The sequence below is a fragment of the Candidatus Nitrosotalea bavarica genome (assembly GCF_900167955.1).
In the GTDB taxonomy this organism is placed as follows: domain Archaea; phylum Thermoproteota; class Nitrososphaeria; order Nitrososphaerales; family Nitrosopumilaceae; genus Nitrosotalea; species Nitrosotalea bavarica.
Genome location: NZ_FUYK01000010.1, coordinates 55,930 through 106,638 on the forward strand (window position 1 = coordinate 55,930; position 50,709 = coordinate 106,638).

Genomic DNA, 50,709 nt, shown 5'->3' on the forward strand with positions numbered 1-50,709 from the left:
CCTTGTAACAACTTGTTTGTCTTAATTGATGATATCATCTCATCTGCCTCAGAATCTGTAACAGGTGCAACTCGGAATGTGACATCTTTTAGGACTTCAACATAAATTCCGCCCATTCCAAACATAACTACAGATCCAAATCCTGGTTCTTGTTTTGAGCCGACAATAGTTTCTTTTCCACCTTTTACCATCTCTTGGACCAGCACACCTTTGATGATGGCTTTCTTGTCGTATTTTTTTGCGTTTTTTATTATTTCTTTAAAGGCTTTTTTGACTTCTTGTGGAGTTTTTAATCCCACTTTTACTCCACCTGCATCAGACTTGTGAATAATTTGTGGAGAAGCTATTTTCATAACTACTGGATAACCAATTTTTTTCGCTGCTTGAATTGCCTCACGTTCTTTTGTAGCAAGAATACTTTTTGGTATAGGAAAACCGTATGCTTTCAAAACTTCTTGGCCTTCTTCTTCTAATAGATTTTTTCTTCCCTCTAACTTGACTTTAGAAAATACTTGTTCTACTTTTTTCTTGTTTACTTTGAATTGTTGTATTTTTCCTTCTGGTGTTTGTGACCATTGAGTAAATCTTAGCATTGCTTTGAGTGCTCTTATTGCCCTTTCGGCATAAGTATAATGTGGGACTCCACCTTCTGACAGAATTTCTTTATTCTTTATTCCTTCGTCAAGACCCATTAAACTTGCAAGAATTGTTTTGTTGTATTTCTTTGATGCAGTAACAATGACTTCGGCAAGATTGTTGTAATCAAGTGTTGCAGATGGTGTACACATTGTTATAACTGAACCAACATTTGGATGAACAAGTACAAGATTTAGTACATGATCAAATCTATTGAAATCAGCATCACCTACAATATCTACAGGATTTCTAGAATTTCCCCAAGGAGGAATAACTGCATTAATTTGTGGTCTTATGTCATCTATATTTGCCATTTTAATCCCCATCTTTGAGCAAGCATCAGTAGAGATTATTGCTGGCCCTCCTGCATTTGATACTATTACCAAATCTCCTTTGAGAGGTAATGGTTGCTTTGAGAAAGCTACAGCGTAATCAAATAATTCTTCCATTGTATCTACTCTTATTGCACCAGATTGTGTTAACAGTGCGTCATAGATTTCATCAGAACCCATAAGTGCACCTGTATGAGACATTGCTGCTTTTGCACCCTCTGGACTTCTACCAGATTTTAGAACAAGTACAGGTTTCTTTAGTTGATTTAATCTAGTAATTTGCTTGCATATTTTCAAAAATTCTTTTCCATTTCCTATATCCTCAAGATACATTACAATGACCTTTGTCTGTTCATGTTCAGCAAGCATTTTGAGAATATCAACTTCGTTGAGGTCTACTTTATTTCCCATGCTAATTACAGAAGAAAATCCTATTCCTTGAGCACTAGCATCTTCAACAAGTGCTGCACATATTGCACCGCTCTGGGATACCAGGGCAATTCCACCAGACTTTGGAGTTACTTTTAGGAAAGTGGAATTCATCATTGTTTTTGGTGCTAGATTCATCACACCAAGACAGTTTGGTCCTATAATTTTGATATTGTATTGCTTTGCAATTTCTGCAAGTTTTTTCTCAAGTTTTGCACCTTCTTCGTTGACTTCTTTGAATCCAGCTGTTATTACAATTGCTCCCTTGATTCCTTTTTTACCACATTCTTCAAGTACTGCTGGAACTACATCGTTCTTTGTAATTATAACTGCAAGATCAATTTCTTCTGGTACATCTAAAACACTTTTGTATGCTTTTTTATCAAATACGGTTTCTCTTGTTGGGCTAATTGGAAGAATCTTTCCGGTATACCCCTTCAATATATTAGATGTAATTGCGCGCCCTACACTTCCCTCCTTATCTGAAGCTCCTATAATAGCAATAGATTTTGGAGATAGGAAAATTGACTCACTCATTTAATGAGATCGACTCGGATGGATTTGTATAATAAGTTTATCCAAGAGAATTACTTGATCTCAATAGATTGGTACTAGCTGCCAAGCATTTTTCCAGCGATATTTTCATTTCGTGGAATCCAGTTTATCTTTAGATTTGCAAACTTGGGTATCAATTCCCATGCTTCTCTTGCAAGACTCCTCAATTGCTCATTGTTTATAGCATATTCATGGTTTAATTGCGAAACAGTATTTTTGGAGTCACTATAGATGACAACCTCATCGGTATTACCTGCAAATTTTTTTAGAACAGAAATTATGGCCAGATATTCTGCCTGGTTGTTTGTTATGTCAGATTTTTTTTCGTAGAACGATTCTCCAGTCTCTTTGACAAAGAATCCAAAGCCAGAGTTTGTTCCTCCCGAGCCGTCAACAAATATGCTAAGGACCATCTTTGTATAACCTCATAAATTTTACACTCAGGTTTACTGTAATCATATAGATTACAGTCGATATAGATTGTGACACTAGTGATGCAATATAGGCATGATATGAATTTGTAAGTAAATAATATTGAAGAGACCATCTACAAACTGTATAAACAACCTCGCCTATTCCAAGTGAAGAAATTATTTTTATCAAATCTCTTCTAAGACTTGCCTTGTCTATCTCGCCTGTTTTGAGAAGATATTTTTTCTTGTTGTCAAAATAATAAAGTGTTCCAAAAGTGGAAAAATATACAATGTAATCAGCACCTAAAGTAATGGTAGCATTTACGTAATTTTGTTGGCCAGAAAACAATTCTGCAATAATTGCTGAAACAACAATTGATGCCAAGAATCCAAGGAAAATATTCTTGTTAAGTTTTAGATATTCCTTGTATTGTGGCTTCACAAACTGTTTTTGTTTCTCTTACAAATAAATCAAATCTATTGCAGAGTTATTCTCAACAATACCAGTATGCCTGCAAGTTCTGCAACATGTATTGCTAGCAGGTATGGTAACAATGCAGCAGCATAGAGATCCATCATTGTAAAGTATGCATAGACTCCAATCATATTATGCAAAAACAACAAGCCTGCAAAAAATATCATCCCAAGTGGCAATTGCGCTTTTGTTTTGGAATACATCTTGGCAAAGACTCCAATTAATACTCCAAGAGATATCAGATTGGCTCCAGACACGATTGTACTTGCAGTCATTATTGGTTCCATTTGAAAAACACTATCCCCACTTTACTTATGTACTTTTTTCCAATTTGCTTACAATTTCATCAAAGACATCCAAATTCACCTCAAGAAATGTAGATATGAAAAATGTTGCACCATACTTGTCACCCACACGAGTTATCAGATTATTCTTTTCAAGCACTCCTACATGATGCTGTATTGCTTTGTAGTCAAGATTCATTTCCTTGGCAAGCTGATTTGCGTTGAGGGGTTTATTTCTAATATGAGAAATAAAACGAATTCTGTTTAATCCACCTTTTGAGCCCATAAAGATAAACCACAGCAAGCGTTTGGCATATGGATCTGTTGGCATGTTCATATATCGTCAGTTAATAGATCTTTTATCTTCTACTGCTCTAGAAATCAAAGGATAAGCATTATTCAATTATAATAAAATTTAAAGCATTTTTGCAGCAATACAGATCGAATAACTGATAAGATAGATTGAGTAGATGAATACAATGTTTGATTATGATTATCCCCTTTACAGGCCTCCATCTGAAGCCAAGTCATTAATTTTCCAGGTTACTCTGGGCTGCTCATTTAACAAGTGTTCATACTGTAACATGTATCGCTCAAAGGAATATTCTGAAAGACCTTGGGAGGAAATCAAGGCCGAGATTGATCTTGCCTCAAAGCACATGCCAAATAGTAAAAGAATATTTCTTGCAGACGGTGATGCACTAAACTTGCCAACGAATAGAATGCTGCAGATTTTAGGATACATACGAGAAAAATTTCCAGACTATGAACGTATATCATGCTATGCCATGCCACAAAACATTCTAAAAAAATCGCCCGAAGATCTCAAAAAGATGTATGATGCTGGACTGACAATGTTTTACATTGGAATAGAAAGTGGTTCAGACATAATTCTCAAAAAAGTTACTAAAGGAGCTACTGGTCAGACAATCATAAAGGCTTGTCAAAAGGCAAAAGATGCTGGATATACGATATCATGTATGATCATTCTAGGTCTAGGTGGAAAGACTTACTCAAAACAACACATAGAAGAGACTGCCAAAGTTTTGAGCGCATCTGCACCTCATTATGTTGGAACACTTACTTTACATTTAGAAGATGGAATACGTGATGAATTTCTGACAAAATTTAAGGAACCATTTTTACCAATTGATGACTCTGAAGCACTAGATGAATTAGAACTTCTAATTTCAAAAATGGAACCTAGTAGTGAAGTTGTCTTTCGCGCAAACCACGGTTCAAATGCATATCCAATAGGTGGAACTTTTCCACAAGATAAACAATCCATGCTTCAGAAAATTTCTCATCTAAGGTCACATCCAGAGTTATGCAGACCAGTAGGTCTCAGAGGATTTTAAGTGGATCCATAGATTTCTTTACCCACAGAGGGTTTGGACAGGACGTTTTGTGAAAATAATTTCACACAAAATGGGCAGTAAGCTTACCATAGCTACAAAACTCTTTTCCTTAATTTTTTATTTTTAAATTTGTAAAACAGATTCATTAAATTTTAGTAAATCTATTTTAAAATTTTATAATCTACAATTATGAGAATCTCAATCTTGTTCTTGACGAGATGATTATGATTGACATTATGGAAATAACAAGTACTGCTAATGAGATTGGACCAAATTCTGGAGTTGTTGCGCTGGATGTTGGACTAGCTGTTTGAGGTGTATTTGTAAGACTTGTTGAATTGTTACCTAGTGCTGCGCCCAAGTCTGTAGAGTTGTCAGGAGAAAGAGCACTCAAGTCTGTCGCGTTGTCAGATGGAGCACCAGAGCTTGTAGAGTTGTCAGACGGAAGACCCAAGTCTGTCGAGTTTGGTAATTGATTAGCACCAAAACTGCGAGGAGTTTGCGCATATGCTGCATTGGAAAGAGACGAAAAAGATGTAGAAATATTTGGAAAAGCAAGATTAGTGAAAGTAAGAGTGAGAAGTGTTATCAAGAATAATGTAGACCCTAGACGCATAAAAATTCCGTGTGAAGATAATATTTAAAACTTGTTTCATCATGTGATTTGGTAACAATACAGCGCATTCCTTATATCTGATATTTTATGAAATATACTAAATGAATTATAAATCGGATAAACAAAGTAGGTCCGGAATAGGAATTAAAACTGCAATAGCTGGAAGTATGATTTTCATATTGCTATTTGGTTTTACAGCCCATCTAGATTTTGCAGCCGCACAAATATCTAACAATACAGCTAGTCCAAATTCGACTACCAATAGTTGTGCGGTGACAGCAAAACAGACCTACCAGTCAGCATTACAAAGTGCAAAGACAGCTCGAGATTCTGCAATACAGCAAATAAAACAAACTGATCAAACATCAGAGAAGCAATTCAGAGCAGATTATCAACAAGCTGCACAAGCTGCACAGTCTTTGTACAAAACTCAGCAGCAAGCAAATCTTACAGCTGCAAAAAGTAATTTAACCGCAGCTCAGCAGACCTTAAAGACTGCTCTTACGACAGACAAGGGAGATCCTACCAAAATTGCTGCAGACAGAGTACAACATGCCAATACCGTTGATGCAACATACGCTCACTATTACCTAACGATATACCAAGAAGCTTCTGAGAGAGCGCACACCATTTGGAGTGCAGCTGCTACAAGGGATGCTAATATCGAAGGCGTTAGAGAGACAATGTGGACCAACATAGGTCAGGCATATGCAGCTTACTATGGCACTATTAATGGACTTGAGGTTACTTACGACGATGCGTTAGCTGCGTGCAAGTCACAAACCACAAGTACTGCTGGAACAGGTTAATTCTCAAAAAGAGAATTTCCTCAAATATTTTTATTTTAGACCTTTGAGACCTATTACATCTAACCAGCCGCAAGAAATTCCTGCATGGATAAAAAACATTGCAAGCTGGTGAAGTAAGAGTCAAGCTGAAGATACCTACTTTTCAAGTATAACACAGTGGATAATACAAACTCTAACAGCAGAAGAACCCATCAAACAGTGAGGTAATCTACACGAATCATAGTCATCAAGAATGGTGAAAATATTTACATGTGATACAATCATCTAAACAAGAGATAATTTTTACAAAAAGAATAATTTCAATGTCATTTAGTTTTTATGAGAGAAAATTTCCCAATGTTATCATGAAGATTCTAGTTTTGGTTTCATTATTGATAATTACAGCTATCATGGGACAATATCAAACCAAAGCATTTGGAGAAATATCTACTCTTACACCACCTCAAAATATAATCAAAGTAAATGGAACAAGTTTCACAATTCCCTATAGCGTTACAGGAGGGACTGTTACTTTGATTCAAGCTGATACGGATGCAAAATCGATAGATGTGAACGTACAATCATCAAATGGAGGCAGCTTGACGATAACCTTGCCAACCCGACTTATTGACGCATACGAAGGCACGTCTCTAGAACCAGAACATCTACACGATGTAGGCAATGAAGCTCATTTGGTGGTAATGAGTAAAAATCATGGAATTTCGTATAAATCAGTTGATACATCTGATAATAGAACACTGACTATACCATTGAGTGTTGGAAGTAATACAATTGAAATTAAAGGTACGTACATGGTTCCAGAATTTGGATCCTTGACATATATCATGCTAGTAATTGCAGTCATTTCCGTAATTGCAATATCGAAGAATTGTTCTAAATTATGATTGGTAAGCTAAACTTTCAGAACCCATCAGATCTTCGATCTTGTATTAATTTATAAAAATTTCAACCCCGAAAGTTAGCACGGAGAACTTCAATGGCTGAAACCCTATCTACTATGGGGTTTATTTTCTGGTTCCAATCAATACGTGTTTTAATCATCAAATGTGATTAAAAGATATATTCTCTAAAATTTATGGTTTATAGATCAAATGAGACATGGTATTGACTCTACTATTTAGCCTTCATCCGTTTTATTTTTTCTTGAAGTAACATACATCCTTGGATTAGTGTTTCTGGTCTAGGCGGACAACCTGGAACATAAACATCAACGGGAAGAACCCCATCGATTCCTGGTAGTACATTATATGAGTCAAAGTATAATCCTCCAGTTATTGCACATGCTCCCATTGCTATGACATATTTTGGATCAGGCATCTGATCATATACCATTCTCAATCTAGGAGCCATCTTTCTGGTTATAGTTCCCATGACAACAATAAGATCACATTGTCTGAGAGAACCAAATGCTTCGATAATACCAAATCTTTCAACGTCATATCTAGGACTAGATGCTGCACCAAATTCTACACTACAACATGCAGTCTCAAGATGAACTGGCCATAAAGAGTAAATTCTGCCCCAGTTTATTGCCATGTCAAATGGTTTTCCTACTGCCTTGATAAGTACATCACCAAGCTTTCCAAGTAAAACATTAGTTGCGTGCGGTGCCGTATCTTGATTAAGTAATTCTTTTAACATTATTCTGTGTCTATTACGTCTCAGTCCCTATTAAACCGGTTTAGATTATTTACACGGTACAACAGTTCTAAATTGTAATTTTTTTATTTTCAGACGATTGAGTCCCATAAGACTCAAACTCACACATGTCTCAAAGGCTAAAGGGTCTAAAATAAAATAATGACAGAACTTTGATCTTATCAGATACTTGTTATTCGGTAGCTACTCGTACCAATTGAGAAATTTGCTTGCCTTTCCCTTGAGAAAGTGCGTTTATCCCACCATTCAAACTTTCAGCCGCAATTCCTTTGCCAGCAAGTACTTGAGCAACCATGAGCGAAGTATTTCCCATCATGCAAACAAGCAATGACTTTCCATCAGCTCCTCCAAATGCTGCATCCAATTCTTTTGGAATCTCGTGGGTTGCTAAAAGTCGTTCCACATCTCTGGCCTTTGGAACAAAGATTTTACTTTCATCAACGCCCAGCGAATTTGCAATTAGCTCTATTCCTTCCTTTTGTGGAGTATACTGTGTATGAATCCAGAGAACTCTATCATATGTACCAATATCAGAAAGAGCTTCTTGTAGGTTAACCTGCAAACGGTTCTGCTTTATTTCTTTAGCCTCCAGACTCTTTCTGTACTTTTGGATTCCATCAGCAATTACTACGACAAACTTTCCTCCATAACCGCCAAAGTTTACCATCTGCATGACCGCATAAAGTGCAAGGGCACTGCTTTCCCCCATGTCATGACCCTTGTCTACAAAAAATTTCATAAGACGTTTTGCCTGTCCAAAATCTACTTCATGTTGTCCAGCATATCGCTCAGGCTCATAGAACTTTAAACCCGCTGCCTTGTTTTTTGTCCTTATTCCTGCAACATCTTGATCACTTAGTGGAAAGATCACATGCAGTGACTTTTTTTCAAATTTTTCCATCAAGTATCTGCTCAAACCACCAGATGTGCCACCAGTACCAAAGGTACAGACAATTTGAAATTCTGCAAGCGACTGGCTTTTTTCGCGCAATTGCTGATCAATCTCAGTTGCGGTCACAGTTCTGTGTACCTCGATGTTTAGCTCATTGTCGTACTGTTCTGGACAGAAACAGCCGTAGATCTCTGCAAGAAGCTTTGCCAAGTTTATGATATCCTGTTTTGCAAGAAGTACTTCTACCTTAGAACTTGAACTATCAAAAATCGTAGGGTCAAAGCCTAATTCAGAGAGCTGTGAACGAATGTTTAAAGCAGTTGCTTTGGCAGCCAAAAGATTCGAGCTGTCCTTCATTCCCGGAGCAGGGCAGATGTCCATGTCAAGATTTATGATACGAATTTTCTCGTTTCTTAACTCCTCAAATACTCCTTCCTGAAGCCTTCTCGATACAAGTGTAACTACATCTAGGCCAATCTTTGCTATCTGTCCCAACGCGATACCAAAGTTACCAGATGTAGCTTCAAATATTGTCTGTCCACGTTTTAGCTTGCCTGTGATAATAGCATCGTGGACTATATGGACTGCCGGCCTTACTTTTATGGAACCTGCTAGTAAATTAGAATCGAACTTGCCGAAAACTTGCAGATCTTTATCTGCAAGATCCAGTCCGTACACTTTTTTTGCACACTCCCTCAAATCTTCAGTAATATCAATTAGGGGTGTTGTGTTAACAACTCTCACTCCGTCTGGTTTTTCTTCTAGATGAGGAACTTTGTTCCATATCTCTCTATCAAATTGCTCAAGCAGAACACTGTCAATGTCACTTCCTTTATTTTCCTGCAATCTTCTTCGCCGTGCTATAGTGTGAAATAACGTCTTATAAAATATAAGATTCTAAAGTTTAGCCTGTAATACACAGTTACTATCTTTTAATAATTTCAGACTCGTGTTACATCTACATCGGGGGATTCAAGTACCATCATGGGCTTATTTTAGACCCACTTGTGCCTAATTGAAAAGTGTATATTCATTTTCTAAAATTCAACACCTTTAATGTCCTATTGGAACATCGCTTGTAGAACCTTAAAGGTTTTCTGAAGGACAATGAACTAGGCCGATGAGTTTTTGATTAAATTCTTACTTTACATCACAAGTTATACATCCAATATCAAATATACCAATTTTTCTTGTGCCTCTATATCCACCACATTTAACAGGCCCATTTGTAATCAAAAAGACCCATTTGGCAACTTTTAACTTTAATCGTCTTTTGAATACAGTGATTATACATAATGTCATCTGATGTTAAGAATCGTAAATTAGACAAGATGGATCTTGCTTATGCAGCCATACTCGGATTGACAGTTGTTGTAACAGCTTGGTGTGGATATCAACACGAGTTATGGAGTAGTGCATTGACATTTGAATTAAAAGCGGCAAACACTGCACATCGTGAATTTACAACTGCTGAACTAAAGGAAAGGCAGTCTGAGATAATTGACATAATTGAATTTACTGGATATATCAATGCGGAATCAAATCATAATCAAAAATTAAGTGAATATTATAAGAATAGTTTTCGACCAGAAATGAAGACTGCCTTTGACGCATGGATAAAGACTGATCCTTTTAACAATACCAAAGCAAAGACTACTCCATTTGACATGCCTGAATATCCAAATCCGTCAGACTCGGATAAAGTAAATAGTTTCTTACAATTAGCAGATGAAAAATCTCAAAATGCAGATAAGATGAGTTCGATTGCATCAAATTATGTTTTCTTTACAACAATGTATGCCAGTATTTCTTTTCTAGAGGGAATTGGTAGGGTTTTTGCTTCTAAAAAAACGCAGCTGATATTTCTTATAATGGGTGCGGTATTCTTTTCTGTTACTACAACAGTCATGTTTTCAATAATGCCAATATACTCCAATAGCATCTCTCTTTGATTAGATTTTCATCACTTCATAATTTACTTGATTTGACATCTTCAAGTGAGAGTACAAGTCGGNNTGTTTTCGCAGACAAGGATTTGTGTTGAATTTAAGGGGTTTAGAACGGGGTTCCGGATACTGGAGTAAATGGGTCCACAGGGATTTGAACCCTGGATCTTCGCCGTGTAAGGGCGACGTCATAACCGGTCTGGACTATGAACCCAAGCAAGCTCCAATTTAAAATGCATTTAAACTTTGAGAATTATTCAAAATAAAAATGAAGAAATTGTACGTTAATTAAATTACAGATATGTTAGACCTTGTTTTTTTCTCTAGCCCTACAGGATTAGGACATGCAACAAGAGATATCGCAATATCTCAGAATTTGGACGGAATAACAAAAAAATTTGTGAGTGGAGGAGCTGCTTCTCAATTTATCTCACAGAATGGCTTTGATGTAGATAACCTATACAAACCTCCACCTTTTCAAATTGAAAACGGTAATCTTAAACAGCCTCTAAAGTGGCTTTTTAGATACTATTCCTATTACAAAGAGTGTAAAGTAATTTCATCTCAAATACTTGAAACTTGTTCCCCAAAACTTGTCATAAGTGATGAAGACTTTGCATCACTAGTGGTGGCTCAAGAGAAAAGAATCAAAACTGTTTTGGTAACTGATATACTTGAAACAAAATTTGCAAAAGGAATTGGCTCTATAATTGAAAATCAAATGAACAAGTCAATGAAAAAAATAATTAAAAAGTGTGATCTTGTAATTTTACCAGAGAATGGAAAGGACGAAGGTAACATAGTAAGAGTTGGGCCAATAGTTCGTAAAACTACACAATCACGCGAACAATTAAGAGAAAAGTTTGCTTTTCATAAAAAAACAATTATTGTAAGTATTGGTGGAACTGATTCTGGAAGATTTTTGATAGAAAAAATTCTTGATGTTTATCCAAAAATTGAGTTAGATGTAGAACTTGTTATTGTATCTGGCCCATCTCTTAACTTAGATCTGCAACATATCAGAAATATGGGATTTGTAAATAATTTGCATGAGGTTGTATTTGCAGCAGACCTGGTTATTTCACTGGCTGGAAAATCCACCATAGATGAATCAAGGCATTATGGAACGCCTGGAATATTTATTCCAATAAAGGGTCATTTTGAGCAAGAGGAGAATGCAAAGGAGCTAGGGTACAAATATGATGATATTTTTCATCTAGACAAATTAATCAAGGAAAAGATTAACCAGAGAAGAAATCCGCAGCCTGTTGATGGAGCAAAAAGGGCGTCAGATCTTATAAGAGATTTTCTGTCCTAGATATTTTGTTGAAGATTAATGCAACAGGTGAATCTTGAAAATATCCAATACTTTATAGAAGGATTTGAAGAGAGGAAACCAAGTTTTGGAAAACCTAATTATTTCAAAATTTGGTGGAAGTGCAGTTGGTGTTGATGGTGTACTAATTCCAACAATCATTAGAAGGATAAATGAGCTAAAAAAAGACTCTAAAGTAATTACGGTATTTTCTGCCCCCCTTACAACATATAACGGAAAACAAAGATCACTTACTGATATTGCACTTGAGATTGGACGCATGGCAGAAAAAGGAGAGAATGTTGGTATTGACATTTTAAAAAAACCATATCAAAAAATTGTTGAATTAATAGATAAGACGCTTCAAAGTGATTGTAATAGAATCATCGACTCTTTTTTAGCAAAGGCTGAAGCTGCATTAACAGAAACACTACAAAAAAGAGAATTTGCCAATGAAACCAGGGCAAGATTACTTGCATATTCAGGCGAGATATTAATGTCACAAGTGATGAATTATGTCTTGAAAAGTTTTGGTATAAAGTCAGAAGCTATAACATTTGACATATGGCCCATAATTACTGATAATAATTTAGAATCTGCAAATTTTCTTGCTACCGAGTCTTTTGAGACAATGAATGATGTTGAAAAATTGTTAGAAAAAAATGACGTTTTGACAATAGGCGGATTTATCGGAAAGACAAAAGATGGAATAGAAACAACGTATGAGAGAGGAGGTTCTGACAGAACAGCAGCAGATCTTGGTATTCTTTTTAATAAAAAATACCATACTAGAATTGATTTTGAGAAGGATAGTGCTGTATTATCTGCAGATCCACGAGTTGTCAAAGAAGAACTAGAAAGCATTACTCATCTCTCATATAATGAGGCAAGAATCGCAGGAATGTTTGGAATGAAGATTCTAGATCCAATTGCAATTAAAGAGATTGTGGAAAATGGTGTAGAAATGCCAATAATAATTACGGACATGGGCAAACCTGAAAAGATTACAACAATTGAAAGAAAACTTGGTGAAAAAAACGGTCATCCACTTAAAATAGTTACAGGGAAAAAAAATTGTGCTATTGTTAGAATTGAAAAGGATTCTTCTGAAAAATTGTTCCATTCACTAGACAAAGATAAAAGATATAGTGAGTTTGTAGTCTTGTCGCCATTTACTAAGGATGATATTGAATTTACAAGAATATTATTTCTAGATGGCGACTATGTTAAGCGCAATGAAAGATACATCTTAGGATTTGACTCATTAGCATCCATAACTTACAATAGAGGTGTCATAACCTTAATTGGGGATGAAATGTGGCGTGTTCAGCAAGTCGCATCAAAGGCAAGTTCCAGAATAGGTGAGGCAGGTTTGAACATCCTCAACATGGATGCCCAGGAAGAGACATCTCGAATCATAATAATAATTGAGGATAGTGGAGACAGTATAGAAAAAGCAATTCGTGCAGTTCATGCTGAAAGATCTAAAATAAAATTTGTTTAACTGAAAATAATATCATCGGAATAATTTTGGCATAATAAAATTAAAACGATGGTTTTACTTTTTTCTTTTTCTGCGTGCAGCTCTCTGATCTGCTTTTCGCTTGTGTTTTCCAGTCTTTCTTAAAACCATATATAAAAATCAGGATTATTTACTAGAATTTCTATCTTTGGTATATCAGAATTTGTATAACATTTGACCCCTACAAGTCCATACCTGTAGGATGTCAAAGTGGGTTTATTCTTGAGCCTCTTTATCTAGAATCAGCTCGGCGTTACCCAAAACACGCGCTAATTATATTACGACAAGGAAATATTTAGACCTGATCTATATAGATCACGTATAGGAACCGTTGATTGCCCATAGTACAAGTGCAATCCCAATCAACGCATACCACTTGAAGTTGCGCTTGTCAAGAAATGCATTCTTTGGGACAAGTTGCCCTTCTGCTGTGGACAGACGAATCTTTCTCATCTCAAATCCATTACCTACAAGACCGATAACAAACAAGGCAACAGAGATTATTGATAATACAGGTTGTGGTGTCATAGCAAAGTCATGGTATTTTCCTTGATTTAAAGACAACCGCGCCTTTCCAGTAATGATAACTCATTCAGATTTGATTAATTCTTTAAATTACCAAACTCTATCTAATTTTGTATGAAAGAGCAAAGTAAGATTTGGATGAATGGTAAACTTGTGCCATACAAAAATGCAAAAGTCCATGTCCTTACTCATGCATTACATTATTCAACTGCAATATTTGAGGGAATTAGATGTTATAACACTCCAAGGGGTCCAATGATTTTCAGATTACCAGAACATGTAGACAGACTATTCAAGTCTGCAAAAATGTATTCAATGAAAATGCCTTATTCAAAAAAAGAAATTTCGGGTGGAATAATCAAGACAGTCAAAGCAAGTAAATTAAAAGAATGCTACATCAGACCCATTGCATATTATGGTCATGGTGTTATGGGTCTTACACCAACTCCAAATAAAGTACAAGTTGCAATAGCTTGTTGGGAATGGAATCTTGGTGAATCCAGTGCAGGAAAGGTACGGGGAGCCAGGTGTAAGGTATCAAGTTGGCTAAGAATAGATTCTAGATCTCAACCCATGCAAGCAAAGGCTGCATCAAATTATGCAAATGCTGCACTTGCAAGAGTTGAAGCATTAAGAGATGGCTATGATGAAGCAATCATGCTAAACTATCATGGTAAAGTATCAGAAGGAAGTGCAGAAAATATTTTCATTGTAAATAAAGGCGAGATCTCAACACCTCCACTTAGTGCTGGAATCTTGGATGGAATAACAAGAGATAGTGTTATCAAAATAGCACGGTCAGAGGGATTTACAGTAATTGAGAGAGATATTGACAGAGAAGATCTCTATGTAGCAGATGAGGTATTCATGACTGGTACTGCAGCAGAAGTAAAATCAGTAACTGAGATTGATAATGTAGCAGTTGGAGACGGCAAACTAGGCGAGGTGACACGTAAGCTACAAGATGCTTTCTTTGTAGCATCAAGAGGAAAAGATGAACGTTATCTAGAGTGGTTCACTCTAATCTAAAACCTGAAAGATTCAATTATGCCAAACCAGATTATATCACTTGATGGTACTATCAATGGTTGATCAACACAAACCAAAGTGTCATCTATGTAGCAATGTGTTTGAAAATTTGGAAGAATTAAGAAAACATCAAGATAGTGCACATAAAGAATTTACGGAATTTCACAAGGATGCAAGTGATCATTCTCCTACACCTGGAGATGTAACTATCTTTTAGATGAAGTAACATGGAGTGTAATGAAACTGCTAATTCAATTTGTTGGTTTTGTAAAAAAGGTCGTCACGAAGATTGTATGAAAAAAATTCCTACATATGCCAAGTCAGAAGGTCCTCATGACTGCACATTTGATACAAAACTTGTTGATTGTCAGTGCACTCACTAGATAACAAAAATAATCAGATTTTTTCTTGTATGATGTTATATTATGATTCTACAGTTCTTAGTACGCTTATGTTTTCTATATCTTCTTCAAGTTCTTTAACCAAACCTTTCCACCACTGTTCAAATTCTTTCATGTCTTTGCAAAACTCACAAAACCCTCTTTATAGATCTGCCGATTTTTTTGTAAGATGACATTTGAAAATTCAGTGGTCTTAACAATCAGTGTATAAAATCCAAAACTTGTCTTGGAGTAGTTACAAAATATTTCAAAAGATTTTTCAAGATATAAAATAGACTCAGGTTGAAAGAAAACGTCCGTAACCTACTATGCCATTGTCATAAAGGCTCCAAGTAGCTGGCTTTATCCAGAGGTAGTTATCACTATCTGCCTCAAGGTATAAAGTTGCAAGCACATTTGATGGGGAAGCTTGAAGTGAAGCAGGTCCTGCAAAGGCTTTTCCATTTAATGGATTATACATGCTTCCGTGACAGGGGCATTGACCATTGTTAGCAGGCTGTTGTGCAGTACTAGGCACATATCTCCAGAGGCACCACAGGTGCAAGCATACCATGCTATAAACTCGAAATGCAGTAACATCAGTTGAAGAACCTCCAAGTTCTGTAGGCAATCTAATTAGCTGCCACTGCCTGAATGGTTCTGAATTAAGAACTGTATCAGTTGAAGATGGATATATGATAATCTCGGAATGGTTTATGGGAAATGTGTTGATGTTTGCGTTAGTACCATCGGACAACACTACTTGTTGCTTTCCTGGGACAGAATTATCGGGATTTGGCATGAATTGTCCCCATGGAATAAATGGAGTAAATGTAAGTGCGACACTTCCAGCTGCTAGTAATTTTAAAAAGTCGCGTCTTGTCAAGGCATTTTTATCAATATTGCTTGGCTCATCTTGTTTGGGTTCTGTCACATTACTCAAATTAATTTAATGAATAAAGATCTTGTCAAACAATGTAAGTGAACAATGTTTGTGAAGGTTCCATCTAGATTTTATTACATGTAATAATCATCTGATCAACTGACTAGAGAATTCCATCAGAGGACGCATATAATCATAAAATGAAAAATAGTATTTTAGAACTAGAAAGAAGCGGGTCTAGTGGGATTTGGACCCACGACATAGGGATATCTCCGAAAGATCTTAAGAGTCCCTCGCTCTACCTGGCTGAGCCATAGACCCGGTAAAGAAGCTCACGCAAAGTTCGTTATTTAAACTTGAGTCAAAAAGAAAATGATTTTAGTTTTTTGCTGTTTCTATTTGAGAATATTTCTCTAGAATAGTTGTCAGCACAGTAGAGACCGGAGCATTGTTCATCTTTTCTTTCTCTGCCAAGAGTTTTCTGTATGCATCTAGTGTGATATACACAGGAATCGAGCCGTTTCCTTCCAACAAGCCTCTTACTCTATACAAAGCAGTTTCCATTCCCTTTTCTGCAATCTTTGCAAACTTTGCCTTGTCCATAATTGCGCCAAGAGGACCAAATGGCATGTCATAATTTACTGTCATGGTAACTCGGGTTTGTTTCTCGCCAAGTTCCTCAAAATCAACTGTAATTTCCCATTTCTTAAATGGACCTTTGATCATTTTAGCGGCAACCTTTCTTTCTGGAATGAATTCAGTTGTCTCACAGTCCCACTCTAGTCTCTTACCATCAAAGTCACCAATTACTCTAAATGTTGTACCTACTCCCATTCCTGCCTTTACATCCATAGGAACTACGGTCATTCCTACTCTCTCCTCAAATTGGTCAGAGATGTGTTCAGGTCTTGCAAAGTATGTAAAAACGTTCATGGTTTTTTCTTTGATGTCTATTGTCTTACTAACAGTGGTCATCATTGGCAGTTTTCGTAGAACTTGATTTAAAGCTTTTGCTAATTTTCACAGATCGGAGGATGTTGTAGCATTATATTAAAGAAAACAGTCTCAAAATAATAGTGAGTGATATACGTTTTGCCGCTCTTGCGGTTCTAGCTCTTTTAATATTTCCAACAATAAATTATGCCAGTGCACACAATAATCTAAACTCTGATGATCAGACAATAGGAAACTATGAGGTTCAAATAGCAACCGATCCAGAAATACCAGAAGCCAATCATCCATTCAAGCTTAGTCTTAGAGTACTAAATCATCAATCAGCATCAAATATTTTGAACTCGCTTAATACGCAGATTAGTGAGGTGGATCATTTTAGGATGGGATTAAGGATTTACTACAATGACGAGCTTGTTGGAACCATTCCAGTACAGAGCTTTGACAGAGGAGAGTGGTCAACACAGTATACATTTCATGAAACAGGAAATCACATAGTAGATGTTGATCTATATGACATGGGTCCAGACGGTAAGATTCTGACTTATACATTCAACATTACAGTTCTCAATGTATTTGGCAATATTTTTCCATACATCATATCATCAGGCGGTATTGGATTTGTTATCATAGTTGTGTGGGCTTTGATGACAAGAAATAAAGTAAAACCTAAGCACTAGTCTCTATCTTTTGACTTTGATCTATCCTAAACGCAAACAATACAGTAAGTAAAGTCATTGCAAAAAGTAAAATTCCAACACCGTTATGAATTGCAACTATAACTGCATGAAGTTTTGTATTAATCACTATAGCTCCAAGACCTATCTGTGATACTGCAAACACTCCTGCTAGTGTACCAGTAATTCTAATTTTTTTGTGCGATCCTTTGGTCTTCCAGGCACAGATTGCAGTTGCAACTATCAAGACTCCTGTTGTAGCTGCAATGAATCTGTGTATCCATTCAGTTAGAAACTGAGCAGAAGGTAAAATCCCACTTGGGCAAAGAGGCCAGTTAGGACATGTTAATCCCTGGCCACTTGCTTGAAGATATCCTCCAATAAACATTAGAGAGTATAAAATCACTAAAGAAGCAAGTGCTAGATATTTGAAGTACATTATTGAACTATGAATGGAGCATCCATTCCAAGTTGTGCATGTCCTGGAACTGTACAGATGTAATGATATGTTCCTGGTGCACCTGCTACAAATGTTACATCCTGATTTGCGTTAGGCTTTAGTGGATTATCTGCTGTTCCAGCTGCTGAACTCCACAATACATCAGATGGGTCAGTGGGATCAACAACTACTCCAAATGCATGGAATGATTTGCTATCGTTCTTAACATGAATGGTTACAGTATCACCTGATTTTACTGTGATTGTAGGATTGGTACCTGGTTGACCTGGTAATGTATCAAATGCATATTGTTTAAAGTCAGCACTCATAACAAAACTCACTGTAAATTCTACTTTATTTCCAGTCGGAGCAACTACTGCACCAGATGGAGCAGCACTACTGCCAGAACCGGCTGTTACCATAATTTTACCTTCCATGCCCAATTCTCTATGTCCTGGGACTGCACAAATGTAATAATATGTACCAGCCTTTGGTGGTACAAATGTTACTTCACCAGATGCACCTGGTTTCATTGGGTTGTCAGCAGTTCCAATTTCTGTTCCATCAATATCAGGACCTGGACCTGAAGTTGAATCAGTTATTGCAAATGCATGAAATGATTTACCAGAATTCTTAACATCAAATACTAGCTTGTCTCCAACATTTGCGTTAACCGTTGGATTATGATTTGGATCAGTTAATGATACAGTGTTAAAGGCATATACCTTAAAGTCAGAAGACTCTACAAAAGCAAGAGCTACGTTAATTGTTTTGCCTGTTGCCTGAACAGTTCCTGTACTTGCTGCATGTGAAGTTAGTCCTTCTTGAATTTTTCCAGCAGTTGGAAGATAGGAATTCCAATAATCATAATTTGCAAAAAATATTACACCGCCGACAACCATGATTCCTATTAGAATTGCCAGTAGCTTGCCTAATCTAGCAGGGCTTGTCCTAAGTATTGGTTCTTCAGTATGACTCATATCAATATCCTATATGATGGGGATTCTTGGCAGTATGTGGATAGTAATACTTGCCACCAAGGTCAAATGGATCGTCCATGTTTGCCTCCTTACCCTTTGAGGAAGAATATATCAAGTTAATCAAGAATGCCAAGAATCCTCCACCTAGAATCCATGCACCTACTGTTGCAATCTGGTTGAGTTGTACCCAAGAGGTGTACTCTGGAGGATAATCATAAATTCTTCTTGGCATTCCTTCAAGGCCAAGCAAGTGCTGTGTAAAGAATACTTGGACTGTTCCCCATAACATCATAATGAAATGAATTTTTGCAAGTTTTTCATTGTACATTCTTCCAGTGATGAACGGGAAGATGTAGTATACCATGCCAACAAATCCAAATGCGATTGTACCTGTGAGGAACAAGTGCATGTGTCCTACTACCCAATAAGTTCCATGGCTGATAAAGTCAAGTGGCATTGCAGAGTTGAGAACACCACCAGCACCTGCAGAGAAGAATAGTGCAATTCCACCTACTGCAAATAGCATAGGTGCTGCAAATTTGATTCTGCCTCCCCACATTGTTGCAAGGAAATTAAATACGTGCATACCAGATGCTGGTACTGCAGCTAAGGTTCCAATCATAAATACGACTTTGGTTGTAAAGTCCATACCTGTAGAATACATGTGATGACCCCAAGATGCAAATCCAATCATTCCAAGCATTACAAATGCAAAGACACCACTGCCTTGACTATACAACGGCTTGCGTGAAAATCTAGGAATTAATTCATACATCATTCCAATTGCAGGTAACAAGAAGATATACACCTCAGGATGGAACGTAAACCAAAACAAGTGCAAGTATGCAATTGGGTCTCCTCCTGCTGTTGGGTTGAAAAAGCCTGACACTCCAAGTCTATCAGTAAGTAACATGATTAATGCTGCAGCATATGATGGCATGGCAACAAGTGTCATTAGAGATACAGTAAGCATGGACCATGCAAAGAGTGGAACTTTACGCAGTGGAAGATCTGGGTGCTTGCATTTGAGAATTGTGACTATAAAGTTAATGGAAGATAGAATGGATGAGACACCCAAAATCTTTAGGCCAAATATCATCATGTCTGCAGCTGGACCTGGTGCCCTGATTACAGAATATGGAGCATATGAAACCCAAGAAGTGTCAGAGAATCCAAGCCATAACAATACACCACCAATCGGATTCATCCAAAATGCAATTGCGTTTAGTTTTGGATAAGCCATATCTTTGTATCGTACCATGAGTGGAACGAGATAGTTACCAATTCCGTTTGCAACTGGAAGTGCAAACAAGAATAACATTGTAAGACCGTGAACTGTGAATATTCTGTTAAACGTTACAGAATCAGAGATTAGAAAGTTCTGACCTGGGAAGAACAAGTGTGTTCTTATCAACATGGCCAAGACTCCTGCCATAAACAAGAATGTAAGACCTGTCACTGTATAGAGCAAACCCACATCTGTGTGATGCGTTGAAAACATTATCTGCCAAATTGGACGTGATTTCTTTAGTTCTAGTACCATGCAAATCCCTCTAATTTACTAGATATTTTTTGTATACATAAAATGTTTTTGATAATTATCAAGGTGTATCCTCCACTACTAACGATCCTCTCATGTTGTAATGTAACAAACCACAATATTCTCTGCATTGTATTGGGAATTCACCTGCTTGATCTGGTGCAAACCATGCATGGTTTACATGACCTGGAACAACATCTTCAAAGACTACATAATCTGGAATGTTAAAAGAATGCATTACATCCTTGCCGTATATCTCAAAATTATACGCATGTCCTTTCTTTACATGGAGTGTGCTTATTTCTTTAGTTCCGTCTTGGTGCTCAAAACTCCAGAACCACTGCTGACCTGTTACTTTGATGGTTTCAGCATCTGCTGGAACGTCTTCAACTTCTTTTTGAACAACCCAGGAATCAACACCGACATATAATAAAATTGCAATAACTACTCCTACCATTACCCATTCTGCGGTATCGTGACCCATCTAATGTCCACCCTCTTTTTCGTATGTACCAGTGGTTGGATCGTCTAGTTTTTCCCATCTAGTAGGAATCTTGTTCTTGGGATGGGATTCACGGAATCTCCAAACAAGCCAGATCATTGTGCCTGATACTACTGCACCAACTGTAAAGGCTGCAGTTGTCATTCTAAAGAACTCGTTCCATACTTCAGCTCTTAGGTTAATATACTGCTTTTCAGATTGCCCCTGACTTGATTGGGCATGTGCAAAGTGTATCTGTGGAACAAGAGCTAATACGATTAATGCAAATAGTGAAACAACAATGATTCTCTTCATTTGCTGTTTTGAGGATGAAACAATTTTCTATTTAAGCCTTTTGTAGATTGCCAGCGATCAAAGTTTGTATTTTTAAAGAAAAATTAAGAGATAGAACATGAAGTGATTTACGATCGCTTTTGTTAAAGATCTATTGGATATATCACAATTAATTTAGCAAATTTTGGTCATTCAAATACTGTATCATATTAGCAAAATCAGATTTTGTAATTTCACTGTTTATAACCAAATTTGCAGAATTAGAAACCCAATATGGTACATGTTTTCCCTGTACATCATAATCACTTAGCAATTCAGTTACAGCGGATGGATCATTTGGATATCTTAACCAGTTAGCTAGATCATCAATTAGATCTGCTGGATCTTGCAGTTGTAAAGAACGTATTAATTGTTCAGAGTGGAGAATCTTAAATTCAGGATAACAGTTCAACATGGTATAGTTTCCTGCCATGTAAAAATTCCAATTGTTACAATCTACATTATATTCATATTTTGAATTATCATACTGCCAGCCAAACCCATTTTTAATTGTTGAATCTGGATAACCGTGCCCATTGACAAGGGTTATTGTATTAGTGGAATAGTTTGCTTGAACCTCGGCATAAAGCGCGTTAGGATACAAGAATATCACATCTGGGTGACTGGTTATTGCGTCAAATTCCTTCTTTGTCACATATTCATTATGTAATACTATGACTCGTTTGTACTGTTTTAAAATATCAGGATTCTGGTCAACATCCTGGTCTTTTACATAAGAGTAATTCAATAGCTTCAAAGCCCATGCGCCAAAAATGCTTGAAGATTGAAATCCATTTACTTTATTTGGTATCGGTACTGTCAAGCAGCTAGAATCACAATTGTTGCGGTAAAAATCATAAAAACCTCCCCTTTCGTATGCTGCCTGTGTAAAGCTTGGATAGATAAACACTGCATCATGTGATCCTTTGTGCAATTCCAAGTCATGGTACAAGTTTTGTAGTTCAGGTTTACGTTGTATGGAAATAGTCAATAGATTTCCATTTTGATCCGTATTGCCTATGACATCAAACAAAAGATCCGCTTTTGGAATATGTAGAGATTGAATTGTGCCTTCAGTGGTTGAATTTATTTCGATGAAATCGTTTGTTATAGTAAAAGATGCGGTGCTTTCTGATTGTTCTGCATGTACGTTAGGTAAGGAAAGAAGATAACTTGCGACACAAAGACTTGCAATGCAAAGAAGATAACTTGACGTAGCTAGTATACTTGCCAATTCCCATACGAATTGACTTGAATCAAGTATTTGATGCTATTCAATATAAAAAATGTAAGGCAAATACAAATTGAATTTTCTATATAGTTTGCTAAAATTTGATTATAGTTTTTAAAATTAGTTTAGAACTATCGTTAGGAGTTTTTTTAAGATAAAAAGGAAAAAGAGGGAAAGTTAGTTTGGTTTTAGACTAGTCTATGCTACGTTGATTGTAGTACTCAAAGGCGGTGACAATGCGTTTGGATTATCAATGCTCTGCCATACAAAGATTTGAGCAGTGTATGTTCCAGAGGCTGATGGAGTCCAAGATTGTGCCGGATTGAGTGATTGACCTGCAGTCAATGTTCCTGTGATCCAAGAGAGTGATACTGTAACACCGTTAGCATCTTGTATTTGTACAAGGTATGCAAATGGCTGATCTCTGTCCTGGCCGTTTGTCAAGTCAGCAGTAACTTGTATCTGCTGTCCTGATTTTACTGTGCCATTAAGTGCATTGCCAAACGAGTCAACTATTCTTGGGTTAGATGCCGGTGCTCTTTCGAGTGGTGGCACGATTGTTCCAATGAATGTTGTCGATGTCAATCGCAATTGATCAGATGGTGTGTATGGGGCTGGCAGAGTTCTGTCTGCATATTCGCCTGTAACTGTATCGCCTTCTGCAACGTGGAGTCTGTTTCCAGATGACTGGAAGTTAGTGGTAAAGTACACTGTACCTTGGAAGATACCTGTTGCTTGACCTGTCTCTGTCATGGTGAGTTTGATACCACCAGCATCAGAGTCAGACCATACGTTGGTGTCGAACTTGTCGACTGCCTTTGGATTAAGGTTCATGTCTGGGTCAACTATCTGCAATACTCCTTGTCCATTTGCTGGATAGGATGCTTCTAACCATTTGATTTCACCAATGTTCCATCGGATGAGTGCTGAACCAGTAACTGTTTGATCTCTTGTGAATTCAAACGATACTGATACACCGTCCTGTTCTTCAGAAGGTAAGAATCCGTCTGTTGGACCGACTCCTGATGGGCCTGAACCTGTTGGTTCCAAGCCTGCTCCGTCAACTCCAGTTGAGCCCTTTAAGTTGGGATCTCCTGTGAGGATGACGTAACCTGTGAAGATACCTGTATCGACTCCAGTCTCGACCAATTGATATTGTGCGATGCTGTTACCTCTTGTGGAAACACTTACTGTGTTTTCATTGTTGGTACCAATGGTGTCGATAAGGTTTGGATCAAAGTTGTGATCTGGTGCGACTACGGTTATGTAGACACGGTCAGTCCAAGTGTATACTTTCTGATCGAGTTCAACTGTTGCACCAAAGTTTGATGTGTAGATGGTCAAGTCAATATCTTGACTGTTTGCACCTACTACTTTGGAGCCTGCTGGACCCCAGTCAGTGTATTCTAATTGGATCTGTTCTCCTCTTTCAAGTAAATTATTATTCAATGTTGATGGAATCTTAATTACTGATTGGAAGATACCTGTGTCTTTACCTGTCTCCACAAATGAACCTGGCTTTGCATCAAATGCAGAAGCCTGGCCACCTTGTTGACCCATTGTGCCCTTGAAGGCATGTGAGTCCCATTCGATGACATCTAGTGGGACGGTTTCAGCAGTCTGTGAATCAAGGTTCAAGTCTGGTTCCACGAGTGTGAGAATCATGTCTGAACCGATGATGTATACGGACTTGTCTGATTGTAGTACACCGTTTCTTAAGTCAAATGTTGAAGAATCTGTGACAGTTTGTGTATGACCTGAAGCATCATTCAAGTCTGTGTAGGTTACGGTGAGTACATCACCTTGTCTTACACAGTAATTGCCTGATGGTTGGGTTGTAGATACAGAAGAATGGACGGTATGGAATCTGTCTTTTTCAGCAGTACTAGTGGTTCCATCTGTTGGAGTCCACTGGGTTTGTGTTGATGGACAGTCTGTACCTGTAGGACCGTCAGAGTATCTAATTGGCAAGTCTGCTTGGAAGATTCCTGCGTCTGGAGCGATTTCGGTCATTGGACCAAGATCTCTAACAGCAGGCCAAGTTGGATCGCTAGTACCTCCGTTAAGTCCTGTTGCGGTAGCCGGAATGGCTGTGCCGTTTAGGTTAACGATGGTACCAGGTGATACACCTCCGCCGCCGTTGTAGACTGCTGGACCTCCAGCGGTTGCTAATAGAACTGAGTTTCCTTGTCTTGTAATCTGTACTGCTACTGGGCCGTGATTCACGTCATTTACACCTTGTGCAATATGGTCTGTACCCGTTGCGGCTAAGTTAAAGTCCTGATCATTTACTCTGATATGGATTAAAACGTCACCGTTTGACAGAGTATTGAGAGCGGTTAAACCGCTGCCAGTAAGATCTCTGTGCATTGGGAAGACACCTGCTTCACTGGTTGTAGATTTAGTATTTGGAACTGGGAAGTCACCAACACCAGCAGTAGCAATGCTACCAAATGGTACTGGATATACTGCCTTGTCCAATTTGACTGAACCTGTGTTGCCTTGTATACCTGCATTGTCAGAAACTTCTACAGTCTTGCCAGAGTCATCTCTAAAGTCAACATAGTTGACCTTGATGTTCTGACCTACTGATGAAATTACTGCGCTATTTTGACACAATTGGTCTGGGACTTCAAAGGTACCAGTAAAGATACCTGTTGATGGGCCAGTCTCAACTAGTGAGAAGCCAGTAGCGGATAAGCTTGATGCAAATCCACCAACGGTTGCCGTATTGTTGTCATCTGCAAGTATTGCGTTATTACCGCCAAAGCATGAACCAGTGTTCTCAGATGTGAATGCAGTTGTTGCGCCACTTAATGTGTGACCCATGTTTGCATCTGACCATCTAACGTTTTGCTGACCAAATTCGACATCTGCGAGTCTACCAAATGCGTGGCCATCTGATAATGTTCCAAGGCCTGCTTTACCGATTGTATCGGTTGCATTGTCTTGAATATTACCGAGGTTATTACCAGAATTTGGTCCTAGGCCAGTTGTTGGCTTGACTGCTGTGTAGATATCTATCAAGTCGTTGTTAACGTTAAGGTCACTATCTGCTAGTGTAATTGTCACAGTATCGCCTATCTTGTATGTCTTGCTATCAAATGAAATGACACCAGTGTGAGTTGGGATATCTTGTTGTGCAGATATCTGTGTGTTTACACCATCGGCACCAAGATCCAAGTATGTGATCTGTGGAGCACGAGCCTCTGACTGGAGCATGTCTTGAATTGCTGGGAAGTACACATCATGCTGGATGGTTCTTAATACGGAGTAGGTATTTGGATCAAAGATGTTCAACTGGTTGAGCATTAGATACTGGTTTGTACCTGTAAAGACTCCAGTGTTGTCACCGGTCTCTTCAAGTTCATACCTGTAAATGCCGTTGTTGATTCTTTGATTATTTTGTGTACCGTCACCGATTAGACCAACGCTGAAGAAATCAACTACTATTGGTTGTCCACCCTGTGATGAGGATAGAACAACATTTCCTCCACTTGTGGTGAAGTTAATGAGTATACCAATTGGAGCTGTCTTCGGAACATTAAACAGATCTTTATTCAATTGAGCTGGATTTGCTACTTGTGCGGTAGGTGAACCAGTAACGCCGTTAGTGGTTGTACCGTTCAAGTTGACAAAGTCCTGTGTATTGGTGTCGTTTACCAGTGAAATCAAGTTTAATGCTCCACTTGGTAAGCCGTCCTTACCTCCATGACCTGTTAAGGCAGTTCCAGTTGCATTGTATGCTAGGAATACCTGAACATTAGAAATTGATCCACCTGTTGCCTGATTAAGACTAGAGAATGATCTCACGTCATAATTGAGGAAGTTGAATCCCTTGAAATTCTGTGTATTCAATGTCCTGTTTGTAGGATGAATTGTATTCAACAGAGTATTCATGGTTGTCTTTAAGTCAATGAATAGACCTGTGCCGGTGCCTAATGCACCTGCGTTAAATGTTCCTGAACCAGTTTGATTTGTGAAATTGAAGATTGGTCTTGCGCTAAATGCTTCATCCTCTTGCTTGTTCACGGAACTTGCATTGTGATTATTCACACCAATTCCACCAGTCAATCTCACGGTAGTAATACCGGAAACTGCTGTTTGAGTGGCTCTTATCTGGCTGATTAATGTAGCATTTTCTGCTGCTACACCACCGCTAGATAAGGTAAATGGAGTTCCAATGACCATTGCTGTGGATCTCTTGTATGTTGGATCCCAGAGGAACATTCTCTCAGAGAGTTTTGCATTCTTGTTATCATCGTTGTCAGTTAGAGTAACCGGAATTCTCTGACCAGATGCCCAAGTATTATTTTGTGCAGTCTGTGTTAGAGTTGCAAATGCGAAACCGCCTACGATACTTGTAGAGATATCATTGTATCTTACAACTGCAGACTGGCCTCGTATTATTGGTGAATCTACTGTTACAACGTTTGATTTCTTACCACCGTCCCAGTTACCAAAGATTCCAGTGTTTACACCACCTTGCTCATTGAAGGTCATTGGCTGTGAACCAGTAGTAGCAGTGACTGATTTAGTACTGACTTTAGCTGGGTCACCACGCTGTGTACCATAGAAGATTTGTTTACCGTTTGCTTCGAAGTCAACTACTCTTACAGATTGTGCTGTTGGAGCGAATGTTAACTTTCCATTGTGGTTGAACATCATGGTTGTCATGTTACCGACGAGGTTTTGTGCACCGGCTGTGCCGTCTGCATCAGTACCACCGTTTCGGTTAAAGAGCTCATAAAATGCTGTATTGTTGTTAGCATTAGTGCCCCATGTCCACGAATCATCTTCTGTTGGGTCTATGTTTAACTGTGGATCGTTGATTTGAATGAAGACTTGAGAGTTTTGTGGATAAGCGCTTCTATCTGCAGTAGTAGTGATTAGATTCTGTGGAATCCTGTCAAAAGTCAAGTTGACGATTTGGTCGCCACCGTTCTTTTGATAATCAACTGTTACTGTTGTTGGAATTGCTGAGAAATCATAGAGCTGAATTACTGGCCAAATGTGGGTATATTCGGTCATGTTCTTACTTGAACCAAATCCTGATGGATTGTAGTTGAGAGTCTTATTTTGTCTCACAACGTGTTCCATTTGGAGATAGCCGTTATCATTACCACCTAGATCTGTACAGCTACCAAACGTTCCTGAGGTAACTATATGACCTAGAGTATGATTTGTAGAACCTTGACCACCCTGTGCAATGGTGAATCCCTTTGTATCAGAGTATGATAATCCTCCAAGTTGGCCACCTAAGGCACTTGTTGAAGAACAGAATCCACCAAAGTTGAGGCCTTTACCACTAATACCTACTTGGGTATTAGCTGCTGTAATTGCTTGATTTCTATCCGCAAAGTACGCATACCAATTTCCGTCTGTCGCCTGTGCCATTCTCAGTCTCTTACCGTTGACGGTTACTACAGGTTCTCCATAAGACTGGTCTAATCTGTTTATATCAGGATCAGCCACGACTACTTGGACAACTTGAGGACCGGCAAAGTAGTTATTCCACTGAGAATTTTCAGCAGAGACAAACAAGTTTGCGTTTGTTGATTGAGCTTGTGCGTGTGGGAGTGCGTTTGGCATTCCTACTACTGCACTGCTCGCTAGAAGTATTGTTAATAGTGTTAGACTAGTTATTTTTCGTAATATGTTGTTGTACATAGTTATTATAAGAATTGGTCTGAAATTGATATATAAGTATAATGGACGATTTGTTCATTTTCTAGGTCTAAAGCATGTTATTTTGATATCATGAGTTAATTTTATGAAAAATTCATAATGCATGTATAAAGAATTTACAAATTTGTCTCTTATTTGTAGATCGCTGAATATTTTTCATTGTTTTTCTCTTATTAGTGTATAATTACATATAGCAATAATACGTATGCAACAAATGAATATCTTGAATCCTCATGATAGTACTGTATGGGCCTGATTGTTTTTTGAGTATAATCAAAAATCCAGAATCTACTTGTAAACTTCTTTTCTGCATACAAATTAAGCAAGACATATTTTCTCCAGTTCTATTCTCCATATGTCAACAAGATCTGCGGTGAGTTTTGATCAGGCAATTGATTGAGTTTTGCCACATCAATTAATGGTTATTTTAGTGCACTCGATATGATACTAAATTACCATTCATAGTCTTGTACTTTGATTTGAACAAATGCTGCAAGATTGTTTGCGGTTTGTGCATACGAGTATCATCATTACCAAAATATATTACAACAATAATCAGTAATATTCGTATTATATCCCAAATATCGTTTCAGGTCTAATAAGATTCTCGCGCGATAAAGTAACATTATAAAGGAATGCAGATGAAGGTTCCAAAGAAGCCCGGTAGTGTAGCGGTCAAGCATAGGGGCCTTTGGAGCCCTTGACCCCAGTTCGAGTCTGGGCCGGGCTACTTTACATATAATGCATATTTGAAGAAGTGTTTGGTAAGTGTGGCAATAGAGTAATTCCAATCAAGATGGGTACCATAATCAATAGAATAGGTATGGCAGCAAGAATCAATCCAAGGTACAGACAGTTCTTGGCTTTTTTTAGATCATCCTCTTTTATTACAAAAAATGCAATAATTCCTCCAGCTACATTGAATATAATAGGTAACAAAAACCAGAAACTGCTGCGTCTTTTTACTTGCATGATACCATAATAGTCAAAGTCTAATTTAAAGGAAATTTTACATCTCCAATTTTGACAAAAGTTTGGTTGCAATTACAAATAGTATCACAGCACCAACTCCCAGAATTATCATCTCAGTTGCAACAAGACTATTAAAGTATCCAAATATTCCAGCACGAACCACATCAACAAGATATGTTAGCGGATTAAAGTAAAATGCAGTAGACAGTATAGGTGGAGCGCCCTGTGCAGGATAAAATGCCGTACTTACAAATGCAAAGAACAAAAATACTGTATTAATTATAACATTGAATCCCTCGCTTGACTTTAGTCTAGTTGATATTATAGATGCAATAGAACCAAATAAAATAGAACCAGTAATTGATGCAAATATCACAAGCGGAACAGTCAATATGTTAAACTCTACCTGCTTGAAAAACAGCGGATATCCTACAGCAGTTATCATTGCAGCACTTACCAGTCCTATAATTCCAATAGTATAGACATTTGACACAATATACTGGGCTCGTGTAAATGGCCCTACGAGGATCTGCTCAAACATTCCATGTCTTCTGTCATTCCAAATTATTATTCCAGATATCAGAGTGCTATTCATTATATTGAACCCAATCATCCCTGTTGCAATAAAGGCAGGATAGTCAAGTGTCTTGTTTCCAAATGGTACCTGATGTATCAATGCAGTATACGCAAAGCCTGCAACAAAAATGTAAATCAGTGGAAAGATTATCTGCCAGATAACAAATCCCATGTTAAGTGAAATTGTAAGATTCCTGTTTACCAGACGGATTATTTCATGCATTAGAATTTTTCACCACTGAAAGAAATATCTCTTCCAAGCTAGTAGGTACAACACTTAGGTCTTCTACTGCCATATCATTTGAAGCAAGTATTTTTAATATATCTTGTAAAACCTGTTCTGAATGACTTGAACGGACTGTAATAATAACACCAGAGTCATGCTCAATGGTACACTCTGGTATGCCAGCCAGGAGAGAAGAGATGTCTTTTTGTTCCGATATGTGGATTTTGATAGTTTTTTCTTTTCCAAACTTGTTTTTGAGTTCCCCAGGAGTATCAACTGCAATTATCTTCCCCTTGTTAATTATTGCTATATCATCACAGAGATATTCAGCTTCCTCCAAAATATGTGTAGTAAAAAATATCGTAAGGCCGTCTTTTACCTTTCCTTTGATAAAATCAAGCAAGCCTCTTCTTGCAGACGGGTCAAGTCCTACAGTAGGTTCATCCAAGAATAACAATTCCATGTCATGCATAAATTCCCGTGCTACCTGTACTCTACGTCTCTGTCCTATGGACAAGTCATCATTCTTCTTTTTTCTAATATCTACAAGGTCAAATGCAACAAGAAGTTCTTCAACACGGTCTTTGCGAATATTTTTTTCAACATTCCACATCATGCCATATTTATCAAGTGCTTTTTCAACACTCAGAGTTGGCTCGTAGCTTGGCTGTTGTAATACAACCCCGATCTTTTTCCTTACCTCAAGGGGTGATTTTATTGCATCAATTCCCAGAATATTCATTTGTCCCCCTGTAGGCGGAATTAGTGTAGTCAAAAGCTTCATCGTAGTAGTCTTTCCAGCACCATTTGGTCCCAAAAATCCAAAAATTTTGCCTGACGGTACTTGCAGATCAATATTATCTACTGCCATAAAGTTACCATAAGATTTTGAAAGTAATCTAGCTTCTATGCAATACAACAAGAGCGATCTTTTCTTCCCACTAATTTATCTACTGAAATTTTATATGATCCACTTTCCATCAAGACGTGATTGTCAGAATTTGATTCATTGTTAAGCAAACTCTTGGAGCAAAGGCCCGACCTCACAAAGGCACAGATTGATGAGATGATACAGAAAAAGAAAGAAAAGATTGGTGCAGGATATCTAACAGACCAAGGAGCGCTCTTTCTGATAGCATCTGATCTTGGAGTTTCACTAAACGAGCCACTAAAAGTAGAGATGGGTCTAAAGGATCTCTATGTTGGTGCAAAAGAGATAACTCTTGCCACAAGAGTGATGAATGTTTATCCAGTAAAGCAGTTTGCACGCAAAGATGGTTCCCAGTTTCTATTACGTACAATGACAGTATACGATGGAGATTCAAGAGCCCAGGTAAAACTATGGGACGAAAAGGCAAACTTGCCAGGAATTGAGAATCTAAAACCAGGTGACCTTGTAAAAATAATCAAGGCATATGTCAAGTCAGATATGAAGGGAAATCCAATAATCAACGTAGGCTCTGGCTCAAATATTGAGCCAAATGGAACGGTAAGTAATATCCCATCTCTTGATGCAATAACTGATGACGTAGGCAGTGTAAAAGAGAACCAGCAAAATCTCGTAGTGACTGGCATCCTTGATGGAAATATCAGGGCTACAGAATTTACAAACTTTAAAGGAGAGCCCGGAAAGTCAGTGCAGCTTAGACTCAAAGGAAAAGATGGAACAGTTGTACGAGTAGTTTTGTGGAATGTAGATCAAAAAACTATACCCAAAGTAATTACATCGGGTGCAAAGACCAGACTGATTGGAGTAAAGACAAAGGTTGGCCAGATGGGTCTTGAACTTCATGGTGATGAAGGAACAGTAATAGAGATAGAGGGAGCAACAGAGATTCAACCAATTATTATGAGAATTTTATCTATTACAAAAAGCGATTCTGGAAATACATTAATTCTTGGAACAAGGCAGGACAAGAATCTCATCAGCATTACTGATACAGTATCTTTGACAAAAGATCTTGTCTTAGGTGATGTCATAGAATGCATGCCATCAAAGGTATATGGAAATTCTATCACACTTGAGGGTGATTCATTTGTAAGAAAGATTGATGATCAAAAAATTCCAACGTTATCAGAAATTAGAACAAAGATTAAGGAAATAAAACCAGCTGACACACTTTACTGTGTTGAAGCAATAATTCTAAAGTCACCAGAAAAAAAAGAGATCCAGACAAAGACAGGTGAGACTATCTTACTTTCTGAGACATTTATTGAAGACGATACAGGTCAGATATGGCTCAAGGGTTGGAGATCACAGGCAAGACTTTTGGAACAATTTACTCAAGGAGAAATAATTACAGTAACTGCAGTTAATGCAAAATCAGGTCTTGAAGGAAGAATAGAATTGTTTTTGAGCCCCTATTCTGTTATAACACGAAAGAACTAGTCCCAAAATCCCCTAGTTGTAACATACTGTCGTTCTGCTTCGTAAATTTGTTTATAGAGTTCTTCTTCTCCAACCATGTTTCTTAGAATCCTTGCAGCAGTGTCAGCTCCTACACCATAGCCTGATATGACAACAAGCGCAGTCTTGCCAAAGTTTGCAAGAAGTGATGACACCTTCCAGGCTCGATTAAACTTGTGGTTCTCTTCAGCAGTAATTTTTTTGCCTGCAAACTTTTTTTGCACTATTTTTGGCAGGTCATAGTCAGAGTAAAATGTAGCAGATATCTGCCGTGACTTGCAATATGGACACGATGGAATCTCATTTATCTGACCTGTCTCAATTACTTTTTCCCACTTGCCACACCTTACACACACCAGCCTATGTCGTGTCTTTAAGAGTCTAGATTTTACCAGATCCAATATCCCCTTGTCCATATTTGCAGGAGATGCATAGTATTTTGTTGTATGATCAAGTATAGGCTCTGCAAGTTTTGAAAAACCATCAACTTCAACCCATGTTATCTTGATCTTGTTTAATTTTATATCTTGGAGTAATTGAGAGGTGTTTTGCAAGTCATACTTGTCATGATATAATTCCCGTAGTGCCTCTTTTGCAAGTGCAGTTTTAGAATATTTTTCATACAAAAATCTTGCAGATTTTCTGTCATAGACTGCCCCTCTTCCCACGATTCCAAACTTTTTTGCCACACACCAAGTTCTCCAGTTTACATTGTGTGTCCCAGCAAGCGAAGCTTGTACAATTTCTTGAAGATCATAATCATCTATAAGAATATCAATAACAGCTTTTTCCAATATCCTCCCATTTGATGAAAGCATTATTCTATATGCATCAGACCTAGAGTTTACAAGATATCCACTTTTGGCAGAGAGCATTGCAGAAAGCAACATTGCAAGGGTAGAATTTATCCTAGTCCCAAAACAGCAATGTACCACTACAGTATTTCTCACTCGTTGTGATTCAACAACAATATTTTTTTCGTCTGGAATTACATCAAGTTTTAGGTTATCCATTATTTTATTTGTAAAAGATGTAATGATGGTCTTTGTTCTGACCATACCGACTTTTTTCGCCGTATTATAGTCAACTGGGATGTTCTCACCTTCCCAGTATGGTACATTAATTCCAGCAGACTGGATGGGCTCTACATTTACTTTTAAAGACTTGTCATCTACGTTTAGAATTCTCCATTGCATGCCCCTTAGTACAAAGACACTTCCTTGTTCCCCATTATCACCTACAAATCTCTGGTCAAGGCTACCGATTATTTTCTTTGAAGCAGTATCAAATACTTTGAATTTTAAAATGTCTGGAATTGTTGAAAGATTTTCAAAATAGTACCTAAATGAGCGGCCTTTTTTTGTAAACGTCATCTCTTCTTTATCTAGATAAATTATAGAGCCATTGTGCAAAATCTCAAGTACTGCAAGAAGGTCTTCTGCGGTTATGTTTCTAAATGAATAGGCCTGTCTTGCCATATTTAATGCAAAGTCAACTGAGACTTGGCCAAATTGCATAGCCATCCCTACCAAGTGATGTGCAAGGACATCTAGTGCACCGTCATGAACTATCTGATCCTCAATAGATTTCTCCTTTACACGCTCCAAGATTGCAAGTGCTTCAATCTCATCATCAGGATTGTTAGTTACAATCAGTCCCTTTGCAGAAGAACCTCTTGTGTGTCTACTTCGTCCAATTCTTTGCATTAGTTTTGACACTTGCCTTGGTGAACCATAATGAATTACAAGTTCAACAGATCCAATATCAAGACCAAGCTCAAGTGATGAAGTACAAACCACAATACCTGGTTTTCCAGACTTGAGTGTCTCTTCAGTCTCCTCACGAACCTGCTGAGAAAGAGAACCATGATGCAATTCTATTGCAAGACTAGATCTTTCCTTTAGAACTGATGCAAGATATTCTGATTCGCCCCTAGTGTTGGTAAATAACAATACCGGAGAATTGGCATAGTTTTTTGTGACATATTCTATGATGTGGTCTACTACATCTGTAATTGTACCTTCTATGTATTTTACCTCAACGTCGTATTTTCTAATTGAATGATCTTCAATTATTCTACATTTTCTTTTTGTTCCAACTACAAATTTTCCAGCATCTCCAGTATTTCCTACTGTTGCAGAAAGTCCCACTCTAGTAATTGGATATGTAGTGTTTGCCTGCAATCTTTCAAGACTGAGTGAGAGTTGTGCGCCTCTTTCGTTGCCTAAAAGTTCGTGTACTTCGTCCAATACTATCCATTCAAGCTCATCAAGTGCCTTTAGCATTCCAGCTTGTGTCAGTAAAATTATGATTGTTTCAGGTGTTGTTATCAGTATGTCAGGCGGTGAGAGATTTATCTTGCGTCTCATTGATTGAGACGTATCACCGTGTCTTACTTCGATTCGAAGACCCTCAGTTTCTGCATATTCAATAATCCTCTTAAAGACATCCCTATTGAGTGCACGAAGTGGGGTGACGTATAGTACTTTTATCTTGTCTTGTTTTTTAGATTTTGCAACTCTTGCAAAGATTGGAATTACAGCAGTCTCCGTTTTTCCCGAACCTGTTGGTGCAATTACCAGCGAATCAATCTTTTGAAATATTATAGGAGCAGCCTTCTTTTGTATCTCAGTTAAATTCTTAAAACCAAGATTACGAAATTTTACTTCTAACTCAAGTAGTAGATGATTCTGGCTCTTTACTTTGTCTTGTTCTAGATCGCTCGTATACCATTACACCAACTAAACCTATACCAAATAAAACCGCCGAGATAATTGGTATATAATCAAAAATTCCTGCCATATGATTCATTATTTCTACAGTGATAAATAGGTTAAGATATTTCTACCAATCCTGCTTGGGTTATCTCGTACAAGATCTCTTTTCTTTTTCCAAATGAAGGCAATACCCGTGCTTTGTATATTTTTCCATCTTTTTCAAGCTTGATTTTTCTATGTGTAAACATACTAATTGACTTGTTCAAGGATTCAATCTCTTGATCATCTGAACTTCTTACAATATTAGTTACAACTATTGGAATCCTTGCGTTAATTGAAATCATACTTAGCAAATGCATATACTCCATAAATCGAATATGTTTTTCAAGGGAATTTGTCTCTCTAGAATATTCAAATGTAAACAGATCAGTTATGTTTTCTATTACAACCAGTTTAGGTGCTAGCTCTGATATTTTTTTTACATACTCAAATTGTTCTGCAGTATTTGTTATTCTTGCTACAATCATGTTATCAAGAAGCGAAGCTTGTAAATTTTTTAGTTTGATTAGTTGCAGCATCCTTTCGGGTCTAAATCCACCTGTAGTATCTTGATACAATACGATTCCATCTTGCAATGAATTTAGAGAAATCTGCATTGCAAGTTGTGTCTTTCCACTTCCTCCAGGTCCAAAAATATCGATTATCATACCATCCATTATGCCACCCCCAAGCAGATCATCAAGTCCTAGAAGACCAGTGGAAATCAATTCTAATCTAGAATTTATCAGAAATTAAAGAGTATAAGTGATGATCGGGAAGGCTTTTATTCCCTATTTCAAGCAGTGGTGACAAGTGATTTGTGATTGTCACAAGCAGCAACTCCAAAAAGACCTTTAACTACACTTCAAAAAGGGATTAACAAAAAAGTTACAGTCCGACTAAAAAGTGAGATAGAATACAAAGGCAAAATGAATAACGTAGATTCGTATATGAATCTCATAATGACAGATGCCGAAGAGATAAGCAATGGCAAAATTATTGCAAATTACGGCAGAGTCATAGTCAGAGGAAACAACGTACTTTTCATAAAATTAGAAAATGAGTTATAGGGAATTCAATTATGGCCTCTTCTAGAAGCTACCTATTTACTTCAGAATCAGTTACAGAGGGTCACCCAGACAAGATTTGTGACCAAATATCTGATGCAGTTTTGGACGAATTTTTAAAACAAGATCCTGATTCAAGAGTAGCAGTAGAGACTTTGACTACCACAGGTGTTGTAGTGGTAGCTGGTGAAGTTACCTCAAAGGCAAGATTTGACATACAGGATATAGTAAGAAAAACCATTAGAGAGATCGGATACGATAATCCACAATATGGCTTTGATGCAGACTCTTGCAGTGTTTTAGTTGCACTTCATGCACAGAGTCCTGACATATCAATGGGAGTTACTGCAAATGACAATAAAGATCAAGGAGCTGGAGACCAGGGTCTCATGTTTGGATATGCAACAAATGAGACAGAAGATTTTATGCCCATGCCAATTTTACTTGCACACAAGCTTACAAAACGTCTTGCTGAGGCAAGAAAGAAAAAAGAACTTCCATGGGCAAGACCAGATGGCAAGTCTCAGGTTACAGTAGAATATGAAAATGGTAAACCAAAACGCATAGATGCTATTGTTATTTCAACACAGCATTCTCCTGAGATTACAAATGAACAAATTAGAAAAGAGATAATTGATAAAGTAATCAAACCAGTTTGTGGAAAATTGTGGGATGACAAGATAAAGATTCATGTAAATCCAACTGGCAGATTTGTCATAGGAGGTCCCCCAGGAGATGCAGGACTTACGGGCAGAAAGATAATTGTCGATACTTATGGTGGCATGGGAAGACATGGTGGTGGTGCCTTTTCTGGAAAAGATCCATCAAAGGTAGACAGATCAGCATGTTACATGTGCAGATACATAGCAAAGAACATTGTCGCAGCAGGTCTTGCGGACAAATGTGAAGTACAAGTTGCATATGCAATTGGTGTTGCAGAACCAGTCTCTCTTATGGTAAACACGTTTGAAACAAATAAAATTCCTGAAGAGCAGATTGAAAATATAGTAAGAAAACATTTTGATATGAGGCCTTCTGCCATTATTTCCCAGTTAAAATTAAAGAATGCAATATACCGAAAGACTGCGGCTTATGGACATTTTGGAAGAAACGAACCTGAATTTACATGGGAAAAGACAGACAAGATAGAAGTATTAAGAAAGGCTGCTGGACTTTAAGACTTCGCCATATTTTGTAAATCTCATTTGTGCAAGACTTGCAAGTTTTTCATGATTGCCAACATAATCACCAATCATTATGCTTAAAATCTATTTTTTTTATCTCTATTTTTTTTACGCCAATGAATTGTCTGACAAAAGTATTGTAACTTACTGTTTGAGGCCCTGCCAAATCAAGTATTTTATTTGAAAATGAATTTTCCATAATTGATTTGATCATAACCTTTGCTACATCACCAACAAAGATTGGCTGGAAGCGATAATTACCAGAACCAGGAATCATAACTTTGCCTTTTTTTATTTGTCTTTGTAGATTTTTTGAGAGAGGATCATCTTTTCCTATAATATATGACGCTCTAAGAATAGTATAATCAAGTCCAGAGTGGATTATTTCTTGTTCAGCTTTGTATTTTGAAATAAAATAACCAAGAGTAGAGGATTTATCAACTCCAAGACCGCTAATGTAAATTATTTTTTTTATCCTTGCTTTTTTACATAGTTTAATGACATTTTTAGTAAGAGAGACGTTCACCTTTTCATAATCTGAATCTATAGTCTGTCTTCCTTGACCAATAAAATGTAATAATGCACTGGAACCTTTTATTTTGGATACAAGATTATTTTCAGATAGAGTATCAGATGATATTACTCTTGCAAAGTTTATTGATTTTTCATTTCCTTTACGCACCAAGCCTATAACATGAAATCCATTTTTTGAAAGAAACTTGCCTACATTCTTTCCCACAAAGCCATTTGCGCCAGTAATCACCACTGATCTACTTTGATTCATACAAAAACAGGGATATAATGCCGACAAATTAATTTTGGTCTTTGATATATAATATAGCAGTTGAATATAGTAGACTGCCATCAGATCTTAGGCATCCAAGTAGGAGCTTCACAAAAGGAGATAAAGAATGCATACAGACTACTTTCTTTAAAATATCATCCAGATAGGAATAAGGACAACAAGGATGAAGAGAGATTCAAGAAGATAATTGAAGCGTATCAACAATTAAGAAACGCTGAAAAGAAAAAGGACAAGATTTCAGAAAGTGAGGTAGCTGCAAAATACTCTGATTTTTGGAAAAAGTATGACAAGGACGCAAGTGAGGAATTTAATTTTGGATCAAACTTTGCTGAATTTAGACATGAGTTTGGAGCAAAAGTTACTCAAGACTATGAACATAACCAAGAAAAGGAATCCTCCCCAATGAGTACTCACATAATACTTTACGGAGGATTAGGAGCAATTGCTCTATGGATAATTCTATCAAGCATATTGAAATAATCTGATAAGGGATTAATACATAAGAAAATAAGTCATTTTCATGGTAGAAGAAGAGAAGCCAAAAGGGAAGATGAGGACAGGTTTTACCACGGGGACCTCAGCAACAGCTGGTGCAAAAGCTGCTATACTTGCAATCATAGAACAAAAAAAGATAGATTTTGTTGATGTTACCTTACCCAAAAAATCTCAGATTCGAATAAAAATTGAAAATTGCAAATTTAGTAAAAACAGTTCTACAGGTATAGTGATAAAAGATGGGGGAGACGATCCCGATGTCACTCATGGAGCTGAAATAATAACAGAGATCTCACTTACTGAAAAACCCGGAGAGATAGAAATTGATGGTGGAGAAGGGGTTGGCAGAGTTACCAAACCCGGATTAGGGTTAGAGATAGGCACTGCTGCCATAAATCCAACCCCAAAAAAAATGATAAAAGAAAATATTTTAGAAGTAGCAAAAGATCTTCTTGTAAAAAATGGAATCAGAGTATTGATATCAGTACCAAAGGGAAGAGAGCTTGCACTCATGACAGATAATCCAAGACTTGGGATTATTGGAGGCATTTCAATTCTTGGAACAAGTGGTATAGTTGTTCCATATTCTACAGCTTCATTTGCTGCAGCAATTAGACAAAGTATCGAAGTTACTAGAGCAATGGGAGATGACACTGTTGTTTTAACAACGGGTGGGAGAAGTGAAGATTTTGCAAGAAAGATAATTAATTTGCCAGACCATTGTTTTGTACAAATGGGAGACTTTTCAGGATATACCGTACAGGTTTGTGCAAAGAAAGACATCAAGAAAGCATATGTTGCTGGATTTATCGGAAAGCTAGCAAAAATGGCAATGGGGGTAAAACAGACTCATGTAAAGGGCTCAAAGGTTGATATGGAATTTCTTGCAGATTTAGCCAAGAAATGCAAGGTGCCACAAGAGGTGGTAGATAATATCAAAAAGGCAAACACTGCAAGGCATGTATTTGACATTATAAATGAAAAAAACATTTCTGGCTATTTCGACATTGTTTGCTCAGAGGCTCACAAACAACTAGGAAAATATTCTGATAACAAGTTTGAGATCGAGGTTATAATGTTTGATTTTGACGGTAAGGTAATCGGGGTTTTCCCAAAGAGTAACAAATATCTTAAGACCTAGAAAAATTACCTTGTGGAAAACGTAGTAATAATTGCTATAACAAAAAATGGTATTGCTACAGCACATTTGCTCAAACAACGTTTTCCAACATGGAAGATATTTTCTCCCTCAAAGCTTCGCCAAGATGGAAAAGATATCGAGTGGTTTGATGAATCAACTACCCTAAAGGTAAAAGAGTTGTTCCAAAATAATGAAGCTCTAGTATGTATTTTTTCTCTTGGTGCAGTGATAAGATTGGTTGCACCTCACCTGAAGGATAAAAAGACAGATCCTGCAGTAGTAGTAATAGACGACACTGCAAAATTTGTCATAAGTACACTCTCAGGCCATCTGGGAGGTGCAAATGAGCTTGCCGAAAAAATAGCTTCTACGCTTGGCGCCATTCCAGTTATTACTACCGCAGCAGATGTAAACAAGACAATTGCAGTGGACCTGCTTGGAAGGGAGTTTGGTTGGAGTATTGATGAAACTTCTAGTGTAACAAAGGTTAGCGCATTTATGGTAAATGAAGAAAAAATTGGCGTCTTCCAAGATGCAGGAGAAAAAGATTGGTGGTTACCAAAAAAGGAGCTTCCAAAAAATGTCCACATTTACAAATCATTTGACGAGATGATAGCATCTGACTGTAAGGGATTTCTTATAATTTCTGATAAAATAATAGAAAACAAGGAAATCCAAGATCGTGTTGTTATTTACAGACCAAAGACCCTGTTTGTTGGAGTAGGCCTACACTGGGATACCACAAAAGATACCATTAGAGAAGGGATGAATTTTTGCCTGTCTAAATTCAAGATTAGTCCAAAATCAGTTGCAAAATTTGCATCAATTAAAAAAGAAGATAATGTAAAGGGATTACAAGAATTATCAAGTGAGATGAATGTGCCATTAGAATATTTTGACAAGACAGATCTTTCTGCCATAAGCATACCCAATCCTTCAGATGTTGTACAGACGTTTGAGGGTACACCAAGTGTATCAGAAGCTGCCGCAATCAAGTCCTCTGGAGGAGAGTTGATTGTACAGAAACATAAATTTCCTCCAAACCTTACAATTGCGATAGCACGGAGATCAAATTGAAGCGTGGCCTTTTGTTAATAGATAGAGGAAGTAAGGAAAGGGAAGCTGGCGAGGAGCTTGAAACTATTTGCAAGGAAATAAAGAAGAAAGGCGATTATGATTTTGCCGAGTATTGTTTTCTAGAAGTAACACCGCCATACATCGAAGACGGAATTAAAAAGTGCCTAAAAAGTGATATAGATTCTCTTACTATAGTGCCATACTTTTTGTATCCAGGAAAAAAAGTTAAGGCATCTGTTACAGAAGTAATGAAGTATCAGACAACAACAAATGTCAAGTTTCTTGTCACAAAACCCATGTCCATGCATATGACTCTTGTGAGACTAGTTGAAAGTAGGATCAAATCGGCACTTGATAAAGGTGGAGTTTTACTAACAAATGACAAGATAGATGTCTTGGTAATTGGGCATGGAAGTAAAGATCCTAATGCAAAAATGTCAATAAAATATGTGGTAGATGAACTTGGTCATTTGTATAGAAATGTAGATTACTGTTTCCTTGAGATCGAAGAACCAAACATAGAACAAGGAATAGAAATCTGCAAGAAAAGAGATCCAGAGGTTCTTGTAGTTGTTTTTTACTTTTTACATGAGGGAGCACATGTAAAAACAGATATCAATGCTGATCTTAGGCCAGCATTGGAGAAGCATAAGTTGAAAAAAGTTTTGATCACGCAACACATAGGAACTGATCAGAAGATGATCGACCTGATCATTGAGAGAGCCCAAGAGGTAGAGACATGATTACCCAAAAGGGTCAGTCAATAGAAGACAAGAGTATGGAAATAATAGATAGTGAGATCGGCTCTCACCCATACTCACCTGACGAGTGGATAATAGTAAAAAGAATAATTCACTCCACTGCAGATTTTGATTTTGCAAGACAGAACAAGGTGGTGTTTCACAAGGATGCAATACAGAGTGCCATAGATGCATTACAAAAAGGATGCAATATCATAGTTGATGTCAATGGCGTAATAGGCGGTTTTAACAAGGACAATATGAAAAAATTTGGAAATCAAGTGATATGCAGTATATCAGATCCTCAGGTAGTAGAGGAAGCAAAAAAACTCAACAAGACACGTGCCCAGACTTCAATGAGATTAGCAGCAAAGCAGATGGACCATGGAATAGTAGTCATAGGAAATGCGCCTACTGCACTCATCGAGGTAATACAGATGATAAAAGAGGGTGTAACATCTCCTGCACTTGTCATTGGAATTCCTGTAGGATTTGTCTGTGCAGTAGAGTCAAAGGATGAGCTTCGCACTACAGATGTGCCATATATCACAAACATTGGCAGAAAGGGAGGCAGTCCATGTGCTTCTGCAATTGTCAATGCACTTTACAAAATTCTTGCAGCAAGATCAAAATCTTAGATTACTTTCTTGAATAAGATATGCATGATTTTACAAAGTTGGCAGCAATTGGAGAGCCATCAAAGTGTACATGCATGTATGATGCAAGTGCATTGTATATAGTCAGGCCATCTTTTTTATCTTTGATGCCAATGCCAATGGACAGATCATATGCAAATTTTGAATCTTTTGACAGTAAATCCAGTTCAGAATAATGAAATTCATGACCTTTGATAGTTTTTGATTGCAAGGAAAATGGGAAATTTGATCCTAACTTGGCACTAGTATAATTTAGTTTTAGTTTCTTTTCCATTATAGTAACAGCGTCAAAAAGTCCCACCATCTTGAATTTCCCAGACTTGTAACTAATGGATTTGGTCAGATACATAAGCCCCCCACACTCTGCATAAATCGGCATTCCATCTTGGGCATATTTTTTTACCAGTTTCTTCATGATATCGTTTCTTTGGAGTAGGTCTCCTTTGACTTCAGGAAATCCACCTCCAATGTAGATTCCATCACATGGCGGTATTTTTTCATCTGAAACTGGACTAAAGAATACAATTTCTGCACCAAGCCTCCTTAGCGAGTCTAGATTATCCTGATAATAGAAATTAAAGGACTCGTCCATAGCGATGGCTATCCTGGTTTGTGTTTTTTTATCTTTTGTATAAGGAACTTTAGGTAGATCAGGTCCACTTTTGGCAAGTTTTATTATTTTTTCAATTTCAATAAAACCTGAAAGTGATTTTGCAATGGACTTGATTTTCCCATCAAGAGATTGCTTTTCTCTTACAGGTATAAGACCAAGATGTCTTGATTCAAGCTTGATGTCATTTATTCTTGGAATGACTCCAAGTATTGGAAGCCCTACTTTTTTTAATGCATCCCTGCACAGGGTTTCATGTTTTTTACTCCCAATTTTATTTAATATAACACCGCAAATTCTAGAGTTTTTCTCAAAATTATCAAATCCAAGTGCAGTTGCAGCAATAGAGCGAGCAGCTTTACTTGCATCCAAGACAAGTATAACATTAGATTTTGTTATATTTGCAACATCATACGTGCTTGCAAAGCTTGATTTTCCATCAAATCCATCATAGTATCCCATTACGCCTTCAATTATAGAAATGTCTTGATGGGAGTTTTTGACAAAATTCTTTAAAACTCTATTTTTTCCCATCATCCAGACATCAAGATTACGAGCAACTTTACCTGAGACAGAGCTGAGATAGCTTGGATCTATAAAATCTGGTCCCACCTTGAATGGCTGAACCGAGTATCCCTTTTCCCGTAGTCCATGTATTATTGCAGTTGTTATAGATGTCTTACCTACTCCACTTGTAACACCTGCAAGAACAATTCTTGGAATCTTCATGTCTCTTCGTCTTTGTTAGTATTTTTTATAATTTGAAAAAGTTGCTGGAGTGCAAGTTTTGGATGATGTGCTGCAAGTTTTAGCATATTGGTCACACCAAAATCTGCCTTGATGAAATCAAGAAATTCTTCAGCAGAGAGTTCACCTATTATTTCAATTTCCTTGTCCCATTCTTGATCACTTAGATTAAGCCACCTATACTGTACCTTGACTGCAGCTGCTATCTTTGATCCTATTGCTTTTTTCATGGTTTGCTCATAGGATTTCAGAGATTCCTTGGATACATCACCTTGAAGTATAGACTCGCCACCAATTCTGCCTGCTGCTCTGCCAAATTCAATTGCATACCTTATCCCCTCAAGAACCAACGGGTTTGCCTGTCCTGCAGAGTCGCCCACCATTATGAGATTGTCATCTATGGTTGACTGTCTTAGTCCTTCGTTTGGAATCAGACCATAATGAAACTCGACTGGAACAATTCTTCCAAGATCATTTAGCGGTTTTGGTCTTTTTTCCAACAGTTCAATCAAGAGTTTGCTTGCATCTGCTTGAGAATTGGGTTTTCCCACTCCCACTCCTATACGGACCTTATTTTTCCCCAAAGGAAAAATCCATGCATAGCCTGCGGGAGAATATTGTGAACCCACCATGAGATACCACGTATCAGAGTCAATTTTATCGACATATGCTTCATACTCTGCACCTGCCCCAAATCTTTTCCATGGCATAACAATGCCAAGAGATCTTCCAACAACAGAGTAAAAACCACTTGCATCTATGACAAGTTTTGAATTAAAAACTAGTTCTTCTTTAAGCGAGGTTGCCTTTACTCCACTTAATTTTCCCTTGTCATTTTTTATCGCATCAGTCACACTAGTTCTTAAAAAAATGTCTGCCCCTACACTTGCAGCTTGGTATGCTAGAAATTGGTATGTCTTTCTTACATCCAAAACTGCAGCTTGTGCAGTATCACTTTTTTTTATTACATAATTATTTGGAGAGTAAAATGCATAGTTGCTTATTTCATTATAATACTCGGATGGTATTCCAAATGATTTTGCTTCCTTTATCCATGTTACACCGCTTGTCCTAACATTTTGTCCTATTGCTTCATCTCTTTCAAGGACTACAACACTGAGACCTTTTTTTGCAGCTCCCCACGCTGCTGACAAGCCTGCCGGTCCTCCTCCCACAACGACTACATCATAATCATAACTTTTAGTCATTAGTATTACTCAAATTTTCCAATGTTCAATATTATAAGCTGTGGTTTTGCCAAGACAGGTCATTTTCCAACCCAATCTTTTTACCTAACACACAAAAAATATTCTCAATGACAAAGGGACTAGTCATAGTTTACACTGGAAAGGGAAAGGGAAAAACAACAGCAGCTCTTGGAATAGCTCTTCGTGCAGTTGGCTATGATCATAAAGTTTGCATGATACAGTTCATCAAGGGTTCATGGCATTATGGCGAGATGACATCATCAAAGAGGCTAGAGCCCGAGTTTGAACTCACTGCAATTGGCAAGGGCTTTGTTGGAATAATAGACGACAAGAGTCCTATTGAGGATCATAAAAAGGTGGCAGAGGAGGCACTCAGAGTTGCACAGGAAAAAATTAATTCAAAAATCTACAATATAGTAATACTTGATGAGATAAATTATGCCATAAATCTTGGCCTGATAAATCTAAAAGATGTCTTGGAAATTATTTCAAACAAACCTAATGATGTCAGCTTGGTTCTTACTGGAAATTATGCCAAAGATGAAGTAATAGAGAAAGCGGATCTAGTTACTGAAATGAGGGAGATTAAACACCCGTTCAAATCTGGAATAAAAGCAAAAAAAGGAATCGACTTTTAATCAGCAACATTAAATTATGTACAATAAATTTGAAGGCTATGACAACAACTATCCAGAATTTTCCTGAAGTGGGAGAGATTGTAGTTGCCACTGTAACACGAATAGTAGATCAGGGAGCTTATGTTGCACTTGATGAATATAATAATGTCCAAGGATTCTTACATGTCTCAGAAATTGCTACTGGTTGGATAAGAAATGTAGCAAAATTTCTCAAAGTAGGAGAGAAAAAAGTTTTACTGGTAAAACGAGTAGATCCTCGAAGATCTGAAATAGACTTGTCATTAAAACAAGTATCATCTGATCAAAAAAAGAAGAAGCTTTTAGAGATAAAACGCGGTGAAAAAGAAGAGGCTTTAATTGAAAATCTAAAATCTCGCATAAGCTTGTCCGAGTCTGAGATGGGAAAATTAGAAAATGTTCTAGTAGAAAAATTTGGCTCAGTTTATGATGCATTTTCTGAAGTTTCAACCAAAGGCATATCAGTTTTAGATAACCTCAACATTTCTCCAAAGGCATTAACTATTATTGCAGAATTGGGTTCAAAAATTCAGGTTCCACATGTTGAGATACGCGGAATTTTTGAGCTAACCTGTAACAAGTCAAATGGCATTGAAATAATCAAGCATGCATTAATTGATTCTACAGCTAACAAGAAGGAGATCTCTATTACATACATTGGTGCTCCCAAATATCGTATTACTCTTACTGCTCCAAACTTTAAGGAGGCTGAAAAGGAACTCAAACCAATTATTTCCTCAGTACAAGATGCCATAGAGAAGAAGGGAGGCACCTTCAAGTTCACAAGAGAAGAATCAAAGAAGACAAGAGAAGGCTAACAATGCACTTTCAGATGAGAAAATGTACAGATTGTAAAAGATACACCCTAAAAGATGAGTGTTCCAAGTGCGGACACCAGACTGTTACTGTACATCCGGGAAAATATTCTCCAGATGACAAGTATGCAAGATATCGTATTTCAGACAGATACAAGCAGTAACTAGTTTTATTTTGTCGTACTGTTTGATGATTCTATACTAATTTTGGATACCCGTGCAGCATCAGCATCTACTGGCTGGTTAGTAGCAGGATCTGTCTGTAGTGCTGCTATCTTGTCAACAACATCTTGACCAGATACGACCTGACCAAATAAAGTATACTGATTGTTCAACCAAGGCGCATCTCCAACTGTGATAAAGAATTGAGAGCTTCCACTGTTAACATCAGTGCTGCGTGCCATGCCTACCATGTATTTTGTGAAATTCATATTAGAACTAAATTCTGGTGGAATTGTATGTCCTGAATCTCCAAGGCCCCAAGTACTTCTATCACCTTTTATCGTATTTGGATCACCGCCCTGAATCATAAAGCCTGGAATTATTCTATGAAATACAGTTCCGTCATAGAAACCAGAATTAGCAAGATTGACAAAATTTGTTGTTGTCTGTGGTGCTACATTATTAAAAAATTTGAATTTTATCTCTCCAAACTTTGTATCAATAACTGCAATGTTTCCACCATTGCTTGTAGTGGTTGTGGGTTTTATTGTAGGTGTAACTGAGCCACTTCCTTGTGAATTACTATTAGTAGATGATGTCACATTCTGAGATTGATAGTCTGGGTTTACTTGATAAATCAATACGCCTGAAAAGACACCCGAGTCTGTCCTATTGAGACTTGCAGATGAATATACTAGACGTAGTGGCCCATTTCCGTTTGAAGGGTATTTGATGGTTTTTGAGTAAATTGCCGTATAACCTGTAGTGTAGGTTGGTGATTCATTGTGAGTATTTGAATCATAATATGTTAGAGGAGTAAACGGAAACATTTGTCCAAGCAAAGTATTTTGCCAGAAATAATCTGTTGGCGTAAAGGCATCATCTTGTAGGAATTTAGATGAATCAAGGCCGCCTATTTTCATGAACCATTGTTTCTTGCTTTCATCTCCTCCTCCTCCAAGTACGTAAAGGTCTTGACCGTTTGAAACAAACTTTTGGCCTACAACATAAACTAGAACATAGTTTGCTCCCATCTTCTTTAATGCCTTCCATGCTTCATCAGGAGAATCTAAAAGCATTCTTGCAATGTTTGCTATTACATTTGTATCAACTGTGGCGTTATCAGCAATTGTCGTTCTTTCTCCCAAAGTCTGTATCCAGTATCCATAGTCCCACCATGAGGCAACCACAGAATCTTTTGGAGTGTTAGTTTTTAGCCAGTTTAGAGCATCTGGCCAGTCACTAGTTGAGATGGCAAAGTTTGAACCTCCATTAAGAATTGTAGGTGGGGATTTTGTTATTGATATCCAATTTCCATTTACTGGATACAAGGTTGGAACCAGAAATAATGCCACTATCACAGCAACAAACGCTATCTTTGGAATTCTTCCAAGCAAATCACTAGTTTTCTTAATCGGAGTTGTTTCCTTTCTTGTTCGAGTTGTTCCTTTGTTTGATGATTCGATGACCTTGACCTGCTTGTTTTCTTTTTTCAGAATATCTGTCACAAGTATGGCAAGACCTATAGATGAAAGTATGATTACAGAAGTTGCAGTAAGTAATTCTAATCTAGAGAAAGTAGAACCAGAATACGCTCCAACTATACCTATGATCAAAGCAAATACAATCATCTCATTTCTAAGAGAGAATTTGGACGTATTTTCATCTCCATTCTTCTTTCTGAACACAAGCCAGATTCCAAGGCCTGCAAATAACATTAGCACTGAGAAATAGCTAAAGTTTTGTGCAAGTGTTGGCGTAGCATGCTCTGCAACAGAGTCAACAAGAGGATCCTCGGAGGTCAGGAATGGATCCATTGCATTTAGATAACGAAAACTTGTAGAATGAAAAGCGCCTGAAGATAATACCATGCCACCAATTATTACAAGAGCGGCTAAAGCTAGTAGACTATTACGCATACGATGTTGTTCTTTACTATATTTTTGAATGAAGATTATTATTACAAGCAATATAGTTGGCCCAATCATTGCAAATCCCCTCATGCCAAATACAAAAGTTGGACCAGGTCTTGCAAACAGACCTCCAGATATCACCATGGTTACTGCTACAAATAATGGAACTGCCCAAAGCAGAAAATTATGATCTTTTCGTATGAAAGGCAGGGCAACGAAGAACAATCCCAGAGGAAGAAGGAAGAACTCTATTCCTCCCCAAGATGCAAAACCTGTAGCAAGGAAGAATCCTCCTCCTACCATCTTGGCAGCAGCAACTTTTTTGTTCTTGGATTTTAGTCCACTTAGAAACAGATAGACTCCCAATAACCCATAAAACAAACCTAAAGGTTCAGACTTGAACCATCCAATGGTTCCTCTAACTATTATTGGAGGCGATAATGCAAAGAAGAGAGAAGCAAAGAGACCTGCACTAGTACCTCCCAAAACACGCACAAGTGCAAATATGACTATTACCGTCATAGAACCAAAAACTACTGGAAAAATTATTGTAAAGTCATAAAGACTCATTCCGCCACCAAATATCTTGTATAGAACTGCATCAGTAACATGTAATGGTACTTGTGCTGTATCAAAGACATCTCTCCCAGCAGGATACCAGCTCATAGTATCATGCCAATGGACATATGCATCTAATCCATTATCTAATAGATACTGTGTTGCTCTATAATTAAAGAATGGATCAAATTCGTTTAATTGAAAACCATAATCAGCAGCTTGAGATCTAACCATTGCAGAAATGGAAAATGAAATTATAAGAATTCCAATTACAAGTAGATGCCTTAGATGAAAGTCAAATTTTCTTACAGTAAACAATTTAGCATCTTGTATCAAGCTAGTTTTTGATGGAATTTACTCTGTTTATTACTCTTTTGTAAGGATTTGAACCTCACATGATTTTATCAATTGTTTAAAATCCTGAGCGTCTTTTTCAGTACCAACAATTGTTCCAAAATGCATTGGAATTACGATCTTTGGTTTTATTTTTTCTACGGCTTTAGCTGCTTCATTTGCAGTCATAACATATGTTCCACTAACGGGTACAAGTGCTACATCGGGCTTTAGATCAGACATCTCTGGAATCAAGTCAGTATCTCCCGTATGATAGATTGTAGTACCATTTAGTTCAATCAGAAAACCTATTTTATCATCTTCCTTAGGATGAAACGGTTTTTTGGTTTCTGGGTTTATCTTGTCTATATTATACGCCCTAGTTGCTTTAATTTTAATTCCTCGTACAGTCTTTTCTTCACTTGGAGAGATGCCAATCTTTTCTTTAAAGGTAAATCCTTTCAGCATGTCAATGCATTCATTTGCAGCAACAATGCTAGTATTCTCTGTTGAGACACTTTTTAGATCATCCAAACTAAGGTGATCAAAATGATTATGTGAAATCAAAATCAAGTCTGCTTTTTCTTGTTTTGTTATCTTGTACGGATCAGTTATAATTTTGATATTATCACCAACTATGCTAAAAGAGTTATGACCAAGCCACTTTATTTTGATTCCTTTATACTCAAACATACCTAGAATTATGTCCTACCAAAATTAAAGCTTACCTGGTTCAAGAACAATTTTATCACTTGAGACAGAAAGAACAGAACCGCCATTTTTCTTGATTCTCATTTTAAGTTCAGTATCAAGTGTAGCAACTATTCCTCCATGTTCTTTCACAAAAGAAACTAGAGCATCATCAACAGATTTCCCCGAAATACTGATCTTTTTTAATTCTCTTACAATTTTTAGAGCATTTTCAGCAGAACTTTTTTTTTATCATCCATAGTTATTCTTTCCAATTCTTTTACCACCATATCTGGTACAACATACTCTATTGCTCCAATCTCTGTCTCTATACTAGAGATATTTTTTATTCTTCTAGAACCAAGAATCATTAGAAAACTAGAATCACAGATAATTTCAACCACTTGCTACACCAGCACCAATTAATCTCCATCTTTCAGCTATTCTTCTACTGATTGCTACCTTACTATTGTCAAAAATACACACTGGTCTTTTGAATTGCAATTCCACTGTCTTGCCTCTTACACTAGTAACTTT

The 50,709-nt window shown here is 37.3% G+C and carries 49 protein-coding genes, 3 tRNA genes and 2 pseudogenes (1 of these 54 only partly in view); 21 read left to right on the forward strand and 33 right to left on the reverse strand.

Going from position 1 to position 50,709, the window contains the following annotated elements; translation table 11 throughout:
- The 5 genes from C0Q33_RS07185 to C0Q33_RS07205 all read right to left on the reverse strand — a co-directional run.
- On the reverse strand, positions 1-1,934 hold the 5' portion of the coding sequence (locus tag C0Q33_RS07185; protein ID WP_101477917.1) for a 4-hydroxybutyrate--CoA ligase. Its footprint begins 172 nt before the window's first position; 1,934 of the gene's 2,106 nt are visible here — the first part of the coding sequence; the start codon lies at positions 1,932-1,934; the stop codon falls past the left edge of the window.
- Positions 1,935-2,008: 74 nt separating this feature from the next.
- A complete protein-coding gene (locus tag C0Q33_RS07190) occupies positions 2,009-2,365 on the reverse strand; it encodes a reverse transcriptase-like protein (protein WP_101477918.1) in 357 nt (118 codons plus the stop codon).
- Positions 2,355-2,807 carry a hypothetical protein gene (locus C0Q33_RS07195; RefSeq protein WP_101477919.1) on the reverse strand — a complete coding sequence of 151 codons (453 nt, stop codon included), beginning with the start codon at positions 2,805-2,807 and terminating at the stop codon, positions 2,355-2,357. The genes C0Q33_RS07190 and C0Q33_RS07195 overlap by 11 nt, the downstream gene beginning before the upstream one ends.
- A gap of 35 nt (positions 2,808-2,842) precedes the next feature.
- A complete protein-coding gene (locus C0Q33_RS07200) occupies positions 2,843-3,127 on the reverse strand; it encodes a hypothetical protein (protein ID WP_101477920.1) in 285 nt (94 codons plus the stop codon).
- Positions 3,128-3,152: 25 nt separating this feature from the next.
- On the reverse strand, positions 3,153-3,455 hold the full coding sequence (locus C0Q33_RS07205; RefSeq protein ID WP_101477921.1) for an ArsR/SmtB family transcription factor: 303 nt from the start codon (positions 3,453-3,455) through the stop codon (positions 3,153-3,155).
- 148 nt (positions 3,456-3,603) lie between these two features.
- Here C0Q33_RS07205 and C0Q33_RS07210 point away from each other — a divergent pair, with 148 nt between their 5' ends.
- Positions 3,604-4,482 carry a radical SAM protein gene (locus tag C0Q33_RS07210; protein WP_101477967.1) on the forward strand — a complete coding sequence of 293 codons (879 nt, stop codon included), beginning with the start codon at positions 3,604-3,606 and terminating at the stop codon, positions 4,480-4,482.
- 187 nt (positions 4,483-4,669) lie between these two features.
- Here the strand turns inward: C0Q33_RS07210 and C0Q33_RS07215 are convergent, their stop codons facing one another.
- Positions 4,670-5,098, reverse strand: a complete 429-nt coding sequence (locus tag C0Q33_RS07215; protein WP_101477922.1) for a PEFG-CTERM sorting domain-containing protein — start codon at positions 5,096-5,098, stop codon at positions 4,670-4,672.
- A 101-nt stretch (positions 5,099-5,199) separates the two neighbouring features.
- Here C0Q33_RS07215 and C0Q33_RS07220 point away from each other — a divergent pair, with 101 nt between their 5' ends.
- Both C0Q33_RS07220 and C0Q33_RS07225 read left to right on the forward strand, forming a co-directional pair.
- Positions 5,200-5,907 (forward strand): hypothetical protein, encoded by a 708-nt coding sequence (locus tag C0Q33_RS07220; protein ID WP_101477923.1) that lies wholly within the window; start codon positions 5,200-5,202, stop codon positions 5,905-5,907.
- Between the two features lie 344 nt (positions 5,908-6,251).
- The gene (locus C0Q33_RS07225) at positions 6,252-6,791 is read left to right on the forward strand and encodes a PEFG-CTERM sorting domain-containing protein (RefSeq protein ID WP_165776469.1); all 540 of its coding nucleotides are present in this window, start codon (positions 6,252-6,254) and stop codon (positions 6,789-6,791) included.
- 229 nt (positions 6,792-7,020) lie between these two features.
- Here the strand turns inward: C0Q33_RS07225 and C0Q33_RS07230 are convergent, their stop codons facing one another.
- Complete coding sequence (locus C0Q33_RS07230; protein WP_101477925.1) at positions 7,021-7,548, reverse strand: NADH-quinone oxidoreductase subunit B; 528 nt, start codon at positions 7,546-7,548, stop codon at positions 7,021-7,023.
- A 190-nt stretch (positions 7,549-7,738) separates the two neighbouring features.
- Positions 7,739-9,304, reverse strand: a complete 1,566-nt coding sequence (locus tag C0Q33_RS09660; RefSeq protein WP_245867375.1) for a pyridoxal-phosphate dependent enzyme — start codon at positions 9,302-9,304, stop codon at positions 7,739-7,741.
- A 449-nt stretch (positions 9,305-9,753) separates the two neighbouring features.
- Between C0Q33_RS09660 and C0Q33_RS07240 the strand changes: the two genes are divergently transcribed.
- Positions 9,754-10,410 (forward strand): hypothetical protein, encoded by a 657-nt coding sequence (locus C0Q33_RS07240; RefSeq protein ID WP_101477926.1) that lies wholly within the window; start codon positions 9,754-9,756, stop codon positions 10,408-10,410.
- Positions 10,411-10,543: 133 nt separating this feature from the next.
- Here C0Q33_RS07240 and C0Q33_RS07245 read toward each other — a convergent pair.
- A tRNA-Val gene (locus C0Q33_RS07245) sits at positions 10,544-10,618 on the reverse strand.
- An 87-nt stretch (positions 10,619-10,705) separates the two neighbouring features.
- Between C0Q33_RS07245 and C0Q33_RS07250 the strand changes: the two genes are divergently transcribed.
- Positions 10,706-11,722, forward strand: coding sequence for a glycosyltransferase (locus C0Q33_RS07250; RefSeq protein ID WP_101477927.1), 1,017 nt, complete (start codon positions 10,706-10,708; stop codon positions 11,720-11,722).
- Positions 11,723-11,807: 85 nt separating this feature from the next.
- Positions 11,808-13,223: an amino acid kinase family protein gene (locus C0Q33_RS07255; RefSeq protein ID WP_101477969.1), complete on the forward strand. Its 1,416-nt coding sequence runs from the start codon at positions 11,808-11,810 to the stop codon at positions 13,221-13,223.
- 333 nt (positions 13,224-13,556) lie between these two features.
- On the opposite strand, the gene C0Q33_RS07260 is transcribed toward C0Q33_RS07255, so the two are convergent.
- A complete protein-coding gene (locus C0Q33_RS07260; protein WP_245867377.1) occupies positions 13,557-13,805 on the reverse strand; it encodes a hypothetical protein in 249 nt (82 codons plus the stop codon).
- Positions 13,806-13,880: 75 nt separating this feature from the next.
- Between C0Q33_RS07260 and C0Q33_RS07265 the strand changes: the two genes are divergently transcribed.
- Both C0Q33_RS07265 and C0Q33_RS09320 read left to right on the forward strand, forming a co-directional pair.
- Positions 13,881-14,795, forward strand: a complete 915-nt coding sequence (locus tag C0Q33_RS07265; RefSeq protein ID WP_101477928.1) for a branched-chain amino acid transaminase — start codon at positions 13,881-13,883, stop codon at positions 14,793-14,795.
- Positions 14,796-14,835: 40 nt separating this feature from the next.
- Positions 14,836-15,012, forward strand: coding sequence for a hypothetical protein (locus C0Q33_RS09320; RefSeq protein ID WP_165776466.1), 177 nt, complete (start codon positions 14,836-14,838; stop codon positions 15,010-15,012).
- Positions 15,013-15,473: 461 nt separating this feature from the next.
- Here C0Q33_RS09320 and C0Q33_RS07270 read toward each other — a convergent pair whose 3' ends face one another.
- From C0Q33_RS07270 to C0Q33_RS07280, 3 genes are all read right to left on the reverse strand, one after another.
- Complete coding sequence (locus C0Q33_RS07270; RefSeq protein WP_245867379.1) at positions 15,474-16,109, reverse strand: twin-arginine translocation signal domain-containing protein; 636 nt, start codon at positions 16,107-16,109, stop codon at positions 15,474-15,476.
- A gap of 181 nt (positions 16,110-16,290) precedes the next feature.
- A tRNA-Lys gene (locus tag C0Q33_RS07275) sits at positions 16,291-16,379 on the reverse strand.
- Between the two features lie 57 nt (positions 16,380-16,436).
- Positions 16,437-17,033: an SRPBCC family protein gene (locus C0Q33_RS07280; protein ID WP_101477972.1), complete on the reverse strand. Its 597-nt coding sequence runs from the start codon at positions 17,031-17,033 to the stop codon at positions 16,437-16,439.
- Positions 17,034-17,134: 101 nt separating this feature from the next.
- Between C0Q33_RS07280 and C0Q33_RS07285 the strand changes: the two genes are divergently transcribed.
- Entirely contained in the window at positions 17,135-17,689 is a 555-nt protein-coding gene (locus tag C0Q33_RS07285) for a hypothetical protein (RefSeq protein WP_101477929.1), read from the forward strand.
- On the opposite strand, the gene C0Q33_RS07290 is transcribed toward C0Q33_RS07285, so the two are convergent.
- The 7 genes from C0Q33_RS07290 to C0Q33_RS07320 form a co-directional block, all read right to left on the reverse strand.
- A complete protein-coding gene (locus C0Q33_RS07290) occupies positions 17,679-18,125 on the reverse strand; it encodes a COX15/CtaA family protein (RefSeq protein WP_101477930.1) in 447 nt (148 codons plus the stop codon). The genes C0Q33_RS07285 and C0Q33_RS07290 overlap by 11 nt on opposite strands.
- The gene (locus tag C0Q33_RS07295; protein WP_101477931.1) at positions 18,125-19,105 is read right to left on the reverse strand and encodes a plastocyanin/azurin family copper-binding protein; all 981 of its coding nucleotides are present in this window, start codon (positions 19,103-19,105) and stop codon (positions 18,125-18,127) included. The genes C0Q33_RS07290 and C0Q33_RS07295 overlap by 1 nt, the downstream gene beginning before the upstream one ends.
- Before the next feature lies 1 nt (position 19,106).
- Positions 19,107-20,648 carry a cytochrome c oxidase subunit I gene (locus tag C0Q33_RS07300; RefSeq protein ID WP_101477932.1) on the reverse strand — a complete coding sequence of 514 codons (1,542 nt, stop codon included), beginning with the start codon at positions 20,646-20,648 and terminating at the stop codon, positions 19,107-19,109.
- A 58-nt stretch (positions 20,649-20,706) separates the two neighbouring features.
- Positions 20,707-21,129 carry a cupredoxin domain-containing protein gene (locus C0Q33_RS07305; RefSeq protein WP_101477933.1) on the reverse strand — a complete coding sequence of 141 codons (423 nt, stop codon included), beginning with the start codon at positions 21,127-21,129 and terminating at the stop codon, positions 20,707-20,709.
- The gene (locus C0Q33_RS07310) at positions 21,130-21,441 is read right to left on the reverse strand and encodes a cytochrome c oxidase subunit II (RefSeq protein ID WP_101477934.1); all 312 of its coding nucleotides are present in this window, start codon (positions 21,439-21,441) and stop codon (positions 21,130-21,132) included. It lies immediately after the preceding gene.
- A 148-nt stretch (positions 21,442-21,589) separates the two neighbouring features.
- Complete coding sequence (locus C0Q33_RS07315; protein WP_101477935.1) at positions 21,590-22,693, reverse strand: hypothetical protein; 1,104 nt, start codon at positions 22,691-22,693, stop codon at positions 21,590-21,592.
- Positions 22,694-22,888: 195 nt separating this feature from the next.
- Positions 22,889-28,360, reverse strand: coding sequence for a hypothetical protein (locus tag C0Q33_RS07320; protein WP_101477936.1), 5,472 nt, complete (start codon positions 28,358-28,360; stop codon positions 22,889-22,891).
- A gap of 675 nt (positions 28,361-29,035) precedes the next feature.
- On the opposite strand from C0Q33_RS07320, the gene C0Q33_RS07325 reads away from it, so the two are divergent.
- Positions 29,036-29,108, forward strand: a tRNA-Gln gene (locus tag C0Q33_RS07325).
- Positions 29,109-29,110: 2 nt separating this feature from the next.
- Here C0Q33_RS07325 and C0Q33_RS07330 read toward each other — a convergent pair.
- From C0Q33_RS07330 to C0Q33_RS07340, 3 genes are read right to left on the reverse strand one after another with little or no spacing between them, the layout of a single operon-like run.
- Complete coding sequence (locus C0Q33_RS07330) at positions 29,111-29,350, reverse strand: hypothetical protein (RefSeq protein ID WP_101477937.1); 240 nt, start codon at positions 29,348-29,350, stop codon at positions 29,111-29,113.
- Between the two features lie 37 nt (positions 29,351-29,387).
- Complete coding sequence (locus tag C0Q33_RS07335; protein WP_101477938.1) at positions 29,388-30,149, reverse strand: ABC transporter permease; 762 nt, start codon at positions 30,147-30,149, stop codon at positions 29,388-29,390.
- Complete coding sequence (locus C0Q33_RS07340; protein WP_245867383.1) at positions 30,142-31,071, reverse strand: ABC transporter ATP-binding protein; 930 nt, start codon at positions 31,069-31,071, stop codon at positions 30,142-30,144. The genes C0Q33_RS07335 and C0Q33_RS07340 overlap by 8 nt, the downstream gene beginning before the upstream one ends.
- Before the next feature lie 72 nt (positions 31,072-31,143).
- On the opposite strand from C0Q33_RS07340, the gene C0Q33_RS07345 reads away from it, so the two are divergent.
- Entirely contained in the window at positions 31,144-32,541 is a 1,398-nt protein-coding gene (locus C0Q33_RS07345; RefSeq protein ID WP_101477940.1) for a single-stranded DNA-binding protein, read from the forward strand.
- On the opposite strand, the pseudogene C0Q33_RS07350 reads toward C0Q33_RS07345, so the two are convergent.
- Together C0Q33_RS07350 and C0Q33_RS07355 are read right to left on the reverse strand one after the other, a co-directional pair.
- A pseudogene (locus C0Q33_RS07350) lies at positions 32,538-35,228 on the reverse strand (DEAD/DEAH box helicase); the annotation flags it as partial. The gene C0Q33_RS07345 and the pseudogene C0Q33_RS07350 overlap by 4 nt on opposite strands.
- A gap of 164 nt (positions 35,229-35,392) precedes the next feature.
- Positions 35,393-36,043 (reverse strand): RecA family protein, encoded by a 651-nt coding sequence (locus C0Q33_RS07355; RefSeq protein ID WP_101477942.1) that lies wholly within the window; start codon positions 36,041-36,043, stop codon positions 35,393-35,395.
- Between the two features lie 96 nt (positions 36,044-36,139).
- Between C0Q33_RS07355 and C0Q33_RS07360 the strand changes: the two genes are divergently transcribed.
- Positions 36,140-36,385, forward strand: a complete 246-nt coding sequence (locus C0Q33_RS07360) for a U6 snRNA-associated Sm-like protein LSm6 (protein ID WP_101477943.1) — start codon at positions 36,140-36,142, stop codon at positions 36,383-36,385.
- A gap of 11 nt (positions 36,386-36,396) precedes the next feature.
- Complete coding sequence (gene metK / locus C0Q33_RS07365) at positions 36,397-37,560, forward strand: methionine adenosyltransferase (RefSeq protein WP_101477944.1); 1,164 nt, start codon at positions 36,397-36,399, stop codon at positions 37,558-37,560.
- A 67-nt stretch (positions 37,561-37,627) separates the two neighbouring features.
- Here metK and C0Q33_RS07370 read toward each other — a convergent pair whose 3' ends face one another.
- Positions 37,628-38,350 (reverse strand): SDR family oxidoreductase, encoded by a 723-nt coding sequence (locus tag C0Q33_RS07370; protein WP_165776470.1) that lies wholly within the window; start codon positions 38,348-38,350, stop codon positions 37,628-37,630.
- Between the two features lie 60 nt (positions 38,351-38,410).
- Between C0Q33_RS07370 and C0Q33_RS07375 the strand changes: the two genes are divergently transcribed.
- From C0Q33_RS07375 to C0Q33_RS07395, 5 genes are read left to right on the forward strand one after another with little or no spacing between them, the layout of a single operon-like run.
- Positions 38,411-38,851 (forward strand): J domain-containing protein, encoded by a 441-nt coding sequence (locus C0Q33_RS07375; protein WP_101477946.1) that lies wholly within the window; start codon positions 38,411-38,413, stop codon positions 38,849-38,851.
- 40 nt (positions 38,852-38,891) lie between these two features.
- Complete coding sequence (locus C0Q33_RS07380; protein WP_101477947.1) at positions 38,892-40,007, forward strand: cobalt-precorrin-5B (C(1))-methyltransferase; 1,116 nt, start codon at positions 38,892-38,894, stop codon at positions 40,005-40,007.
- A gap of 12 nt (positions 40,008-40,019) precedes the next feature.
- Positions 40,020-41,084: a cobalt-precorrin 5A hydrolase gene (locus C0Q33_RS07385; protein ID WP_101477948.1), complete on the forward strand. Its 1,065-nt coding sequence runs from the start codon at positions 40,020-40,022 to the stop codon at positions 41,082-41,084.
- Positions 41,081-41,827, forward strand: coding sequence for a sirohydrochlorin chelatase (locus C0Q33_RS07390; RefSeq protein WP_101477949.1), 747 nt, complete (start codon positions 41,081-41,083; stop codon positions 41,825-41,827). The genes C0Q33_RS07385 and C0Q33_RS07390 overlap by 4 nt, the downstream gene beginning before the upstream one ends.
- Positions 41,824-42,462 (forward strand): precorrin-8X methylmutase, encoded by a 639-nt coding sequence (locus C0Q33_RS07395; protein WP_101477950.1) that lies wholly within the window; start codon positions 41,824-41,826, stop codon positions 42,460-42,462. The genes C0Q33_RS07390 and C0Q33_RS07395 overlap by 4 nt, the downstream gene beginning before the upstream one ends.
- 1 nt (position 42,463) lies before the next feature.
- Here C0Q33_RS07395 and C0Q33_RS07400 read toward each other — a convergent pair whose 3' ends face one another.
- Together C0Q33_RS07400 and C0Q33_RS07405 are read right to left on the reverse strand one after the other, a co-directional pair.
- Positions 42,464-43,819, reverse strand: a complete 1,356-nt coding sequence (locus C0Q33_RS07400) for a cobyrinate a,c-diamide synthase (RefSeq protein ID WP_101477951.1) — start codon at positions 43,817-43,819, stop codon at positions 42,464-42,466.
- A complete protein-coding gene (locus tag C0Q33_RS07405; RefSeq protein WP_101477952.1) occupies positions 43,816-45,045 on the reverse strand; it encodes an NAD(P)/FAD-dependent oxidoreductase in 1,230 nt (409 codons plus the stop codon). Before C0Q33_RS07405 ends, C0Q33_RS07400 begins: the two co-directional genes overlap by 4 nt.
- 107 nt (positions 45,046-45,152) lie before the next feature.
- Between C0Q33_RS07405 and cobO the strand changes: the two genes are divergently transcribed.
- The 3 genes from cobO to C0Q33_RS07420 are packed head-to-tail and all read left to right on the forward strand — an operon-like array spanning position 45,153 to position 46,680.
- Complete coding sequence (cobO, locus tag C0Q33_RS07410) at positions 45,153-45,683, forward strand: cob(I)yrinic acid a,c-diamide adenosyltransferase (protein WP_101477953.1); 531 nt, start codon at positions 45,153-45,155, stop codon at positions 45,681-45,683.
- A 38-nt stretch (positions 45,684-45,721) separates the two neighbouring features.
- Positions 45,722-46,519 carry a translation initiation factor IF-2 subunit alpha gene (locus tag C0Q33_RS07415; RefSeq protein ID WP_101477954.1) on the forward strand — a complete coding sequence of 266 codons (798 nt, stop codon included), beginning with the start codon at positions 45,722-45,724 and terminating at the stop codon, positions 46,517-46,519.
- Positions 46,520-46,521: 2 nt separating this feature from the next.
- Positions 46,522-46,680 (forward strand): RNA-protein complex protein Nop10, encoded by a 159-nt coding sequence (locus C0Q33_RS07420; protein ID WP_101477955.1) that lies wholly within the window; start codon positions 46,522-46,524, stop codon positions 46,678-46,680.
- Between the two features lie 6 nt (positions 46,681-46,686).
- On the opposite strand, the gene C0Q33_RS07430 is transcribed toward C0Q33_RS07420, so the two are convergent.
- The 5 genes and pseudogenes from C0Q33_RS07430 to C0Q33_RS07440 form a co-directional block, all read right to left on the reverse strand.
- On the reverse strand, positions 46,687-49,485 hold the full coding sequence (locus tag C0Q33_RS07430) for a peptidylprolyl isomerase (protein WP_245867381.1): 2,799 nt from the start codon (positions 49,483-49,485) through the stop codon (positions 46,687-46,689).
- Positions 49,486-49,515: 30 nt separating this feature from the next.
- Positions 49,516-50,175 carry an MBL fold metallo-hydrolase gene (locus C0Q33_RS07435; RefSeq protein WP_101477956.1) on the reverse strand — a complete coding sequence of 220 codons (660 nt, stop codon included), beginning with the start codon at positions 50,173-50,175 and terminating at the stop codon, positions 49,516-49,518.
- Between the two features lie 24 nt (positions 50,176-50,199).
- On the reverse strand, positions 50,200-50,325 hold the full coding sequence (locus C0Q33_RS09600) for a hypothetical protein (RefSeq protein WP_281258843.1): 126 nt from the start codon (positions 50,323-50,325) through the stop codon (positions 50,200-50,202).
- Positions 50,326-50,393: 68 nt separating this feature from the next.
- Positions 50,394-50,576, reverse strand: coding sequence for a PIN domain-containing protein (locus C0Q33_RS09525; protein ID WP_133121035.1), 183 nt, complete (start codon positions 50,574-50,576; stop codon positions 50,394-50,396).
- A pseudogene (locus C0Q33_RS07440) lies at positions 50,569-50,709 on the reverse strand (translation initiation factor IF-2 subunit gamma); the annotation flags it as partial. The pseudogene C0Q33_RS07440 and the gene C0Q33_RS09525, both read right to left, overlap by 8 nt.

Excerpts from the sequence above, each read along its gene's own strand:
- C0Q33_RS07415 (WP_101477954.1), top strand. The coding sequence starts at position 45,722 with ATGACAACAACTATCCAGAATTTTCCTGAAGTGGGAGAGATTGTAGTT.
- C0Q33_RS07265 (WP_101477928.1), top strand. The coding sequence starts at position 13,881 with ATGAAAGAGCAAAGTAAGATTTGGATGAATGGTAAACTTGTGCCATAC.
- C0Q33_RS07405 (WP_101477952.1), bottom strand. The coding sequence starts at position 45,045 with ATGACTAAAAGTTATGATTATGATGTAGTCGTTGTGGGAGGAGGACCG.
- C0Q33_RS07420 (WP_101477955.1), top strand. The coding sequence starts at position 46,522 with ATGCACTTTCAGATGAGAAAATGTACAGATTGTAAAAGATACACCCTA.
- C0Q33_RS07370 (WP_165776470.1), bottom strand. The coding sequence starts at position 38,350 with ATGAATCAAAGTAGATCAGTGGTGATTACTGGCGCAAATGGCTTTGTG.
- C0Q33_RS07335 (WP_101477938.1), bottom strand. The coding sequence starts at position 30,149 with ATGCATGAAATAATCCGTCTGGTAAACAGGAATCTTACAATTTCACTT.
- C0Q33_RS07435 (WP_101477956.1), bottom strand. The coding sequence starts at position 50,175 with ATGTTTGAGTATAAAGGAATCAAAATAAAGTGGCTTGGTCATAACTCT.
- C0Q33_RS07395 (WP_101477950.1), top strand. The coding sequence starts at position 41,824 with ATGATTACCCAAAAGGGTCAGTCAATAGAAGACAAGAGTATGGAAATA.
- C0Q33_RS07400 (WP_101477951.1), bottom strand. The coding sequence starts at position 43,819 with ATGAAGATTCCAAGAATTGTTCTTGCAGGTGTTACAAGTGGAGTAGGT.
- C0Q33_RS07215 (WP_101477922.1), bottom strand. The coding sequence starts at position 5,098 with ATGCGTCTAGGGTCTACATTATTCTTGATAACACTTCTCACTCTTACT.
- C0Q33_RS07190 (WP_101477918.1), bottom strand. The coding sequence starts at position 2,365 with ATGGTCCTTAGCATATTTGTTGACGGCTCGGGAGGAACAAACTCTGGC.
- C0Q33_RS07310 (WP_101477934.1), bottom strand. The coding sequence starts at position 21,441 with ATGAAGAGAATCATTGTTGTTTCACTATTTGCATTAATCGTATTAGCT.
- C0Q33_RS07295 (WP_101477931.1), bottom strand. The coding sequence starts at position 19,105 with ATGAGTCATACTGAAGAACCAATACTTAGGACAAGCCCTGCTAGATTA.
- C0Q33_RS07320 (WP_101477936.1), bottom strand. The coding sequence starts at position 28,360 with ATGTACAACAACATATTACGAAAAATAACTAGTCTAACACTATTAACA.
- C0Q33_RS07240 (WP_101477926.1), top strand. The coding sequence starts at position 9,754 with ATGTCATCTGATGTTAAGAATCGTAAATTAGACAAGATGGATCTTGCT.
- C0Q33_RS07300 (WP_101477932.1), bottom strand. The coding sequence starts at position 20,648 with ATGGTACTAGAACTAAAGAAATCACGTCCAATTTGGCAGATAATGTTT.
- C0Q33_RS07250 (WP_101477927.1), top strand. The coding sequence starts at position 10,706 with ATGTTAGACCTTGTTTTTTTCTCTAGCCCTACAGGATTAGGACATGCA.
- C0Q33_RS07305 (WP_101477933.1), bottom strand. The coding sequence starts at position 21,129 with ATGGGTCACGATACCGCAGAATGGGTAATGGTAGGAGTAGTTATTGCA.
- C0Q33_RS07210 (WP_101477967.1), top strand. The coding sequence starts at position 3,604 with ATGTTTGATTATGATTATCCCCTTTACAGGCCTCCATCTGAAGCCAAG.
- C0Q33_RS07380 (WP_101477947.1), top strand. The coding sequence starts at position 38,892 with ATGGTAGAAGAAGAGAAGCCAAAAGGGAAGATGAGGACAGGTTTTACC.
- C0Q33_RS07230 (WP_101477925.1), bottom strand. The coding sequence starts at position 7,548 with ATGTTAAAAGAATTACTTAATCAAGATACGGCACCGCACGCAACTAAT.
- C0Q33_RS07205 (WP_101477921.1), bottom strand. The coding sequence starts at position 3,455 with ATGCCAACAGATCCATATGCCAAACGCTTGCTGTGGTTTATCTTTATG.
- C0Q33_RS07200 (WP_101477920.1), bottom strand. The coding sequence starts at position 3,127 with ATGGAACCAATAATGACTGCAAGTACAATCGTGTCTGGAGCCAATCTG.
- metK (WP_101477944.1), top strand. The coding sequence starts at position 36,397 with ATGGCCTCTTCTAGAAGCTACCTATTTACTTCAGAATCAGTTACAGAG.
- C0Q33_RS07225 (WP_165776469.1), top strand. The coding sequence starts at position 6,252 with ATGAAGATTCTAGTTTTGGTTTCATTATTGATAATTACAGCTATCATG.
- cobO (WP_101477953.1), top strand. The coding sequence starts at position 45,153 with ATGACAAAGGGACTAGTCATAGTTTACACTGGAAAGGGAAAGGGAAAA.
- C0Q33_RS07220 (WP_101477923.1), top strand. The coding sequence starts at position 5,200 with ATGAATTATAAATCGGATAAACAAAGTAGGTCCGGAATAGGAATTAAA.
- C0Q33_RS07280 (WP_101477972.1), bottom strand. The coding sequence starts at position 17,033 with ATGACCACTGTTAGTAAGACAATAGACATCAAAGAAAAAACCATGAAC.
- C0Q33_RS07330 (WP_101477937.1), bottom strand. The coding sequence starts at position 29,350 with ATGCAAGTAAAAAGACGCAGCAGTTTCTGGTTTTTGTTACCTATTATA.
- C0Q33_RS07290 (WP_101477930.1), bottom strand. The coding sequence starts at position 18,125 with ATGTACTTCAAATATCTAGCACTTGCTTCTTTAGTGATTTTATACTCT.